This is a genomic window from Eubacterium sp. F2, assembly GCF_046244355.1.
Lineage (GTDB): Bacteria > Bacillota > Clostridia > Peptostreptococcales > Anaerovoracaceae > Aminicella.
The window spans coordinates 1,845,489-1,901,492 of sequence record NZ_CP176393.1 but is presented as its reverse complement, the minus strand read 5'-3'; the positions used below and the strand labels follow the sequence as shown (position 1 = coordinate 1,901,492).

Sequence of the window (56,004 nt, the reverse complement as noted above, 5' to 3'; positions counted from 1 at the left end):
GTGTCAGCACGGATACCGAGGAACAGGAAACCAGCTACGAGACGCAGGTCTCCCACTACACGGAATACATCAACAGCCATCCAAACTGGCAGCTTGCCGGCATCTTCGCAGACGACGGCATCAGCGGAACCAACACCAAGAAACGAGAACAGTTCAATAAAATGATCGATGAATGCATGGCGGGAAACATCGACATGGTCATAACAAAATCCATCAGCCGATTTGCCCGTAACACCTTGGACTGCCTGAAATACATCCGACAGCTGAAGGAAAAGAACATCGCCGTCTGGTTTGAGAAAGAGAACATCAACACGATGGACGCCAAGGGAGAAGTTCTGATCACAATTATGGCAAGCCTTGCGCAGCAGGAATCCCAGTCCCTCTCCCAAAACGTCAAGCTCGGCATCCAGTACCGCTACCAGCAGGGAAAGGTCCAGGTCAACCACAACCGCTTCCTAGGATATACGAAAGACGAAAACGGAAACCTCGTCATTGATCCCAAGCAGGCCGAGGTGGTGCGCAGGATCTACCGGGAGTACCTCGAAGGCTACTCCATGAAAACCATCGCGCAGCATCTGGAGCAGGATGGCGTTCTCACCGGAGCAGGCAATACCAAATGGTACGATTCCACGATCAATAAGATCCTTAGGAACGAAAAGTATATGGGAGACGCCCTTCTTCAGAAAACCGTCACCACAGACTTTCTAACCAAGAAGCGAGTCAAGAACAACGGTGTTCTTCCTCAGTACTACGTTGAGGACGACCACGAAGCGATTATTCCTAAAGAGCTTTTCATGCAGGTTCAGGAGGAGCTCGTCCGAAGGCGAAACGTCCATCGCTCCCCTTCCGGCAAGAAGCGGGTCTACTCCGGAAACAACTGCTTTTCCCAGATCATCGTCTGCGGAGAATGCGGCGATCTCTACCGAAGAGTCCACTGGTACATCCACGGCAAAACCGCCATCGTCTGGCGCTGCATCAGCCGGCTTGATCCATCTTCCGTAGTCAAAGTCTGCAAAAACCGCACCATCAAGGAAGATTGGCTGAAGGACATCACCGTAAAAGCCTTCAATCAGATTCTTACCGGAAAAGACGAATTCCTGCATCAGCTCCAGGAAAACATGACGAAAGCCATCTGCGAATCCGATCCATCCAGCGCGGAAGGCATCCAGTTAAGGCTCGATGAACTGCAGACGGAGCTCATCAGGAAAGCAAACAGTAAAGAGGACTACGACGCCATCGCCGATGAGATTTTCCGTCTGCGGGAAGAAAAGGAAAAGGCCGATGCCTCAGCCAGAAGCCAAGAAGACCTGAAGAAAAGAATCACCGAGCTGCAGGTCTTCCTGAAAGATCAGCAGACTGCTATCGCCGAGTTCGACGAGCGCATGGTGCGAAAGCTCATCCGGCAGATCATTATCTATCAGGACAGAGCCGTGATCGAATTCAAGTCCGGTCTGCAGATCACCATCAACGAATAAAAAGCAGGCGCCCCATCTGGAGTGCCTGCTCGGTTGACCTTCAGAAATGAATCTCACTTTGTAAGTTCGAAACTTCTTTGGACATATTCCATAATCATCCTATCCTCAAGATAATCACTCAACATAATCGAAATCCATGTTTTATGATTCATATGGTATCCCGGAAATACCACGAAGCGTAAAAAGGCTCCTCGCCACTGAACCCAATCAGTAGTGAGAAGCCTTATCCTTTTTGCTTACAATAGTTTCTCTACATCCTTTGCCTTCAGCACTTTTCCTGCAGAAACAATTTTGTCATCAATCATAAGGGCAGGCATGCTCATCACCCCATATCCCATGATTTTTTCCATATCGGTGATGTACTCAACCTCAGCATGAACTCCCTTGTTTGCTACCGCCTCTTTTACGGACTTCAAAAGTGCCTCACATCTTTTGCAGCCACTGCCTAAAACCTTAATATTCATCTTTCTTATCCTCCTTCAGCGAAAAAATTATTGAAACTGATTTATCTATATACGTAAATTATTGTGCCAGATGCTGTGCAAGCTCAACAATTTTCGTATGGATTTCCCGAATTGTCTCGATAAAAGCTTCATCACCAGCTCCCGTTGGATCCTCAAGCCCCCAATCAAATCTCTCTGTGCAGGGAAGAAACGGGCAACGAACATTGCAGCCCATCGTGACAACCACATCTACGGCCGGGATATCGGACAGAAGCTTACTGTATTGCGTCTTTTCCATATCAATGCCATATATTTGCTTCATCAGCCTCACTGCATCCTGATTAATCTGCGGCTCTGGTTCTGTTCCGGCAGAATAGCTCTCAAAGACATCGGGCGCAAGATGTCTGCCTAATGCTTCGGCAATCTGGCTGCGACATGAGTTGTGAACACAGATAAATGCCACTTTTGGTTTGTTCATTGAAAATTCCCCCCTACACCAGTAAGTACGCTATGGCATTGAAGCCGTATCCGACAATGATGATACCCACTGTGCAGATGGCTATAAATGTTCCAAGCAGCTTGGGCTTAATCGCTTTCTTCAGCATGATAAGAGACGGAAGGCTGAGCGTGGTAACCGCCATCATAAAGCTGAGAATCGTACCGAGCAATGCTCCCTTTGCCAAAAGTGCCTCGGCAATCGGAATCGTGCCGAAAATATCTGCGTACATGGGTATGCCGACAAGCGTGGCGAGTATCACACCGAACGGATTATTGTCACCGAGAACGGTTTCCACCCAGCCTTCGGGAATCCAGTTATGGATCACCGCGCCGATAGCCACGCCGATAAGGATATAAGGGAACACTTTCTTAAAGGTGGATGCAACCTGATCTCTGGAATAGAGCAGCCGATCCTTTACGGTAAGATTTGGAGACTCTATATCCACCTTGCTATTATTATTGCGGATAAAATCAGCAATCTGATCTTCCATGTGAAGGTTTTCTATCAATGTCCCGCCAAGAACCGCAATGACAAGACCCAGCACCACATAGGTCACGGCAATCTTCCCGCCAAAGATACTGGTGAGAAGCACAAGACTCCCCAAATCCACCATTGGCGATGAAATGAGAAATGAAAATGTCACCCCAAGCGGAAGCCCTGCGCTCGTAAAGCCCATGAAGATCGGAATGGAGGAACAAGAGCAGAAAGGTGTCACCGTCCCAAGCAGAGCGCCTACAGCATTTGCTCCTATTCCATGAAATCTTCCCATGATCTTCCTGCTCCGCTCCGGAGGAAAGAAACTCTGAATGTAAGAAATCAGAAAGATCAACACACAGAGCAATACCGTGATTTTAATTGTGTCATAAATGAAGAACTGTATACTGCCGCCAATCCGACTATCTAAATTAAGTCCGACCATCAGCAGCAACTGCTCAATCAGGGCATTCAACCACTTCATCCCAAGGATCTGATCCTGAATAAAAGTCCACATTACGCAAACCTCGCTTTCGTTTTATTTGCTATTCGCACTAACAGGAGCATGACGGGTACCTCCGTCAGAACGCCTACAGTGGTAGCGAGCGCTGCAGGGCTTGTCGTACCAAATAGTGCAATCGCCACAGCTACCGCAAGTTCAAAGAAATTTGATGCGCCGATCATCCCGGCAGGAGCCGCAATATCATGCGGTAATTTCAGTAGCTTGCTTGCTCCATAAGCGATAAAGAAGATCAAAAATGTCTGAATGGTCAGCGGCACCGCGATCAGCACAATATGAAGCGGATTAGACAGAATCACCTCTGCTTGTGAACTGAAAATAATAACCAGCGTCAGCAGCAGACCTATTGTTGTGGCATTGTCGAACTTGTGGACAAACGTGCTCTCAAAGTAATCCGCACCTCTTTGCTTCGTGACTGTTATTCTCGTGAGGATGCCGCCCACAAGCGGAATCACAACGAACAGAAAAATGCTGACGAACAGAGTACTGTAGGGAACAACCACATTGGAAACACCCAAAAGGAATTTTACAATCGGAACAAATGCCACCAGAATAATAAGGTCATTGGTGGCCACCTGCACAACCGTATAAGCAGGGTTCCCTTTTGTAAGTGTACTCCACACAAACACCATCGCTGTACATGGAGCAGCTCCTAAAAGCACAGCTCCGGCGAGGTATTCTGTTGCCAGTCCCGGTGATATGAAGGCTTTGAATATGACAAACAAAAACAGGTAAGCAATTCCATACATAGTGAAAGGCTTGATCAGCCAGTTCGTCACCCATGTGACCAGAAGTCCCTTTGGATTCTTCCCAATCTGTTTTACGCTCTGAAAATCTACTTTCATCATCATAGGGTATATCATGACCCAGATGAGAACAGCGATAGGAATCGAAATGCCGGAAATCTGAAATTTGCCGAGTGTGGCAGGAATGGCCGGGACAAAATGCCCAATCAATACTCCTATAGCCATGCAGAGCAGTACCCACACAGAAAGATACCGCTGAAATGTATTAATGCCTTTGTTTTTATTGTTCATAACGTTGCCTCCGTTAGTTTTATACATTGAAATGTATCTATGTTTATGGGTTTTATATAGGCAATCCCAAAGGACTGCCTATGAATGATAGATATCGATTACTTCTTTCCTTTACATCCGCAGGATATGCTGCTGTCTGTTTCACAGTCGCATCTTGCATAGGAACCGATCATTTTCCGAAAATCTTTGACACCGTCTGCGGAGATGGAGTAATGCATCCATTTTCCCTCTTTGTAGTAGTCGACAAGGCCGCTGTCTGCAAGGATTTTCATGTGATGCGAAAGAGTCGGCTGCGTGATATTCAGTTCCCTTAGCAGATCACATCCACACTTCTCTCCATGCTGGAGCGCAAGCATGATCGCAAGGCGGTTCTCATCTGTGAGTGCCTTTATTTTTTTGACGTCTTCTCTGAATCCCATGATTTTCACCTCCGAGAGATGTACATATTATATCGAATACATTCACAGTTGTCAATGTGTGAATGTAATATTGTTTAAAAATCTTTTCGCCTCTGATGGTAGTGTGGAAGCCTTACAAGAATGATATTGCCGTTACGGCCCAACTGAGCGTCGGTCGTTTATCCGGTACCATTTTTGACTCGGTGTGCCTGCAGACCACCATTAACGAATAAAAAAGCAGGTGCCCCATCTGGAGTGCCTGCTCGGTTGACCTTCAGGAATGAATCTCACTTTGTAAGTTCGAAACTTCTTTGGACATATTCCATAATCATCCTATCCTCAAGATAATCATTCAACATAATCGAAATCCATGTTTTATGATTCATATGGTATCCCGGAAATACCACTCCGGGATATTTGCTGATATCATTCTCCAATGTATCCGTTTTGAGATTTATTATATCAACAGTGGTCCTATCTTTATCCTTAAGAAGTTTTTCTCTTTTTACATTCATGATAAGGGCAAACCATTTTCTGGTATCTGCATGCCTGAAAGTTCCGTATGACTGGTACTGCGCTGCCTCCCATGGAAAATCCGGCTTTACGTCATACTGATTCAAAATCATTTCCGTGATTCTGTTTGCCTGCTCTGAAGCAAACAGAACTTCCCTGCAGACTGCATCTCCAATGTGCTCAAGCAATTGCCTGTATGCATCACGAACAGTGTTCACATAGGCTCCATTGAAATGTTCTGACCTGAGTTGAACATATTCTTCGTTATTCATCTTATCAATCACTTCACTTGTCACATTGCCTTCTTTTGAAACAGATAAGATTACATGAAATTCTCCGTTCATAAAATCTGTTTCATAACAATACTGATCACCGGATTTTTGAAACCCAAAACTATCCATCTTGGATGGCACAAATCTTCTTTTCCTAAAAACTTCATCCTCAATCATATCCTCACCAGTCTCTTCGTCCTTGTAGAATTCGTTCCCCCAACATCCATCCCCTACCCTACATCTAATCACGAGCCGCAACCTGCCCGATTATTTATTCGCGACACACAACCCTGTAAAAAACGCCTTGGATAACTTCCCTATGTGCTGTTTTTCAGCCAGATTTCAAGGACGCTGAAATTTTCCACGATTCCCGAAACCCGCTGATTTCAGCAGGTTCCGGCCTCGTCTTATTTTTTCTTTGACATCAACGCTACCGTCTCAACGTGCGACGAGCTCCGCCGCTCGATGTCCTCCACCCAGCTTGAGACTGTAACTAGAGATCAGCCCTACGGACCGAAGTTGCAGCATTGAGCAGACCAGCCAGAAAATTACTCACCTACGACGCTCATATCGTGCCACTCGTACGCGGAAACATGTCAACAGTTTTTCAGTGTAAAAAGAGTCGATTCTCCGTACGCGGGAAAATGTCGAAAGGATAATTCCTACCTTATTTATATACGATTCAATTTCCGGTGCGCACTGCCCTGCCGTTTCAAGATTCCCGTACGAGGGAACAAGTCGAAATGCTGACGTCTCGACCTGAGGCAACGGGCTATTACGTCAATGTGTTTAGCCAAGAAACACCCTGGTCCCACGCATGGATCTATTAAGACGTCAAATTTGATACCATACCTCTTCATTGCCTCGCACAGGATAATGCCTCTGAAAGGCTTGAAATAGCGGCCTTCCAGCTCTTCATATCCGCTGTCAGAGGCTCTGTGATTTGCGAAAAGAGGGCATGCTCCGCTCCGAACTATAGTTGATCTGTTCACAGTGCACACCCTCCTTTCTCTAATCGTTAAAATGTGTGGGAAACGTTAAAAGGTATGGGGAATCGTTGAAAAGTGTCATTTTCTATAGATATTGTTTCTATGATATTCCAGAAACTCACGATGCCCTTCTGCGATTTTCTTTAGTTTCATCTCATCTGTGATGCCCAGAATTTTCTTATCCGCTCTTGAAAGCTGAGGTGAGATTACTATGCTTCCATCATTTCTAAAAGTAATATACCCGGCATCAAAGAGAGCATCCAGATTCGGTGTCAATAGCAATCCGTTGTACTTACTGATGCTTTCTTTGTTTGTCGTGCAATCCCGCCAAGGCTTGATGTGAGATGCAATCAACAAATCTGTCTTTTCACATCCAGTTACTGCACATTGTCCATTCCAATAGTCGATCAGCCTCATCCTGAATTCAGTCTGATTCACTCTGGTCTTAACCAAAGCTAAGTGTTCTTTCTTTGACCCGGAATCATTACTATCCGAATCTTTGTCTGTGGGGTCTTCTTCAAAAATAAATTTTCTTACTTCTTTATATCTCGAAATAACCCACACAAAAGAATGTGCATCCAGCGCACTTATATGATCTTCACACGATGAATAAAATGTAGCCATCTGTTTCAACGCGTTGCAAAATCCACTGTAATTTTCATATGTGCAGGAAGAGAAAAATTTAGTTTCCATTCCCAGAAGCCCGAATCCATCTTTAAAAAGCTTGGGCTTGCATGGAAAATAATTATCCGGATCCTTCAAGTAAAAAAGATAAGAAATAATGTCATATCTTCTTCCAAAAAAGGATGCCATTTTTTCCAACGAATCTTCTTCACTGCTTTTATCACAATAGAAATCGTGTAAAATCAATGCACCTTCAACGGGATTTGTTTTCATCATATCGCTGAACAATGTTTTTTGCTGATGATAGACAAAATTATTTTCCTGTAGGTTCATGGCTCTGATTGCCAGCGCTGCCGCCTCTCCCGAATTTATTCTCTTTTTATTCCAGCTTTTTATATTCAGGAGATCGGTTGCCTTTACATATACCGCGGGCTTATAGCCTTCATTCTTCATGTCTGAAAGGTATCCGCTTGTAAACGATACTTTTTTATTCTCCTGTCCAGGCTGGGACATCACAAATTCATGGAAGCGTTCAATAATTTGCTTGAGCCTTTCTGTGTCATAGATATACTTGTAAACCATTCTATTCTTCTCCAGTATTACCGAAGTGCTCTTTTACCTTCTGGTGAATCGATTTATCGCTAAGCATGTAGGCAGCGGGGAAAACTGCCATAACACTTTTTACATATTTTTCTTACGGCTTGCCTTCTTCTTACGTCCTACGTTACCTTTTGGCACGACAGAAAGGAATTGTTCGCGGGAAATAATATGTTTTGAATAAAATGTCGAAGCGATCTTTCTTTTGGCCCTACTTTCTATCTGACGTATCCTTTCTCTTGTTACTGACATTTCCTGCCCGACTTCCTCAAGAGTATGTTCAACGTTATCAAGTAAGCCATACCGCCTCTCAATAACAGTGCGTTCACGGTCAGTAAGGACATTTAATGCAATCCCCGTCAATTCCTCAGATTGAATTTTTGTAAGTATATTCTCTTCCAGATTTTCATCTGAAATAAATGCATTATCATCGCTTTGCTCCTGAAGTTTTTCTATACTTTCAGGAGTTAGCAAAATATATAAGAACGGTGTTATCCACTCCTCTGGACAATCCGTATATTTCACTAGAAGATCGGAAAGCTTATTCCCCGATAGACTGTTAATATCAATCGGGCCTATACGATTCTTTATCTGGTTAAGTATTTGACTAATCGTTTCATATATGTGAAATGGAATATGACATGCCTGATGCAGATATGGAAGTTCACGATGCATCACCTGACTTATCCACATTGACGCATATGATGGAAAAAGTCCTTCAACACCATCATTATGCTTCCATATTGCTGTCCATGCGCCTATACAAGCTTCTTGAAAAGCGTCCTCAAACTCTATTCCATCATTCTGATGAGCGTACAACGCAACCTTTACACATGAACGCAGTGTCATATCAAAAATCCGACGAGCAGCATGCTGGGATTCCGTGCCGCGCTTGTGTACAAGTTCAAGATAATAATCGTATTCGCCAAATCTTGCTGCCTGGATCCCACGAATATTCTCAATCATCATTTTCATTGCTGGACAAACTGATTCTGCTTCATCAAATATGGCATCATAATCAAGCTGAGCCCTATCAAAATCTTCTTCAGCATCACCCGGGTCAAACTCGTAACGATTGTAATCAATACTTCCATGCCACATTTCCTGTGTATTTCGAAGTTTCTTATCTGCAAGATACCTTTCATGTAAAGACTTAATGCCGTCATCTGTATTCTGATATTCAGAAATAAGTGCATCATTCATTCTTAATACATGAAAAACCTCATCCTTTAAATATGAGAATTGATTATCCGATATAACCGGCTCCATCACATTTGTATGAATCGAACACAAAGACCCGCTTGCATCACGAAGATCAAAAATCTGATAAGGTCCGTGACTTCCCTGCAACCAAAATTTCCGCTTAATATGCTGATCAATCTTACATACACGTAAAAATAGCAGAAAACCACTTGATTGACCAGAAAAGAAATTCATATAATTTTCAAATCCTGTTACTGGCATAAAATCTCTTGCAAGTTGCTTTAATACAGATGCCGTAATCTGAAATTCTACTTCAGATTCGATCACTGCGACATAATCACTTTTAGGAAGGATATTTCTATCCTCCATCTGCATTTCAAGTTCAGATACATCACCTGGAAAACGCCGATTATAACTATTGTCACCTCCATAAAATGCAAAAGCCAGTGGCTTACCAATATATTCCGAACGAACCAATTTTCTTTCGAACACACATATTTGACAATAATTCTTAAAATATTGCCCCGCGTCCTCCAACAGGGCAATTGTTGCAGGATCTTCTCGCAGAGCATGCCTAATTTCAGCCATGCCTTATACCTCACATTGTTTTTCCAATTGGGAACAGATGATTCTCGTCCGCAAGATCTCCGAGCTTAGAAAGACCAAGACACATAATCACTCTTGCATATCGATATGGTGTCGAACATACAGGATAAAGGACTTCAAACAGTTTCGAAATATAATGATCAGGATCCACGGAGCCAACATTATAATGATTGCCAGCGGAATCATATACCGAATCGAGTTTTTCTACTTTCTCAGGTGTATCTATCTCATCTTTGTAGTACTTTATTACATACGCCATAGCAAACTTTGCAGCCGACAAAGCATCAACAAATTCTCCTGAATCTTTCATCTGATTTGCGATATCCGTTGCTCTTTTCGATAGAGAAATATTTGTCAAATCATCTTTACTATTATCTGCCATAATTACCTCTTTACTTAATTTCTGTGTGCATTGACGTTATACGTTCAAGATGGTATTCATGCAAAAGATGCGTACCAAGCTGATTTCTTGCAACATCCGGATCAATTTCTCCGTTATACGCAAGCAACATAGACTGTTCCGCCATCTTCGGGAGTTCATGAACAATATTTGCAGAATTCTGTTTGTCCATACGACCAAACGGAGAATCCATAATGATCGGTCCACGAAGCGGCGCATTCTTATGAAGCGCTCCGATAAGTGACAATGCTACGATATGCTCATAGCCAGATGATCTTCCAGGTACAAGTCTTCCAGAACGATGCTGAATTTGTAGCCCATAGTTCTCATTTATTTTCAGAGCAACATAATCCGGATCGGCGGTAAGATGCACGAACAAATCAGACGCATCTTTTTCAACATTCTTCTTAAGCTGTTCTCTGTACTTCGCTTTGCTCTCATCAAAGATTGCGAAAAGATCATGACACACTTTATATCTCTTCTTGGCTGTCATAAGCATTGAACTCCCCGACTGCTTTTCAAGTGCCTTCGTGAGACCATCCTTATCGTTTTTATCTTTCTGAAGTTTTTCTCTCTCAGCAGCAAGACCCGTACGGATATCTGTAATATTCTTCTCAATCTCAGAATATTTTTTGTTCAGGGCCAATATGCCATCCTCCCCTTCTGAGATACCATACCTCGAAATATGCTCATTCATTTCTTTTATGTCGGCTTTATATTTACTTATGTCAATTTGCAATTTTTCAGCCTGGTTTTCCAACATATCAATACTTTGCTTTACATCAACAACATCTTCAGTCAATCCACGCATAGCAGATAGGGCTGCCTGAAGGTCATATAAGTGTTGAGACTGTTCTTCCGTCAGACCTGCATATTCCGATGTCTGCGTTTTAATTTCGTCCTCAAGATGCTTCAGCACATCCCCAGAAATATCTTGTCCGCATACCGGGCATATACGGTCAGCAACCGCCTTTCTCATCTCCATGATAAAATGCGTCGCAACGGACTTCTTCTGCTTCTTGGATTCAAGTTCTTTAATCTCACCCTGGACTTTTTCACGAAGATCTCTAATCGTACTAAGCATCATACCCTTCCAGGCGACCTTCGTATAATTCCGAATGCCAGCCATGGTATCAGCAAGCTCACTCTCAGCTTTTTTCATTGAATTTTCATCTTGTCGCTTCTGTGATATCCACCCCGAAAGAGCTTCCGTTTCCTTTAACCGGCCCTCGATACGAGTTTTCTCTGCAAGATACGTAGAAAGTTTTGTTTCCATTGTTTCAATGTTAGTTTTATGCTGCTCGATATTTGCCGTCTTTGATTCAAGCTCACTGCCTAGCTGTCTCGTCTTATCGTTAGCCCTTGCAGCTCTCGCAACCTGCTTATCATACTTTTCAGCGCAGAAATCCAAATCAGACACACCGTTCTGAAGAACTGGAACCCCAAGAATCTTTTCAATTGCATTCTTAATTTGATCTCCGTCCGCAGTATTTTCTTCAAGAAGCTCTTCATACTCCTGAAGGAGCTCTGCATCGAACAGGAAAAAACGCGATACCTGTTCTGGCATAATAAGATTCAGCTCATGCTTCATTGCATCTTGCGACATTATGGAACCATTCTTTGAAAGAAATAAAGATTTTTCATAATCCATTTCTCCACCAGGATTTGTTACACCGTCACGAAGCTTGAGTTCACGGACGAGGCGATAACGATCACTATCATTCGTCATTTCCAAAGCTACGGAAAAACCATGTTCGCCTTCACTGGCAGCTTCAATGTTTTCCATCTCAGAAAGGTTTTTAAGTGGGCCACTTCGCCTCTGTACAACACCAAACAGAGCATATCTAAATGCATTCAACAACGTTGTCTTACCACGGCCATTATTGCCCCAAAAAATAGTTACTCCAGATCTATCGGTAAAATCAATAGTTTGAGTACCTTCATAAGGGCCGAAGTTCTTTAATATCATTTTCTGAAAATGTAACATTTCAATCCTCCGTTTTAATTTTATTCACATAATCGGCCACAATGTTCATCGTCTCAGTCCTTGCTTTCCCACGATCATCCTGATTCGAATACTGCGTAATAGCAATTTTCCTTACCAATTCCTTTGGAACATCCGGATACTTTGTACTACGGACTGCTTCTAGTGTAGCAAGTAGCTCATCAAGATTCTTCCTCATCGTCTTCTAACCCTCCATTCTTTAACTCATCATAATCGATACCATATTCACGAGCGATGATCTTAAGCTCTGCAATACAGCTCGGATTTTCAGCCCATTTGCCAAACTGAATAGCTCTTGAAATCTCTCCAGCAATAATGGAACTACTATCCTCCTCGCCATCCAATGATTTTTCAGGCATTACTATGGCATCGAAAAGTTCAGCGAAATACTTGCCCGGATATCTTCTTAATATTCTACCGCGACGCTGGATGAACTCTCTCGGATTCTTTGAAGATGCAAGAATAAGCGCATGCGTCGTAGAAGGAATATCCACTCCTTCATCAAGGCATCGGATAGAAACTAGAATTCCGCCGTTGCTCTCGAAGTATTTTAACGTCTGAACACGATCGCCCCTCATCTCTGAATAATATTCATAGGCATCATACCCATGCATAAGCAGTAGTTCCAGTACATCTAATAGTTGCTCTTTATTGTCACAATAAACAATCCATTTCTGGCCTGGTTCATAATGTTTGTTTATAACATCCAAAGCAAGATTTACTTTATTTGCTGCTTGTTTTACTATCCTAGACCGATTGATCAGCAACATCTGAAGCTTTGGACTCGTCGATATCATTTCTTTGAAAGGAACATTCTTAGAGCGTAATATCGCCATCAATCGATTAATTTCTTTCGTAATGCTACACCATTTATCTTGTTCGTCCGGAAGCAAATGTACCTTCTGGGGGTAGTAATAATATTTTGTCAAAACACCTGACTTAATAGCATCTTCGAGTGTAAATACAGGCGCAATAATGCCCCCAAAATACTCAAAGACAGCTTCAGTCCCCTCCGGGTCACCGTAACGCACAGGTGTCGCAGAGAGTCCAAGCCTTTCTCCAGCATCAATTTTTAAGATATTACGTCTCTTCCTGCTACCGACACGATGCACCTCATCTGCGACCAACAGCAAGTGAGGTCCGGATACAACACGACTAACAAATTTCTCGTCTGATGCAGTGTCCATGATTGCTATTGCAATCTTGTTAAGAATCCTGTTTGGACGAGTCCAAAGAGTAAGGAGATTCTCTGTGCGCCAAGTACTATTACCATCTCCACAAAGCAAAAAATCCAGCTTTATGTCTGTAATGTTCTGACTAATTTCGTCTTTCCATTGATGTAGAAGCTCCCTCGACGGAACGAGTACAAGAACAGTCTGACCGCGGTCTAAAGCATCACGAATAGCACATATCGCCGTATATGTCTTTCCAGAACCAGTCGCATGCTCCAAAATACCTCTCCGATTATTTTTAACCCAATTCTCAAGGGCCTTAACCTGATGTTCTCTTGGTTTCTTTGTACTATGTTTCTTATCAGAAACCCATTTTCGTGATAAAGAAATGGTCATGGAAATTTCCTTTGTTAATTCTCGCCAATCGTACCCGTTGCTTTTTTCAATTAATTTTTTCCTAAGAGCCTCTGGAAACGAATACACTCTCGCCTTCGACTGTGTACCATTCCAAAGCTCTTCAAAATATGATATTGCACTTTCAACACGAAAGGCGTCCCGTTTATCAAGCCAGCTTGGAAACACATCAATAGACTCAAGGTTTCCGTCATCCGAAAGTCCTTGGAAGGTTTCATTCATGGATCCTCTAAATCCGACAGAATCTCCATTTTCATCAGTAAAGATCCCGACTTTATCATGAAACAATCTTTGAAGATCTGGCTCAAGACCTGATTCTGGTACAGCAACTTTGATATCCAGAATATTTTCCGCAATCAAACACGCAAGAATTCTTGCGGGCTTTTCAAGCTTAGAATCAGCAAATAATCTGTCCATCTCCGCGTCAAGTTTCTGCTGCAAAATCACATCATTCTTCGCAGAATAACCCTCTGTCATAGCGGCTTTATCCTTCTCAGATATTATTGGAGAGCAGATGATTCTCATCTTACCACCATGCTCAACAAATTCCTGCAACGCATTCCAGGCAATGATATAAACTGTACTTCCAAAATACCCAGAAATACGGTCATAATTTAATGCATTTTTCATAGCTGGAATATAAAACTCCTCAGCTATATCATTATCGGCCTTATTGTAATCCGGTCTGAAATTAATTTTCCGAAGTCCCATTTGCTTTCTCCAAAATAATTTCCAAATCAATATCAAAACGTTTCTGCAAGGCCTCAGGAAGTCGCTCTCTCGTCGAGATCACAACTATCTCTTTATTGTGTTTCCTATGAATAAATAGTCCATCATCCAACGCACGAACAAGTTGCCTGGTATAAATCTGGATATTGGCAGAATATGCAAATTCCCGGTGTTTATCTAATTCAAAAAGTACCCAAAGACCTTTTGCCGGATCTGACAGCACACAGGCATACCCAATAATTAAGATTGTATCGCCATTCGAATCATCAAATCTGCCACGCTCCCCACGTTTCTGCCCATCAATGATCAACTGAACTTTCCACTCATCAATCGATCTCCCACCAGGTGGGGCTGTGCAGTTAAAGATATAGGCCCTTATCTCATGATTAAACGGATAAGAAAGATACATCCGAATAGGTTTTTTTCCGTTGTCTTCAACATTTACTGCATATCCTCCTATATCATGCAGAAACAATTCATGCAGTGTGCTCTGGTTCAGCCTCTTCATTATCTTTCCTCACAATTCCCTTATATCTAGTTTTTAGCTTTGGACTGCAGATCAAAATGGGATCATCACCTTTATAATCCTTGTTCATCCAATTTTTTAAGTTATACTTAAGAATCAGAGGCTCCGGAAGTGTCATATTATCAGAACTCGCTGTAATATATCCGTCAGGTATTTTCCATATAGCGTCATCTGTCAGCCTGTTCTTCAGTCTTTCATAAAATACTTTTTTCGTCTGTGGCTTTTCATACAACAGAACTGTAGGAAACCATGCTTCGTAAAGATCATAAATAAAAGCAAATGGAAGTAATCTCCACTTACACTGCGGTAACACTGTCTTGATAAATTGATCAAGATTATGTCTCCACACTTCATTACAATGAAATTCCACACGATGCCACTTCTTTGCCATCTCACAATAGTCAGGATTAATTTCGATATACTTAAAATCTCGTCCTAGCTTTTCTGCAACGATAGCTGTTGTTCCGGAGCCACCAAAAGGATCCAGCACAACATCGCCCTCGTTGGTTCCTGCCTTAACAAAGAATTCAACAAGTTTCATCGGGAAACGCGCAGGATGGGATACACCAAATTGTTTACAAAGACGATGAAACGTATCATTACTGCTCGTATTACTAATAGTAAGTACACTTCCTGGATCTGCGCCTCCTTTATCCTTCCATGGGTGAGAAAGATCAAAGCTATGACGAGATGGCCTGGTGTTTGCTTCTCTCGTACCACGATCTAATTTTCCAAACAATTCTTCCATCCTGCTGCTGTATGGTTTTCTAATTGAATCCATGTTAAATGTCCATGAATCTGATTTACTGAACCAAAAACAATACTCATGGGACTTCTTAGTACGCCCCATAGTTCCTCTTGAAAACACATTCGGAGGAGTTGCAGGATTGTACCAAATATAATCTCTGACGAGATGAAACCCTACATTCTCTGACAGTAAAATCACCAACTTAAAGACAAATAAGCTCTGGTATTTACCATCAAGTTTATCATTAATATTCAAGACAAAGCTTCCAGTAGGCTTAAGAATACGATACATTTCTTTTGCCCTTGGTAGAAACCAGTCATCAAATTTTGATGGTTTGATTTTTACGTTTTTCCCAGTAATGCCATAATCTTTTACCTGATCTGCGTATGGTGGCGAGGTAAAGATAAAATCAATGCTATTGTCCGGAAGTTTCTTCATTTCTTCCAAACACTCACCATTAATAAATTCTCCCATAAAAGCTCACCCTACCATTCATGTTTTTTTAATATATTTTCCGCAACTAGTTTATTAAACACTGATACAGAAAATTCTCCTGCTTTAGCAACGTATGTGAAATACACTTTATTCTTTTGTCATAGAAGCAAGAACTGTTCTCTTGCTTCTTCTAGAACCGGTGCTAATTGATTAATAATAGACGTCGTGGTATTTCTTCTTCCATGAACAACTCCTTTCGGCAGCATTGGTTCTATGGATATCAAATATTGCATTTATATCCAATATATAAATGCTAAGTACTTATTATAACAAGATTATTGCTTGGTTTCCAGAAGTATCCTCGATACTTGACAAAACGGCTATCACCGATTCCTCGCACTTTTCTCAATCAGCCCTTCGATCTTCTTAACATAGTAATCTGCCTTATCCCAGTAATATGCCCCTCTGGTTTCCTTGATCTTCATCACCAAGGCCAAGGCATCTTCGTAGCGTCCGGCCTTTATATACAGATCCGGCAGCGTAAACATCCACATCTTGCCTTCGAACTTCGGCCCGCCTTCTTTCCAGATGTCTTCCCAGAAGGCAATGTAGGAGTCGAGATCCCCGTCTTTCTCATACTGCTTTGCAGCATGCTGTACTTTGGCAAGCTGAACTTCCTGGGCTTTTATCTCGCTGTCATCTATTAGCTCTCCATCTTCTTCATCAAACAGATTCTTCATATATCTGCGGTGCGCTTCCTCGATTGACTTTCTTTCCTCGTCGTCCACAACTGCTCTCCAGTTGCTCTTATCACCTCTGCCTAGGATGCGGTTTATGGACCAGACGTTAAATTCCGCGTAAGCTCCGTTAATCCCTTCCACAGTAGTATTGCGGTTGTTATGCATATAAGGGACATAGGCGTTGTCTTCAAGCTCCTCTTCACCGAGTTTCGTAAGATGATACTTCTGCTCAGCCCCGGCTGCGAGGATCTTTTCTTCAGGAATATTCTCAGCCACACGCTTCACCAGATCTGCTTTCTTTCCGGTCTTAGGCAGTCCTGCATCTGACAACAGTTCCTTAAGCTCAACTACTTTTAAAGATGCGGCTGCATCAGCAGCAGTCCCAAACTCGATAAAGCCGCGGTCTTCCAGGCTCTCAAGTGCCTTCCCTACGTCACGGATACCATATTTGAACCACCAGAAGCCGGGGTAGCCGTCCTTCGGATGAGGATACTTTCCCTTAGAGCAGTAGAAGAGCAGCAAGATCTCCGCTACATACAGGCCCCTCTCTGACGGAATGCATGTTTTCTTTCTTTCCTCGAATGTAACTACCCGGCGCTCGAAAGCTGTGCCCTCATGGATGACATATGTATAGTAGTCATCTGGCAGATAGTATTTCTTCTCTTTCTCCGGGACGGACGGCGCAATTTTATGACCGGCTTCCGGTATCTTGGCCTTATTCGAAACGTCAGGCACGGATTCAGCCTGCTCTACTCCATCTGTCGGCGTTGTTTTCTTCTTTAAGAAATCAAACAATCCCATACTATTCCTTTCTTATTCCTGAGTTACCATCTTCGCCCGCTGCCGGTACTCTTCCATCAAAGTTTCCGGCGACAGGATCTTCATCTGGCCGACGAACTGAAAGAGCCAGCCCCAGAAGGTCGGTGAGATCTGGACTTTGATCGAAGCCGTGCATTTTCCCGGGGCTGTCCGGATCATCTTTGTGCCTTCGCCGAACTTATCCTGCACCACGCCGATCAGCTTGTCATCAAACTCCAGGACGAGGTCTTCGGCCTTGCCGCCGTACATCTTGAAGACCTGCTCGGTGTATTCTCCGATGTCACCTGACTCCATGATGGCTTCCGGAGCGACGTCTTCATTTTCTGTGTTGACGTGCTCCATCCGGTCGATCCGATAGTTGCAGATCCCGTTATGTTTGAAGGAATAGCACATCAGGTAATAGCGATCGTTGTTGTAAATCAGAGCCATCGGATTTTCGATGTAGCGCTCTTTGTTCTGCCGGTAGACTTTCTGCCCCTTTTCGTCCCGGTCGAAGTAATAGAAGGAGGCTTTCTTCTTATGAAGAAGCGCATTTTCGAGTTCGGAGATGTTGTAGTAGATCTCTTCGTTGGAATGCTTCGTTGTGTTGAAGCAGACCATATTGCCTTTCAGAATCTCGGCTCGGTGGCTTCCTCCAAGACTTGCGATCTTGTCCACGAATTCTTTTGTCTTCTTCTCTGTGATGAAGCCTGCGGCCTGGACCGCATCGATCAGGATCTTCAGCTCCGGGACGGTAAAGGTCCGGTCGACGACGTAGTAGCCCTTCTCGTGGCCCACGTAGCAGCTTAAGACCTCGTAGCCGTACTCGTTCAGGGTCGCGATGTCGTTACCAAGGGTCCTGCGGTCACAGCTAATTCCAAGATCATTCAGTCTTTTCATTAACTGGCTGGTCGAAAGCGGATGCTCTTCATCGGTCTGTTGGTAAAGCATCTCCATGAGCTTCAGCAGCTTGATTTTCTGTCTGTTCCCGTTTGGCATCTGGGCTCCTCCGGTTTCTTATGCATACTCAATAAATAATAGTATATCAGCATAAAGCTGAGGCCGCAAACATAAACTGTCGCAATTTCACGACAATGCGTCTATATTTTGCGGACTATATAAAGATGCGATTTTCAGGCACTTGCTTCTACCCTTTTCTGCCCATCTACCCAACATCTTCTCAAGTGTAAGGAAAAAGTGACAGTTTTCCGAATAGCAAAATTACCATATTGACGACTGAACGCTTGTTCGTATAATAGTAGATGCAAGGTACTTATTCTTACGCTAAGAAAGGAGGACAAGAGTTGAAGTTAAAGAGCCAGGAGTACTACAAAACCTTACTTTCCTTCATCGATGACTACCGGGAAGAGCATGGAGTTTCTCCAACAAACCGGATCATCGCAGCAGGAACAGGTGTTTCTACTGCTACGGTCTCCCGCTACCTGCAGGACCTTCGCAAAGAAGGCAAGATCGAATATAAAGGACATCGGGGAATCATAACACCGAAAATGAAAGAAGAAAAAGAGTCCACTGTGTTAGTCCCGCTTCTTGGAAGCATTGCCTGCGGCATCCCGAAGTACGCTGAAGGCAATATCGAAAAATATATCCCCTTACCGGTTTCCCTTTTCGGCAAAGGCGATTTCTTTCTGCTTCACGCAAAAGGCAATTCTATGATTGATGCTGGAATCAATAACGGCGATCTTGTTCTCATCAAAAAGCAAAACGCAGCAGAGCCTGGGCAGATTGTTGTTGCTCTGATCGATGAAGATGCAACCTTAAAACGTTTTTATCCGGAGCCTGAGAAAAAGCTCATCCGCCTTCATCCAGAAAATAAAGAGATGAATGACATCTATGTTGAGCACTGCATTATCCAGGGCATCGCTGTAAACGTGTTAAAAAACATAAATTGAACAGATTGGGGGATTGATTACAATGAAGCTCTTCACCACCTGCCCCGAATGCGGGTATAAGCTGGGGCGTTCCGGCGACGGGACAAACACGGAAACGTCCTGCCCGAAATGCGGGGCCCTACTTAACTATGAAGTCATGGATGGAAAAGTAACGGTTGAGATTCTTAGGCATTCCACCAAATCACCCGCCCATCTGAAAAAATAATATTGGGATTGTTGCAGCATCTGAGCTGAACCCGGCAGAGAACCGCGAAGAGCCTGGCTGCATCACAAGTTTGCACGAAGTATTGAACTCGGCAGCGTAATCACGCAGAGCACCGTGAAGAATCCGGCAGACAGATATCAAAAGCAATAGGAAGTTTTCCCTTTTGCTTAGAGATAACTGCCTGCCGGTTTTTTTGTTTTTGTCCTGAGGATGACGGTAAAAGCCTCTTTCTCACACCTGTTCACCCAGGCATGCAGAGGTGGCTCGAGCAGAGGTGAGAAACAAAATTAAAGTAACCCAGCCTACGAGCATGGCTGGCCGTATCGAAACGTAATATCTCGTTCCGAAGAGGCCTGCCATGCTCTTTTTGCCATGCTTCTTTCGGTTCGGGATGGACTGGAGGAAACACGATGAAAGGTAAAAGAGTATATGTCCATGCAGAAAATAAGTCTGACCAGCTTAGAAAAACTGACCAGAAGAAGCGTTCTACCTACACCTATAAATTCCCGATGAGAACGTGGATAGACAATCGAGAAGTTGATTTCATCGAGGAATTCGAAATCATCCCAGGCCAGGACGGAGTCAATGAAGAAGACATTAAGGCGCTTTACTCAATCGAGGATTCAGAAGTTTACTACAACTTAAAAGCAAGAAGGCCAAACCGCGACACCGAAGAAAAGGAAATGATCGAGACCTGGAAAACGGATTTCATCACGGCATTTCTTAATGAACACGGCTACGCACCTTCCACTGACTATGTCGGCGAAGCCGCAAAGGAAGCCTTCCCAAAGAACTGGATTGATTCCCTAGACCGGATCTTGTCCTCCGATGAAGAAGAAGGCTGCAGCGACAAGTCCTCCGCCCTTTTTGACCTTTGGAATTTAAACGAGACCCAGGGCACTGCCTTTGACCGGATACTTGAGATCGTTAGTACGTTCAGTAAGGAAGAGCAGGAGATCTTCCAGTATGTGATCCTGGAGCACCACTCCGCCGCAAACTACGCAAGGATGAAAAGCCGGAATGAGCGGGTTATCCAGAGGAAGGTCAAGAGGATCTACGAAACGCTCAGGCAGGACCCGGAACTCAAAAAACACGTGCGGAATTTTTAATGAAAGTACGGATCTTGCCCATTTCTTTTGACGGAATACCTGTAGAAGTTATCTCACAAGTACTTTACAGGAGGTGAAACCATGGAAAGACCACTTATCTTTATCTGCAGTCCCTACTCTGGCGATGTGAAAGCAAACCAAGATCTCGCCAGGTCTTACTGCAGATTCGCTTTAAATCTAGGCGGGATCCCGATAGCTCCCCATCTGCTGTTTCCTCAGTTTATGGATGATGACGATCCAGGCGAGCGGGAACTTGCTCTTTCGATGAATAAAGAAATTTTATCAAAGTGCGATGAGCTTTGGATCTTTGGAAGCCGGGTCACATCTGGCATGCTTCTTGAAGCAACCGAGGCCATAAAAAGAGAAATCCCAATCCGAAGATTTCACAGGACGGAGGCGTTTACATGTACGAAACAAGAATAGATACAAGGCAGGTCAAAGGAAAAGAAATTGAGACCTGGAAGCGGGAGATTTTCGATGCGAACATCCTCGCAGTCGAAGCCGGAACTAACGGCTACCAGGGTGGAGACACTGGCCACGGAAGCAGGACCTATATCCGAATCGAGGACCTGGCAGGTACCGACATCACGGTACGACCTCTTCGAAACTGCTTTAAAGAAAATAGCGGGCTTGAACTGATCCTTGGCGGAGACTCTGAACTTTCCACGATCTTAGAGGCACTAAAATTTATCACGAAAGTACTTACAGACCAGATTGAGGAGGAACGCGCATGAAGATTTCTTATGGAAACAGCAGAAAAGAGCTTCACTGGAAAAACAGTGACTTAAGCTGGGAGGATTTCAAGACCAGGGTCAGTCAGACCATCAAAACAACGGAAACGGTAGAAGAATACAAGAAGATGCCAAAAGCAAAGCAGGCAGAAATTAAAGATAAAGGTGGGTATGTCCTTGGCCACCTGAAAGCTGGAAGGCGCAAGAAAGGCCACGTCCTCAGTAGGTCTGCCTTAGCTTTAGACATGGACTTTGGCACGCCAGGTGTTTTTGAAGAAGTCCTGTCAAAGCTTCCTTACGCTTTCTGCATTTACTCCACCCATAAGCATACCCCAGAGCACCCGAGGCTTCGCATGATCATTCCGCTGAGCCGCGAGGTATCGGAAGCCGAGTATCCTGCGGTAGGACGTATGGCCGCTAAAGAGATTGGAATCGACCTGTTCGACGACTCGACTTATGAAGCCCACCGGCTGATGTACTGGCCGTCCACCTCTTCAAACGGGATGTTTTTCTTTCAGGAGCACGATGGCAATCTTTTTGATCCGGATGATTATCTCTCCAGATACGACGACTGGCGGGATGAATCCACCTGGCCAGTTTCTTCCAGGCAGTCTGAAGTGAGAAGGTCCGCAGTAAGAAAAGCGGAAGACCCTCTTTCTAAACCTGGCCTGATTGGATGTTTCTGCCGGGCCTACAGCGTGGAAGATGCGATCGAAACCTTCCTGCCTGACGTTTACGCGCCATCAGTAATTTCTGGCCGCTATGACTATATCAAAGGCGAGTCTTCAGCTGGCGTCGTAATTTATGAACATAAGTTCTCCTACTCCCACCACGCAACCGACCCAGCCTGCGGAAAACTCTTAAACGCCTTTGATCTGGTGCGGCTGCATAAGTTTAGAGATCTGGATGAAGCTTGCTCAGATGACACTCCAGTGACAAAACTTCCATCGTATAAGGCAATGATTGATCTTGCCCGTGGTGACGCAAAAGTCAGGGAGCTGATTACCGGAGAGCGCCGGGAGCAGGCCATGGAGGAATTCACTTCAGACGACTGGATGGGAAAGCTCACCTTAAACAGGAGAGGAAATATTGAGAACGAACTCGGCAACCTGACTCTGATTCTTCAGAACGATGAGAACCTTAAGGCCATTGTCTACAACCAGCAGCTTGACTGTCTGGAAATAAAAGGAGATGTGCCCTGGAATCATCCGACCAAGTACTGGAGGGATGCAGACGACGCCCAGCTTGTAAGCTATGTGGATGAACACTATGGAAACTTTTCACAGCGCTTCTACCAGATCGCTCTGGCAAGAGTGGCGGACGACCGGTCCTATCACCCTATCCGCGAGTTTCTTGCATCACTTCCCGCGTGGGATGGAGTCCCTCGAGTCGACACCCTTCTCATCGATTACCTTGGTGCAGAAGACAATGCCTATGTCCGGGCCGTCACCAGAAAGACGCTTTGCGCGGCTGTGTGCCGCGTGATGCATCCAGGCTGTAAGTTTGACTCTATGCTGGTTTTAAACGGCCCTCAGGGAATTGGAAAGTCCACCCTGATCGCAAAACTCGCAGGTGAATGGTTCTCGGATTCTCTAAACCTTAGCGACACCAGAGACAAGACCGCAGCGGAGAAGCTCCAGGGTTACTGGATCCTGGAAATTGGAGAATTGGCGGGCCTTCGGAAAGCGGAAGTAGAAACCCTCAGGTCATTTTTATCCCGCCAGAACGATATCTACCGGGCGTCCTTTGGACGCCGCACAACGCCTCACCCACGCCAGTGCGTCTTCTTTGGCACCACCAACGCAGAAACCGGATATCTTCGGGACACCACAGGAAACAGAAGGTTCTGGCCAGTCAAGACACCGGGGAGCAAGGACAGGCATCCTTGGGATTTGGATGAATACGAGATCAACCAGATCTGGGCAGAGGCCCTGGAGTACGCCAAGGCTGGTGAAAAGCTCTATCTCGAGCCAGAGCTTCAGGATATTGCGAAAGCGGAGCAGCTTGACGCCATGGAATCTGACGAGAGAGAAGGCACCGTAATCACCTACCTTCAAACTAAGCTTCCTGAAGGCTGGGACAGCATGACCCTGTATGAAAGGAAGAACTACCTAAATGGTGAAAGTGAATTCGGAGAAGATCTGCGCACCGGGACAGTTAGCCGCACCAGCGTATCTAACATAGAGATTTGGTGCGAGTGTTTTGGAAAGAACCGTGCCGATCTTACCATTGCGGAAGGAAACCGGATCAAGGGCATCCTGATTAAGCTGGGATGGCATCGTTACGAAAAGAAAACAAGGATCCCTCTTTACGGTCCTCAGTGGATTTACCTTCCAGATAACCTGCTTCACCCATAAGTTCCGGTAGGCATTTCGCCCTCCGTTTCTAGATCATCGGAACGAAATCTGAAGTGTTCCGTTCCGGTGACCCACTTTCTGGAATGAAAAATAAGGAACCTCGTAACCCTAGTAAATACAAGTGTTCGGAGCATCTCGTACCACTGTTCCACTATATTCTATTAAAAATAATAGATATAAATATAGACTATATATAACATATATATACATATATACACTCTATAGAGAAAAAAGTGGGTGGATTGGCTCATTGGAACGCAAGAAAGGACGATATGAAAGAAAAAGAAATCGAAGAGAAATTGCGCCGGGAAGTAAAAGCCATGGGAGGCTTAGCGCTTAAGTTTATCTCTCCTGGAATGAGCGGAGTGCCAGACCGGATCGTTTTACTTCCGGAAGGCAAAGTCGCTTTCATTGAGCTGAAAGCCCCTGGAAAGAAAATGCGGCCTCTTCAGCTGAAGAGAAAACGCCAGCTTGAGGCTCTAGGTTTTTCCGTTTACTTAATCGATCGGCCAGAACAGATTGGAGGAATTTTAGATGAAATACAATCCTCATAACTACCAGGCCTACTCCACAAAGTTCATTATCGATCATCCGATATCCGCGATTCTATTAAGCTGCGGCCTTGGGAAAACCGTGATCACGCTGACGGCCATCCAAGAGCTGATGTTCGACCGCTTTGAAGTAAAGAAGCCTTTAATCATTGCTCCTCTTCGTGTCTGCACGAGCAGCTGGCCGGAAGAAATCAAGAAGTGGGATCACCTGAAAGGATTAACCTACTCCGTTGCAACTGGCCCAGAAGAAGAGCGGAAGAAGGCGCTGAAAAGAAAAGCCGATCTATACATCATCAACCGGGAAAATGTGACTTGGCTAATTGAAAAGTCCGGCCTTCCCTTTGACTACGACATGCTGGTTCTCGATGAGCTTTCCTCTTTTAAATCCCACCAGTCCAAGCGCTTTAAGAGCCTCCTTAAGGTCAGGCCCAAGGTAAAGAGGATCGTTGGCTTAACGGGAACCCCATCTTCTAACGGCCTCATGGACCTCTTCGCAGAATTCAGGATCCTGGACATGGGAGAGCGCCTGGGAAGATACATCGGCCAGTACCGGAGAAACTACTTTCTTCCAGACAAAAGGAACGCGCAAGTGATTTTTTCCTACAAGCCGCTTCCTGGAGCAGAAGATGCGATCTATAAAAAAATCTCCGACATCACGATCTCCATGAAAGCAGCAGATTACCTTAAGATGCCAAAACTCGTGATGAACGAGGTCAAGGTGTCTTTAAGTGAAAAAGAGCAGAAACTCTATGACAGCCTGAAGAAGGACATGGTGGTGAGCCTAAAGGATAAGGAAATCGACGCGGTCAACGCAGCTTCCCTTTCCAATAAACTTCTTCAGATGGCAAATGGCGCGGTTTACAGTGACGATGGAAAAGCAGTTCAAATTCACGAACGGAAACTGGACACCCTGGAAGACCTGATTGAAAGTGCAAACGGAAAGCCGGTTCTAATCGCTTACTGGTTTAAGCATGATTTAGAGAGGATCAAGAAGCGTTTTCCGGTCCGGGAGATCAAAACGAGTGAAGATATTCACAACTGGAATGAAGGCAGGATTCCTCTTGCTGTCCTCCACCCTGCTTCCGCAGGTCACGGCCTGAACCTTCAGACAGGAGGATCGACTTTGATCTGGTTTGGCTTAACCTGGAGCCTGGAGCTTTACCAGCAAACCAACGCCAGACTCTGGCGGCAGGGCCAGAAAGAGACTGTGGTTATCCACCACATCATCACAAGAGGCACCATCGATGAAAACGTGATGGAAGCCTTAAAACGGAAAGATAAAACGCAGGCCGCACTGATCGATGCGGTCAAAGCGCAGCTGGAGGTGAACTAATGGACCCTTATCAGAAATTAGCAGACGCGATCGTCCTTCAGGCAGTCAAAGACTACCGGCAGGATTTAAGACGCATGAAGAATAGACCTTCTAACATCAACAAAGGAAAAGTCAAAGAAGATGAACGCTTCTTCCGTTCGACTTGGTTTAAGTCTCTCACTAAAGTCGACGGGAACTACTTAATTGAAAAGCTGAGGGAGGAATGCTTATGAATGCAAAGGAATATCTAAGAGGACTTTCCCGGGAGGAAGCCAGGATCAAAGCAAAGAAAGAGAGGCTTTCTGTCATGCGGGACTTAGCCCGCTCCGTCAGCTCCCCCGCTTTCTCTAATTTTCCGAAAAGTAAAAACGCGGAGCCTTCCCGCCTGGAAGAAACCATCGTGAAGATGCTGAGCTTAGAGGAAGAGATCAAGCACGACGAAGACGACCTGACGGAAAGGAAAACGGAGGCCCTGGACTACATCGGAAAGATCAAGAAGCCAGACTATCAGACCGTTCTGATCTCCCGCTACTTTAGAAACGAATCCTGGGAAACGATCTCTTTAAACATGTTTTACTCCCTTCGCTGGGTCTACTCCCTTCACGGCTACGCTCTTGAGGAGCTGGACCGGGTCATCAATGAAGAGTGCAGTTAAGTGCAGTCATGTGCAGTCGAGTGCAGTTCACTTCACTTGAGTGCATGAATCTAAAGAGTAAAATGATAGTGTAGAAAGTTAGGATAAAGCAGCCTCGTAAGGAAATCCCCTTGCGAGGTTTTCTTTTGCCCGAAAGGAGAAGCCATGCCACGAAAACCTAAGCGGCCCTGCCGCTACCCAGGATGCCCTCGCCTGACCGAACGCACCTACTGCGAGGAGCATGAAAAGATGATGCAGCGTCATTACGACACGTTCACCCGCGGCTACTCCACCGGGAAGAGGTACGGCAGGCCCTGGAAGAGAATCCGGGACCGCTACATCCATAAGCACCCACTCTGCGAGCGCTGCCTTCTTGAAGGAAGGTACGTGAAGGCGCAGGAGGTGCATCACATCGTGCCGCTGTCCGAGGGCGGGAGCAGCGAGGAAAATAACCTGATGAGCCTCTGCCACTCCTGCCACGAGAAAATGCATAAACGGAAAGGAAGTCGCTGACCCAGGGGGAGGAAAGATCTCTACGGCGAGCCTCTCTGGAGACCGGCGCCCCCTCTCGCGTGCAGAAATTGCAGTTCAAACGGGGGATTAAAGGTCTGAAACAGAATAAAAAAAGTCTCACCGTGGTCCGCAGTACGTTACCGCCTTATGCGTGGTGAGCTCTATCAACAGAAATATAACCTTTTTAAGCATCCCATATCAAGTAACTTCACTTTCATGGGATCGTTCAGATAAGGAGGAAAAATGGCAAAAGACGGAACCTACCGCGGCGGAAGACGTGTAAGAGCTGGAGACAAGCCAACTCCCGCAGCAGAGAAGATCGCCAAGGGCCAGAAAGTAAAAATCTTGAGTAATGATATCCCGGACCTCGAATATGCGCAGCTTGAAGCGGTGGATCTCCCGGAAGGTGCGGTCCTCGAAGGCACTGATATGCCAAAGCCAAGCGACTACCTTTCTGCGAGGCAGAAAAATGGTAAGCCCCTTGGTGCGGATGAGATCTATGAAGAGACCTGGCTCTGGCTGAAAGAACGCCACTGCGAAAAGCTGGTTAATCCTCGCCTGATTGAGTCCTACTCGCAGGCCTTCGCAAGATACATTCAGTGCGAAAACGCCATCAGTACCTACGGCTTTTTAGGGAAACACCCGACGACTGGCGGCGTAGTCGCTTCCCCATTCATTCAGATGTCTAATCAGTTTCAGAAGACCGCGAATCTGCTCTGGTATGAAATCTACGATGTCGTGAAGGAAAACTGCACCGAGCAGTTTGAGGACGATCCGGGAGCGGACATGATGGAAGTTCTTTTAAGGGCCAGGAAAGGAAAGTAAATGAACACAAAAAAGTTAGAGCAGGTACCGATCGATAAACTGGTGCCCTATGCCAGAAACGCAAGGACGCATTCCAAGGAGCAGATCGCGCAGCTAAGAGCATCCTTAAGGGAATTCGGATTCGTCTCCCCTGCTGTCATCGACTCGGACTATAACATCCTGGTTGGACACGGACGCGTTCAGGCTGCACGCGAGGAAGGCTATGACAAGATCCCTTGCGTCTTTGCAGAAGACTTAACTGAAGCCCAGAAGCGCGCCTACATTATTGCAGACAACCAGCTTTCCTTAAACGCTGGCTGGGATGAAGACCTTCTTTCTGTTGAGCTGTCTGATCTTCAGGAAAACGCCTTTGACCTTTCCCTTCTTGGTTTTGATGAAAAGGATCTCGCAAAACTGATGGATGTGGATACAGAAGCTGAGGATGACGATTTCGACGTGGATGCTGAGCTGGAAAAGCCATGCTTCTCTAAGCCAGGTGACATCTGGCAGCTTGGAAAACACAGAGTTATCTGCGGAGACTCTACCGATCAAAACACATACACAGCTTTGCTTGGAGATACAAAGGTGAATCTCGTTTGCACAGATCCACCGTATCTTGTATCTTTAGAAAGCTCGGTTGGCAAAATCAAAAATGACGATCTTTCCGATGAAGAGGGATACAAGTTCCTGCTTTCCGCCTTCACCCGCTTTCATGATGCCATGGCAAAAGACGCTTCCATTTATGTGTTTTACGCCACCATGAAAGCAAGAGTCTTTTACGACGCTTATGAAGACGCCGGATTTAAGGTTGGCGCTGGCCTGGTCTGGAAGAAACCTCGCGCTCCTCTGATGAGGACCGACTGGAAATTCAACATGGAGCCGATCATCTGGGGCTGGCGGAAAGACGGAAAGCACATCTGGTATGGAGACCAGAAACAAAAGTCGGTCTTTGAGTTTGACGGAATCAAGAACGCCAAGGAAGATGGCTTCGGCCACCCGTCCAGTAAGCCGGTGCCTCTCATCGCCTACCTCATCAAGCAGTGCACCCAGAGCAACGGCCTGGTCCTGGATGGTTTTCTTGGGTCCGCCTCCACTCTGATTGCCTGCGAACAGCTGAACCGCATCTGCTACGGAATTGAGCTTGAGCCCAAGTTCGTGGACGTTGCGGTGAATCGGTACATTCAATATAGGGATGATTCCTCCGATGTGTTTGTCCTCCGCGATGGAAAGAAGATTCCTTACGAGAATCTTGTATAATCCTTGAATTTAAGCAGTATTCCCTTGCTATTTCTTCGCTTTAGAGTGATGTATGTACCTGCCAAAAGAAACAAAACCAAGGAGGTACGAAAATGAAATTAAGCTACAGCGTAACAGGAGAAGAACGGAAAGACTTAGTCACAGAAATCTGCCGCATTACAGGAGACACATCCGAATACCAGTTCATGCCGACCTGCGCATACAAAGTGGGAAACGTCACCATCGATAAAGACGGCGGCGTCACCTGCGAGGATGAAGAAAAGCTAAACTACATCGCAACGGAGCTTGAGAAGGTAGACTTCACCCCGGAAGATGACAGCGGCGCGGATGAACCCGATACTCCAGATGAGACGGAAAACGCTGAAGAAGACACGGACCTGACCATTGAAATTTCAATTGACGAAGTAAATGTCACCAACCTTTCCAATTTTCTTAAGGCAAAAGGAAATCTCATCAAGAAGTCCTTTGGAATTGACGACCTGAGCATCGACGTAAACGATGACAGGGTCAGCTTCCCATGGTTTAAGAAAATGCCGGAGCCAGACGAAGTCAAAGCTTACACCGATTTCATCACCCTTCTTTGCAAGCTCAGCAAGGAGCAGTCCAGAGTCAGCAGCAGAGCCTCTGAGGTAACCAACGAAAAATACGCTTTCCGCTGCTTCCTTCTGCGATTAGGCTTTATCGGGCCGGATTACAAAATGGACCGGAAGATCCTTCTAAAGAACTTATCCGGAAACTCCGCATTTAGAAATGTCCCAGAAGCAAAGGAGGATGTTAACGCATGAGCATCATTGGAAAAGAAACCCTGGCCCTCCTCCGCTCCGGCTACCCAGCCGGAACGAGAGTTGAGCTTATCAAAATGGATGATGTCCAGGCGCCGCCCAAAGGAACGCTTGGAACCGTCTACGGCGTTGACGACACCGGATCCATCCTGGTCCATTGGGATAACGGGTCTGGACTAAATGTCATCTTTGGAGAAGACCTCGTGCGGAAGGTAGGAAGAAGCCATGAATGAAACCATTAAGAAGCAGATCCTCGCCATTCAAAGAAGCGGCTTAACCAATATGCTGGATACCATTGCTGTTCAGCGGATTGCTTTTGACTATGACTATTACGACCTGGTTCTTTACCTTGAAGAACACCGGAAAGAGTACGTTCATTTCATCCTGACAGGAAGCGAAAAATAAAGGCAGAATAACCCACATAAAGCTTGCTATTTCAAGGCTTTAGAGTGATATATGTACATGCAAAAAGAACAAAAGACAAAACGGAGGAAAGACCATGAAAAACGCATATTTTGAGAGCATGTACAAAACAGTTTGCGGCTACCAGGAGAAGAAAGAAGCGGTTAGAAAGCAGCGCAGCAAGCTTTTCGACGAAGAAAAATACGATGAGGGCACCGCCCTGGTAAAGGCCTTCGAAGAAGAAACCCCATTTCCTTACACGGACGGCGCCATGAAAGCCTACTGGGCTTATCAGAACATGAACTACCACGGCGCGGACTGCTTCGAAGTTGAAGACCTGCCTTGGGAAAAGGACATGAAGGATTTCGCGGATACCTTAAGGGAAGCCGGAATCAGCGCCATCGTAATCACCGACCAGAGCACAGGCCTGATGGATGGAATCTATGGACTCTGCGAAAACGGCTGGAAGATGGGAGCGCTCAAGATTGTCACAAGAAAGGACGACCACCACTTTGGTACGGACGAGCCGGAAACCAAGAAAGGAATCGAATTTACAATCGCATAAGGAGGCCGCCATGTGGGAAAAAGGAACGCTTGAAATCGATGGAATAACGGTAACATACGAGCTAAAACACTACGATGAGCCTTCGGACAACGGAATCGAGGGCGGCAGGATCAGCAAGATGAAGCTCCGCGTTGGAAGCAAAACGACTCTCCGCTACGACCGCGGCTGGGACATCGAGCCAGAAGATGAAACAAGCCAGCTCGCCTATGCAGCCCTGATTCATCAATACAATTAAAGATAAACACACTCGGAACGCCTCTTGGCGTTCTTTTCTTTTGCCCTGGAGGAATGAATTTGGAAAGATACAGACCCACAAAATTTATGGCAGAGACATCGCATTACGATAAAGCAGCAGCTGACTTAGTGGTGATGTTCATCGAGCAGCTTTCCCACACGAAGGGCGACTTTTACAACAAGCCCTTTCACTTAATGCCCTGGCAGGAACAGATCATCCGCGACTTATTCGGCGTGTTAAAGCCAAACGACTGCCGGCAGTTTACGACCGCCTACATTGAGATTCCAAAAAAGTGCGGGAAATCCGAGCTTGCCGCGGCTGTGGCCCTCTACATGCTGTGTGCAGACGGTGAGCAGCGAGCTGAAGTTTACGGCTGCGCCGCGGACCGGGACCAGGCCTCTCTGGTGTTCGATGTGGCCTGCGACATGGTCAAGCTCCATAAAACGCTTAAGAAATACTGCGATATCCGCCCCAGCCGAAAGACCATTCATTTCCGCCCCACCAACAGCATCTACAAGGCCGTGTCTGCAGAGGTCGCCGGAAAGTCCGGTGTGAATGTGTCTGGCCTGGTGTTTGATGAGCTCTGGGTCCAGAAAGACCGGAAATTCTTTGACATGATGACAAAGGGTACATCGGACGCAAGGAAGAACCCGCTCCACTTCATCATCACAACAGCCGGAAACGACGTAAACTCCATCTGCTATGAGCTGCACCAGAAGGCAGAAGACATCCTGGAAGGAAGAAAGCACGATGAGACCTTTTACCCGGTGATCTATGGCGCCGCAATGGATGAGGACTGGACAGACCCTGAAGTTTGGAAGAAAGCAAACCCTTCTCTTGGCGTTACGATCAGCATCGATAAAGTCAAAGCCGCCTGCGAATCTGCCAAGCAGAACCCGCAGGAAGAAAACGCTTTCCGCCAGCTACGTCTTGATCAATGGGTCAAGCAGTCCGTCCGCTGGATGCCGATGGATAAATGGGACGCCTGCTCTTTTAAAATTCGGGAGGAAGACCTCTATGGCAGAGTCTGCTACGGAGGCTTGGACCTTTCCTCCACCACCGATATCACCGCTTTTGTTCTCGTGTTCCCTCCAGAAGACGATAATGATAAATACGTCGTTCTCCCCTACTTCTGGCTGCCGGAAGACACGCTGGACCTGCGCGTCCGAAGAGATCACGTTCCTTACGATCTCTGGCAGAAGCAGGGAGCAATTCTGACCACCGAAGGAAACGTCATCCACTACGGCTTCATCGAAAAATTCATCGAGCGCCTTGGAGAAAAGTACAACATCCGAGAAATTGCCTTTGACCGCTGGGGAGCCGTCCAGATGGTCCAGAACTTAGAAGGCATGGGCTTTACCGTCGTGCCTTTCGGCCAGGGGTACAGAGATATGAACCCGCCTACCAAGGAGCTGATGCGGCTTACACTGGACCAGAAAATCGCGCATGGCGGCCATCCAGTCCTCCGATGGATGATGGATAACGTTTTTGTTCGGACCGATCCTGCTGGAAACATCAAGATGGATAAGGAAAAATCGACCGAGAAGATCGATGGAGCCGTTGCTCTTGTTATGGCTTTAGATCGCGCGATCCGGTGTGAAAACGCAAATTCTGAATCGATTTATGACAGCAGAGGGATCTTATTCATATAAAATAATACAAATTTGTATTATTTCTTCTTGACTATAATACAAGAATGTATTACATTATAACTATCAAAAGTAATACAAATATGTATTAGTCGTTGAGGAGGAATATCATGAAAACAATAAGATCAATCTACACGGTGGAATTATCGGAAATTGCTACCTGGAATAACGAAAACGATTTCCCAGGTATTTGCGATCCAATTTTAGAGATTAATGGAAAGGACCCATCCCTGGCCACAGCCAGTCTTATGCACGCCTATCACTATTACAAGAAATGTAAAAATTTCATTGATGATGAAATGGTAGAACTCACGAGAATTCATATTGAAGTTACCGACAAGGAGTGGGAAATCCTTCGTGAACAAGAATCGCTGTCTTACGAAGACTATTCGCCATACATAATGCATGATGAAGATACCAATGCCACTCTTGCGTGGTCATATGAGTATGATTCGCGTAGCGAAAGTAACGACGACGTCCCTGAAGAATTGCTGAGGAATCTTTCTAGCGCTTATAATATGCGTTATGTTTGTGATCTGGCCGGAGTCAACTACTCTACTTTCAGAGGATTTAAAAACAATCATCAAGGCTTTTCTTTGCAGAAAATCTATCAACTGTTACGATGCATGAAAAGTATCGGTGATGAATGTTGGGATGAGGACTTAGAAAAACGTTTTACGTATCTTAATGATGAAAAGAATCGCTAAATAATGATGAAACTACAATAGGCATCTGTCGCTGATAAACGGCAGGTGCTTTTCTTATGCCATTTTTCAGGAGGTATGAATGAGCATCTTTTCAAAATTTAAAAGCCGGGACAAGCCGAAGGACTCCACCACAGGAAGCATGTACCGCTTCTTCTTTGGAGGGACGACTTCTGGAAAGGCAGTAACGGAGCGTTCCGCCATGCAAATGACTGCCGTTTACTCCTGCGTCAGGATCCTTTCCGAAGCTGTGGCGGGGCTCCCTTTACATCTCTATCGCTATACAGATAGCGGATCAAAAGAGAAAGCGGTCGATCACCCGCTTTACACCATCCTTCACGATGAACCGAATCCTGAGATGACCTCTTTCGTCTTTCGGGAAACCCTGATGACCCACCTTCTTTTGTGGGGTAATGCTTATGCGCAGATCATCCGAAACGGTAAAGGCGAAGTCATCGCTTTGTATCCTTTGATGCCAAACAAGATGACGGTCGACCGGGATCAATCCGGCCAGCTTTACTATGAGTACCAGACTTCTCAGGAAGAAGCGCACACGATGAAAGGATCACTCGTTCGGCTTTCCCCTCGAGACGTTCTTCACATCCCGGGGCTAGGCTTTGACGGCCTGGTCGGGTACTCTCCTATAGCCATGGCCAAGAACGCGATCGGCCTTGCCATTGCAACTGAAGAATACGGAAGTAAGTTCTTTGCAAACGGAGCGACGCCAGGAGGCATCTTGGAGCATCCGGGCGTTGTTAAGGATCCAGAGCGCGTACGGCAGAGCTGGAACTCCGCCTTCGGAGGATCATCCAATTCTAACAAGGTCGCCGTCCTTGAAGAAGGCATGAAATACACGCCAATTTCAATTTCTCCTGAACAGGCTCAGTTTCTTGAGACGAGAAAATTTCAGATTGATGAGATCGCGCGTATTTTCCGCATCCCTCCTCATATGATTGGAGACTTGGAAAAATCCAGCTTCAGTAACATTGAGCAGCAGTCTCTTGAGTTCGTAAAGTACACGCTTGACCCCTGGGTCTGTCGCTGGGAGCAGTCCATGAAACGTGCTCTCCTCCGCCCGGAGGAAAAGAAGGACTACTTCTTTAAGTTCAACGTGGACGGACTTCTTCGGGGAGACTACCAGAGCCGCATGAACGGATACGCGGTCGGACGGCAGAATGGCTGGATGAGCGCAAACGATATCCGAGAGCTCGAGAACCTGGACCGGATCCCAGAGGAAGAAGGTGGAGATCTCTACCTTATCAACGGCAACATGACCAAGCTAAAGGATGCCGGCATTTTCGCGGCATCTGCGCAGAGTCAAAATACAGAGGAGCAAGAGAGTGAGAAGGACGATGAACAAACCGAGGAACCGACGCAGCCAGATGCGAGGATCCAGGAAAGGAGAAAAGCCTTATGAGAAGAAAGTTCTGGAACTGGGTAAGAAACGAAACTCCAGATTCCTTTGGAAGCGAAAGAACCCTCTACCTAAACGGAGAAATTTCCGATGAAACCTGGTTTGGAGATGAAGTCACGCCAAAACTTTTTAAAGAGGAACTGGATGATGGCGAAGGAAACATCACGCTATGGATTAACTCTCCAGGAGGAGACGTCTTTGCCGCGGCCTCGATTTACAACATGTTAATGGATTACCCATATGATGTTACGGTTAAGATCGACGCTTTGGCGGCATCGGCAGCATCCGTCATTGCGATGGCGGGGACGAAAGTGTGCATGAGCCCAGTTGCCATGCTGATGATCCATAACCCAATGACCGTCGCGATTGGAGATTCAAGCGAGATGAAGAAAGCCATCGACATGCTGTCTGAAGTCAAAGAGTCCATCGTGAACGCCTATGAGATTAAGACGAGCCTCTCGAGGCGGAAGATTTCTCAGCTCATGGACGCAGAAACCTGGATGAACGCAAAAGAGGCAAAGAAACTGGGATTTGCCGATGAAATTCTCTTCGCGGATGGTGAGTCACCAAATAGTGAGGAAGAGCCTGAGATGCTGTTTTCAAGAAAAGCAGTTACGGATTCTCTTCTTTCCAAATTAACCCCAAAGAAAGCGGCTGCACCAACAATAGCTGTTGATTCACTTAAGAAGCGCCTGGCGCTTCTCTCACATTAAGGAGGAAACTACAATGACTAAGATTTTAGATCTCATGGAGAAAAGAGCCAAGGCCTGGAATGCGGCAAAGGAATTTCTCGACACCCACTCTGACAATGGTGGAAACATATCTGAGGAAGACGCCGCAACCTACGAGAAAATGGAAAAGGAAGTTACGGATTTAACCCGCGACATTGAGCGCCTGCAGAGGCAGGAGCAGATTGACCAGATGTTAAATCAGCCGACCTCTTCCCCTCTCACCTCTAAGCCAGGTTCTGAAACCCAGCCGGAGGAAAAGAAAGGGATTGGCTCTAAGGCATACAAAACGGCTTTCTGGGACTCCATCAGAAGACGCAACTGGTTTGATGTGAACAATGTTCTTGAAGTTGGTACAGACGCAAACGGTGGCTACCTCGTGCCGGATGAATATGAGAGGCAGTTACTTCAGGCCCTGAACGATGAGAACTTCTTCAGGTCTCTTGCCCATGTGATTCAGACCCAGTCCGGCACCCACACCATTCCGATCGTTGCCTCTCACGGCACTGCGTCCTGGATGGATGAAAACGGACTTTACCCGGAGTCTGACGACAGCTTTGATCAGATCACGCTCTCTGCCTACAAGCTTGGAACCGCGATCAAGGTGTCTGAAGAGCTGATGAACGACTCGGTGTTTGATCTGGAAGGATACATCTCTACCGAATTTGCTAGACGAATCGGAGCAGCTGAGGAAGAGGCTTTCCTTGTCGGAGACGGAAGCAAGAAGCCGGAAGGCGTCTTTACCAAAGTCGCATCAAATAAGGAAGCACTGACAGAAATCAGCAACACAAACATCAACTTTGATGCCATGATGGACGTTTTCCACTCTCTTAGAAGCGTCTACCGAAACAGCGCGGTCTGGATTTTAAACGACTCCACGGTAAAGGCCCTGCGCAAGATCAAGGATGGAAACAACAACTATATCTGGCAGCCCTCCGTAGTTGTCGGTCAGCCGGACACCATCTTAAACCGTCCCTACAGGACTTCGATTTACGCACCGGAGCTTGCGGCAGGTAAAGTGCCGATCCTCTTTGGCGACTTCTCCTACTACTGGATTGCAGACCGTCAGGGACGGTCCTTTAAGAGGCTGTCAGAGCTCTACGCAGCAAACGGACAGATCGGCTTTCTCGCGTCTGAACGTGTGGATGGAAAGCTGATCCTTCCAGAAGCAGTAAGAGGCCTTTCGGTAAAAGCTGCAGGTTAACTTTTTCTGCTGCCTGAGGATTTCCTTGGGCAGCAAATTTTGTTTGGAGGCATCCTATGGAAATTACCCTGGAAGAAGCGAAAACTTACCTACGTGTAAGCTCTAGTGACGAAGATGACCTGATCAAAAGCCTGATCGGGGCAGCCACCAGGCAGGTCCAGGACATCGCAAGATTCTCAGATGAAGAGTGGGAAGCAAGTGAAGAAAAGATCCTGATCCGAATGAGGATTGCCATTCTTTACTGCGTCGCCTACCTCTACGAACACCGGGAAGAAGCCGACCATAACGAGCTGAATCAGACCCTTCGCGCCCTACTCTTTGGCGTTAGAAAGGAGGCCTTCTAGTGAATATCGCATCACTCAGAGTCCCCATCCTGTTTCAGAAGAAGGACATCGTAACGGACAAATACAAGAACCAAGGCTCTTCTTGGACGGACTATTTTGCCTGCTACGCGACGATCGGGTCGTCCACCGGATCAGAAACCGATATGGAGGTCATCCGGCCTGAAGAAACACTGGACTTCACCTGCCGCTGGTGCTCGGAGCTGTCTAAGGTAGACTCCACCCACTACCGCATCCTGGCAGAGGGCAGGACCTACAACATTACCTACGTAAACCCCATGGGATATAAAAGAAACTCCATCAAGTTTAACTGCAGTCTGGAGAAAAGCTATGAGTAAGAAAGTCTCGATCGATCAGCTGGAAGATGCCATCATGCAGGAGCTGAATGAATACGCTTCACTTGCGTCGGATGATCTGAAGGACGCGGTCAGGAAAACCGCTAAAGACGTACGGACCGACATTCGGGATTCTGCCCCGGTAAGAACCGGAAAATATAAGAAATCCTGGTCCGTAAAGAAAGTAAGCGAGACATCAAGCAGCATCAACCTTGTCGTCCACTCCAGAAACCGCTACCAGATTGCCCACCTCTTAGAGCGCGGCCACGCCAAACGAGGTGGAGGAAGAGTCGCTGCAAGGCCTCACATCGCACCTGCTGAACAGAAGGGAAACGAGGAGCTTGAAAAACTGATCAAACAAAAACTAAAAGGAGGCTGACATGAAATACGACGAGATTGTAGAGATGCTGGAAGAAACGGAACTTCCTCTTGCCTATGATCATTTTGAAGAAGGCTTCTCCCCTGCCCCACCCTATCTTTGCTTTCTTCTTCCGGAGAGCGACAACTTTGCGGCAGACGGCATCGCCTATCAGAAAATCCACGTTCTTCATATCGAGCTTTACACAGACAAAAAGAACCCAGAGCAAGAAGAAAATATTGAGCGCGTGCTGACAAGCCGCGGCCTCTTCTATGACAAGACCGAAGTCTATATCGAGTCGGAAAAGCTCTATGAAGTCCTTTACGAATTGGAGGTTTAAGCTATGGGAAATAAAGTCAAATACAACCTGAAAAATGTCTACGCGGCAAAGCTGACAGAAACCGTAACGGACGGCGTGTCTAGCTTTACTTATGCAGCCCCTAAAGCAATCCCCGGAGCCGTGTCGATCAGCCTGGACGCTGAAGGTGAAACCAAAGCCTTCTATGCAGACGGCATCGTCTACTTTCGCTCCATCACAAACAACGGCTATTCCGGTGACCTTGAGCTTGCTTTGATTCCGGAGTGGTTTCGGACCGAGATTCTGCAGGAAGAGCTGGACAGTAAGGGCGTGCTGGTAGAAAAGAGCGGCCTGACTGACACCGTGAAGTTTGCCCTTCTCTTTGAGTTTGATGGAGACGTCAACTCCATTCGCCACGTCCTTTACTACTGCACGGCATCCCGCCCATCCTTAGAGTCAGAAACAAAAGAAGACACGATTGAACCGGGCACCGAGAAGCTCTCCATTACGGCAGACCCAAGATCAGACGGCCTGGTCAAAGCAAGATCTGGAGACACCACAGATACCACGGTCTATGACGGATGGTATAAGGCAGTCTACGTTCCGACAGAGAAAGCTGCGTCTTCCTCTTCAGATGCATCTTCTTCCGAGCAGTAAAGGAGTTAATTCATGATTGAAAAAACAATCGAAATCAGCGGAAAACCGGTCACCTTCCGCTCCTCAGCTGCGATTCCAAGAATCTACCGGCTGAAGTTTAAACGGGATATCTTTAAAGACCTTTCCAAGCTCGAAAAGTCTTACCGGGCAAAAGCCACCGATTCTGAAGAGCTTGAGATTGATGATCTTGAGATTTTTGAAAATGTCGCCTACATCATGGCTTACCATGCGGATCCGACGATTCCAAAGACCATCGACGAGTGGCTGGACCAGTTTGAGATGTTTTCGATCTATCAGGTCCTTCCGGAGATCCTAGAGCTTTGGGGAAGCAACCTCGTCACGGACATCCAGGCAAAAAAAGGACGCGCAGAAGTGAGCGGGAAATGACCACCCCGCTTTTTCTTCTGCGCTGCATAGAGATCGGAATTTCCATCCGCGATCTTGATCTTCTTTCCATAGGCCTGGTCCTTGACATCTGGACCGAGAAAGCAAATGACGGAGTGAAGTATCGAAGGCTTGCGACGCAGGAAGATTTTGATCGGTTTTAAAATTTACGGAAATAATGTATACAACATGTTTTTCCTTTATTCATAGTCATTCATATGTTAGTATAAATAACATATAGTATTTAATATATCTTACAATGTTTATGAAAATGGGAGGATTACATGAAAATTGCAAAGAGAGGGATTTTGCTAGCATTAATGTGTGTATTGTGTATCTCAATGCTCACTGGTTGCGGCAATAAACTTGTAAATCAAAAAGAAGATAGCGTTAAAAAACTGCTAAAAAAGCCGATATCAAGTACGGAATCAGAAGGTTGGAAATATAAAAGCTTAAAAATTACGAAGACCAATAAAGACAAGGATACTATCGAAGTAAAGGTTCGGTATTCCAGGAAAAGTGACATCACAAAATACATTGTTGCAAATTGTACTGTTAAGCCAGCAGATAACTTTATGTTCAGGACGGTTAAATCAATGAATCTCGAAGAGAAGTATAAGCTTTCGGATTATGATAAAGATAAATCGAAGGCGAAGAACAAACTGCTGTCTAAAAGTTATTCGATCGGCAACAAATCAATTGATTCCTGGATCACCGCAGAAAATAAAAAGTGGAAGAAGCCAGGAGACAAAATGTCTGTAAAGACGAAAAACGGCTCCTTTGATATCATATTTGGCTTAGGAAGAAAAACCGATTGGGATGACGAGTTGACCGATTCATATATGGCAGCGATTCAGGCTACTCTAACGAGCCATAAGTATAAAGATCCACTTTATGACGAGGGAGTATGCTATTATGATTTGCTGACTAATAAAGATGTAACCATTATGACAGAAGATGGTGTAGCATGTTCCGCTGGAGATGATTCTGGTCCGACATATGGACCTTATGATCCTGATGCAACAGTTGCTGAAGGAGATACAGCTCGAATTGCATTTGAAACAATCGTTCCAAACGACAAATCAAAAGTAATAATTCGCGTTGGTAATAAGTATTATGTTCCAATGAAATTAGATCAAAATGTACTTAGCTGGTAAGTATGGATCTAAGATCGCTTTCCACAAAAGCATCTCTTTGGAGGTGCTTTTTTCATGCCGAAATTCAGGAGGTGAAGACAAATGGCAAGCAGAATCAAAGGAATCACCGTTGAAATTGGTGGAAACACCACCGGCCTTGAGAAAGCGCTGAAATCTGTCAATAGCACCATCCGCACCACTCAGTCTTCCCTCAAGGACGTTAACAAGCTCCTGAAATTGGATCCTAAGAATACGACCCTCCTTACCCAAAAGCAGAAACTGCTGAAATCATCCATCGATGCGACGAAAGAGAAGCTCGAAGGATTAAAGAACGCCCAGGTCCAGGCCAAGCAGCAGATGGAAAACGGGGACCTCGGGAAAGACAAGTACGATGCCCTTCAGCGTGAGATCGCCGAGACAGAGTCGAAACTTAAGAGCCTGGAAAAGGAGTCCAAGAGCTTCGGGTCCGTGTCCTCACAGAGGATCGCTGCAGCAGGAGAAAAGGTAAAATCTGTCGGGGAGAAAATGTCTGATGCGGGTGAAAAAATGACAGTTGGATTCACCGCACCAGTCGTTGCCGGAGCGACTGCTGCTGTTAACTCCTACGGAAACGTCGACAAGCAGTTTAACCTGGTCAAGCAGACTATGGGAAGCACCGCAAACTCCGCCTCTGACTTTAAAGGGCTCTGGAACCAGATCGGAGAGTCTGCGAAATCGTCTGTATTTGGCATGCAGGATGCGGCAGACGCGACACTGAATTTTGCCCGTCAGGGCTTCACGGCTAAACAGGCGACCGACATGCTGACTCCTGCCATGAACCTTGCCGCAGGCACTGGTACTGATCTTTCTGAAGTGACGTCAGGCCTTGGAAACGCCATGAAGATGTTTGGTGCGAACTCTTCCGAGGCCGCCTCTTACTCAGACATTTTGGCAAAAGCTCAGGCGCAAGCAAACACCAATACGTCCGAGCTGTTTCAGGCAATCTCTGTCGCTGGCCCAATCTGTAAGACCGTCGGCTGGGATGTAAAAGACTTAGCGACCATCACAGACGTGTTTGGAAACGCCGGTATCTCAGGATCAGAAGGTGCAAACGCCTTAAAGACTGGTCTCGCCCGGCTCGCCTCTCCTGCCAAGTCAGGAGCTGCCGCCATGGACCAGCTGAAATTATCCACGGGGCAGACCTACTCCATCTTTAACGACAACGGAACGCTCAAATCCATGCCGGATGTGTTAAAGAACCTGAACAAAGCCTTTTCCGGTCTTTCCGACCAGGAAAAACTGGAAGCTGCGTCAAACATCTTTGGAAAAGAGCAGATGTCCAAGTGGCTGACCCTGATTCAGACTTCACCAAAAGATGTCAGCTCCCTGCGAAACGCACTAGACGACGCGGGAGGTTCTGCTGGAAAGATGTCAAAGGCCCTGATGTCAGGAACCGGAGGCACCATTGAACAGCTGAAATCCACCTTTGACGTATTGACTGTTACGATCGGCCAGACATTAGCGCCAGTCCTGACCAGCTTCTTTCAAAAGCTGATCTCGATTATGAATGCCATCATGAATATGAATCCGGCGACACAGAGACTTGTCCTTACTCTTATCGGGATCGCTGCAGCAATCGGGCCTCTTCTTATTGTGATCGGAAAGATCGCGGTTGGCGTCGGAACGGTCATGACGCTTGCTCCTAAGATTGTCTCTGCCATAAAGCTTGTCCGGACTGGCATGGCAGCGATGAATGCAGTTATGCTGGCAAACCCGATCACACTTGTCATTGCGGCTGTAGCGGCCCTGGCAGCAACCTTCATTTATCTCTGGAAGACGAACGCGAAGTTTAGAAACGGAGTAATCGCTATCTGGAATAGCATTCGGGCGGCTTCGGCAAAAGTCTGGGGAGCAATACGAAAACTTGCGATTACGATGTGGGGCGCAATCAAAAGCGCCGTGCTGTCACCGGTAAGAGCCATCCGTTCAAGTGTGACTTCAGCATGGACTGCAATCCGCTCGATTACGTCTCGCGTTTGGAATGGGATCAAGTCTGCTATGCTGACTCCTATTAATGCGGCCCGTGATAGGATTCGAGGAATCATCAATGCGATCAAGGGCTTCTTTCCTCTTCGCATCGGGAACATCTTCAGCAACCTGAGGCTTCCTCATATCCACGTATCAGGTGGTAAAGCCCCATTTGGAATTGGAGGAAAAGGATCACTACCAAAGTTTTCTGTGGACTGGTACGCCAAGGCCATGAAAAACGGTATGATCTTAAACTCCCCCACCATCTTTGGTGCAGCAGGAGACAGCCTTCTTGCAGGAGGCGAAGCGGGATCTGAAACGGTCGTAGGTACTGAATCACTTATGAGTATGATCCGCCAGGCGGTTTCCGGCGTTGGAGACGACATCGCAAATTCCGTTATCACCGCAAACCGGATCTCTCAAAGTTCTGTTCTTGGTGGAGATATTCACCTGGACGTTTACCTCTTTAAGAACGGCCCGAAGATGGGTGAAGAAATCGTGCATGCATACGACACCTATAAAAGGAGGCTCGGCTGATGATCTACTCGACCATTCAGATAAACGGAGAGGAAATCCTAAGGCCAAATGACTTCTCCCCGCAAAGAGAAGACATCTACGCCGCCGAGATCACCACCTGCACCGGAGCGACCATTGCAGATCGGATAGGATGGCGGTATTCCGATATGACTCTTGAGTGGGACCTGCTTCCTCAGTCCCAGCTTGAAGTTCTTCTTTCCATGAGTGGAGAAAGCAGCATTACCTTTACGGATGCAGACGGCATCTCCCACACGGAAAGCATCGTGAGAACCTCTGCCATCAGCACCGCCTCAAGAGCGACATCAACAGATGGAAATCCGGTCTGGTCGGATGTGAAAGTTGAGGTGAGATTCTTAAATGCTCACAATTGATTCCGAGAACAAGAAATCGATAAGAACGCCATTTGAAGTCCACTGCGGCTTTTCCGGAAGAAACGAAAAGGTCGATCTTACCTTTGCAGGAATCTCAGGCGCTGTGACAGATACGAACGTATCAGAAGCCCTGGATAATGAGCACTGGGACATGAGAGAGCTCACCGATCTTTCTGGATCCGGCTTTCCATTGGATGGAAGCTGCTCCCTGTTTGACTCCACCATCCCGGGAAACCTGGATGATGGAAAGCTGGGCCTAAGGTCTATTGTTGGAGAAGCCATCACGATCACCGTGACTTCGAAAACGGACATCGCTGCCCTCACCCTCGCCGTGACTTCCGATTCACCCGGAACGATCAGCGCAAACGGAACAGACTACGAAGCAAGAAGAATCGTCGTCATCCCGGTCAACGGAAAGACGATCACGCTGACAGCGAAAAGTGACTATCCAAGCAGCCGGATTGAAATCGCTTCGATCACGCCAGGAATTACGCTGGAGTTTAGCAACAAGAATCTGATTTCCTGCACCCTTGCTCTACGGTCTGACTTATCGATTACCAGTCCATCCTGGCAGGTGTCTGAAATTGAGATTCAGGCCTACTGGCCAGATGATATTTCAGAGGCCATCAGTAATGTCGGTGACGACGTCCCTGTCTGGTATTACGCGGGATACGAAGGAGACTACTCCAAAGTCCGATCTTTCTATTTGTCTGAAAAGGCCTCGATGGAAAATAACATCATCACCATTAAAGGTGAAGACATGAGCGCAAAACTCGAGGACAAGAACAACATCTCTCAGGTTGTAAACTCCACCGGCGGAAACGGCAGAAAAACCCTCTACAACCGCTTCGTCAAGTTCATCACGGACTCCGGGGTGAAACTCGTATCCCGGGAGCCTGCCCCGGATACCAACAGCAATTCCTCTCCTTACACGCTTATCTTTGACGAGCAGTCATCTAGAGAGATTGTTGCAGACATCATGAATTTATCGCATAACGGGACGTTTTGGCCTGCCTTTGTGGATGCAGGGATTCCGACCGCGACATGGAGCAAGCCAGTGAAGAAATGGGACATCTACGAAAAAGACTGTGGCGATGTGGTAAGAAGCGTCGAGAGAAATATTGCAAAGATCACAACAGATGCAGACTATGGCCTTCACAGCAAAGCCGATCGTTCTTCTAAACTCGAGACCCTTGAGACAAAATCCGTAGAAGCTGGGAAAGGCTACTCCCTATCCCCTGAAGGCTACTGGTGGTATTTATCCGTTTCCAACGCAAAGTCCGTCCTAGCCACCGCCAGCAAAATCGTCTGGACCGCGCAGAAGTCCACGTTTTCTAAAAAAGTGAAAGTAAAGAGCGGGAAGAAATACAAAACGGGAAAGAAGAAAGGAACGCCGATCTATAAGACGGTGACGAAAAAGCTGAACCAGTGCGTTGTCAAAGGAAAAGCAGTCACCATAACCATGGAAAACTCCTCCATTCTTCCTTCTGGAAAAAGGCCCGGAACAACGATCACCGTTGATCCTATTTCTCACGGGAAGATTTACGGCGGAACTACCCTGCTCTACCCGAACTATGCTTATCTTTTTAACCGGTCAAACATCACCGGCTCCTTTACCTTTAAAGGTGACCCACGCATGCAGCCAAGAGACGTGTTCTCTTTTCACCGGCTTGATGGAAGTGAGGAGCTCTGCACGATTGAAACGATCACCTTAACCCACGAAGGCGGAGGAACGAAAGCAGAAGTTACCTACCGGAAAGGAATCTGTTAACGAGGTGGAATATGACATGGAAAGAACCCAAAACCGACTGGACCGCATCAGACCGGGTCACGCCTTCTGACATGAACCGCATCTGCGGAAATCTAAACGTTCTTCTTCCAACGGGAAACTTGAAAGAGGACTTCAGCTTAAATGACTTCGTGACCGTATCTCAGTGGAATCAGATTTTAAGCACTTTAAACCAGCTGAATGCTGTAACGGGTCTCTCGTCCCCTCTTCCAGGAAGCGACATGACCGCAGAGACCTTTAATCAGGTCGAAGGCTTAATCCAGCAGTTTAATGACCGGATCGAGGTTCTTCTCAACCAGACGAAGGCATCTTCCTACAGCGGAGACCTGATTTACGCAGCAGAAAACTATGCAAGTGGATATTAAGGAGGCTATATGATGGCATTTATCGACCGCGTCGTTGAGCACCCGGGGCGCTATACCCTGACCAACTCCGAAACCGGAGAGGTGCTCGGCACCTTTGATTTTACAAGAGCAGAAGGCACCATCACAACAGAAGGAACGCAGCTTAACGCGGCGAACCTGAACAGCGAGCTTCAGAGCGTCATCACGGAAGTCAATGAAAACGTCAGCGACACAGTAAGCGCCGCGCTTTCACCCTTTACGATTGATTCCAGTCAGAACGTTAAGGTGCGGAATATCCAGAGAGGATCAGCTCAGGTCAGCGCGAAGAAAAACAAGGTGGTGACCAAGCACGTGAACTTTCCGAAGGCTTTCACGTCTGTCCCGTCCGTCACCATCACCCCGATCACCGCGGCTCCAAACAAGCTGTCTTCCAGCGTCAAGAGCGTCACAACCAAGGGTTTTGATCTCTGCCTCTACCGCTCCAGCGACACCGACACCTCGTTTTACTGGATTGCCATGCTTTAGGAGGCCGCTATGGTAGTAAAGACAAAATTTAATGAGCAAGAGTACTTCCTTCATGCCGCCTGGGCTGATGATGAAGCTGGGACGAACTTAAGCCTAGAAGAATCAAGCAATGCCCTTTTTATTGGGCGCTACACCGACCAGTCTAGTGACGAGTCAACGGACCCGGCAAAATACATCTGGCAAGAAATAGAAAGGTCCGACGATGTTCCAGGCTCTTTCGATGACATTGAAGAACGTCTGGAAGAACTGGAAGATATGGCAGATGACCTTTCCGCGGACGCGGAAGTAAACTCTATGGACATTACCCTAACCCAGGAAAACGCCGACACGGAGATTGGAAACGTCAATCTTCTCGTTTCTACGAATCAGGGAGTAACCGGTTGGTCCGCTTCCGGAAATCTTACGCTTTCAGAAAATGAGGAAGGCATCTATACCGATTTAGATACTGTGAATTACCTGACCGTAACCTGCACAGCATCTGGAGAAAACAGCATTTTCTTTTCTGCAGCGGACCTTAGAAATGTACTAGACAGTCAGCCGGAAGGAAACAGCTACACCATCTCAGCCGATATCAGGATGTCAGAGCTATTTACGATTCCTGTCTGTATGCAGGATCAAGGCGGAAGCAATGTCCAAATCGTCTTCTCAGACATCGACAATACGGCTGCAGACACTGAAACCGATAACGCTAACGTCTGGGTCCACTACTCCTCCACCGCTCTTTCGCTTGGAGTAGCCGCATCTTCCCAGAATCTTTCTTTTGACCTATCTGCGATGCCGGATGGAGCAATCCTTGACATCGCAAATCTTAAAATCGAGGCAGGCGCCCTGGCGACTCCATGGAGAGAGTCTCTATCTGAGATCAACGCAAAAGCAGACGCCGCAAGGAAAGCCGCTGATCAGGCCCAGCAGACAGCAGACGGACTTGATACGTCTGTTTCTGGCCTCCAGGAAGACGTCTATGGAGATGGCGGAATCACAGAAACCATCACAGGATTAATCGGAGAGACCAAAACCGTTACCGATGAAGCAGGAGAAGTGATCTATGATGAAATCACTTATACCGATTCTGACGGGACGACGCACACCGAAAAGGTCGCAAGAACCGAGCGGATTCCGGGTAGGCTGGATGAACTGGACACAAAAGTTCAGGATGCAGCAGACCAGGCGAAAGAAGCCCTTGATGGTCAGGAGAAGCTTTCCGCGATGAAGTCCTCCGTTGATGAGGCAAAGGAAATCTTAAAAGAATGGTCTCTTGACGATGGATCCGGAAACATCGATGGAAGCAAGATCGGAAAAGGAACCATTACCTCAGAAAAGATCGCAGCAGGCGCCCTTCTCATTTCAAACTTCTCTCAGGAGGCTCTGAACCTCATCAACGAGCCGCTAAAGTACATCCGATCTGCAGAAGTAGACGGAGAGCTCGTGATAGAGATCGGAGAAGAAGGATCGCCCTACAAAGTGACCATCAGCAAGCAAGGCATGAACCTTTACGCAGGCGGAGCTGTCTCCGCCTTTTTTAATACCGACACCATGAAAATCACAAAAGCAAGGATCATTGAGTCTATCCGTTTTGGAAGCGCGGGTGACAATAAAGACGACTTTGCCTTTGTCCCTCAGCCAAATGGAAATCTGTCTTTTAAACTTCTGGAAGATCAGGAAGGATAAGCTATGCCAGCTACAATTTCAATTGGAATTATCGAAAACAGCACATCGGTCTCTTCAAACAGTTCGAACGTCACCGTCAAAGTCACCGCAAAATGGACCTCCGGAACCTTTGATCATAACCCGCCAAAGCTCACCGTCACTATTGATGGAGACAAATACACCAAGTATGTCAGTCTGAATCCAAATAACACAACGAGCGGAAGCAATACCATCTACAGCAAAACGCTGGATATCGAGCATAACTCAGACGGGTCGAAAAAGCTGACGGTTTCCGCGTCTTACGCGACCAGCACGAGCTCAGGAACCGTGAAGGACTCTTTAACGAAAACGCTCACCACGATCGCAAGAAAATCCGCTCCGACCTGCCCCTCTTCAGGAACGCTTGGGACAGCTCTCACCATTAACACGAACCGGAAATCCTCTTCCTTTACCCATACGCTGACCGCTTCCTGGAATGGAAAAACAGATACGATTGCGACCAAAACGAATGCAGCCTCGGTCAGCTGGACGCCGCCTCTTTCCTGGTGCACGGAAGGGCTATCTGGGACCTGCACGATCACCTGCACTACATATAACGGTTCTACTTCTCTTGGAAGCAACAGCTGCAGTTTGACATTAAAGCGGCCAGAAACAAGCGTTCTTTTTCTCTCCGCATCTTCCTGCATCGTTGACGGGGCAAATTCAGTAGAAATAACGACTCAGGGGAACTACTCCGGCTACACGCATCACCTTTATTACCAGGTAAACAGCGTGACGGGGACAGACGGAATTGCGGATTCTTCTGCCGTGGGAACGACCAGCTTTACCCCGCCACTTGATCTTCTGAATCAGATCACAATCTCCACGTCTTCTTCCTGCACGGTCTTTCTGGAAACCTGCTACGAAGGCAGTGTGCTTGCTACAGATCAGGAGGGATTGACTCTGATCGTGCCATCATCCGTCATCCCAACAGCAGAGATCACCGAGGTCACCGATACGGTTTTTTATGATGCGTATCAAACAGAAACCCTCCTCCAGCATTATGGAGGCTTTGTCTCTGGAAAATCCATTCCAAAGATAAAAATCACGGGAACGGAAAGCTACAGCTCTCCCATTAAGACCTATTTTGCTGGCTTTACGGAAGGAAGCTACCTGTCTTCTTCCCTGCCAGTAATTACAGCGGATGCAGAAATCAAAGAAGGTTCTACCTTGCTTTCCGCCTTTGTCATGGACGGTAGATCCAGAAGTTCTGTTACTGCAGAAAAAGAAATCACAGTCCTTCCCTACGCTTCTCCATCTGTCACAACGCTAAAGGCTGCCCGCATGAGCGAAGATAGCGACGGTAACCTTACGGCTGACGAGTCTGGGAGCTGCCTACGCGTAAGCTACGGGATCTCCGTAAGTTCATTAAACAGCAAGAATTCAAAATCTGCCGTTCTGACCTGGATGAATCTCACCGACAAGTCCACTGGCACAATTAATCTGACCATGACGGGCTACCAGGCGTCTGGCCAGCTTGATCTTAAAGACGCGGATGGCTATGTACAATTTCTTCCAACCAGCCGCTATCAGCTTTCTCTGACCGTCACGGATGACTTTGGATCTGGCAGCGCGACTACTATTGTTCAGACCGCCGAAGTCATTATGGATTTTCACGCGGAAGGAAAAGGCCTTGCGATTGGGAAGATCTCAGAAGGATCCGGCTTTGAATGTCAGTACGATGCTAAGTTCAACGGCGGGCTCAATTATAAAGGGAAGGAGCTTCTTGATCTCATTTACCCGGTGGGATCGATTTACCTATCGGTAAACCCTGCATCTCCTTCTGATCTGTTTGGAGGGACCTGGGAAAGGATCAAAGACACCTTCCTTCTTGGAGCTGGCGACGCGTACGCCGCGGGAAGCACCGGAGGATCGGAAGACGCTGTCGTGGTCAAACATAACCACCTGCAGCAGAGCCACACCCACGAGCAGAGTCCCCATAAGCATGGGCCAAGTCTGGATGGTTCGCGGTATCTCTACTATAACTATAGCGACGTGCAAACAGGTGTCAGCGAACGATCCGTCGCTTCTGCCAGCGGAAATTACAAGGCTCCAGTTATCAACAATTCAGCGACCGACTGGAAAGGCGCAACCTACACTTCAAGTGAAACCGCAGAAAACCTGGAGACAACTGCTGTTAATATCGAAACCGGCGTTGACGGATCCGGGAAAAACATGCCACCCTATCTCACCGTTTACATGTGGAAACGCACCGCATGAGAAAGGAGAACAGCCATGAAAGAATTCTGGGCAGTGATAAAAATGATCTTTGCCGTCCTAGGTGGATGGATCGGCTACTACCTTGGAGGATGCGATGGGCCACTTTATGCACTCATCGTCTTTGTTGTTTGTGACTACATCACAGGAGTCATGAGCGCGATCGCAGATAAGAAACTTTCCAGCAACGTGGGCTTTAAAGGAATCGCAAGGAAAGCTCTGATCTTTCTTCTGGTTGGCGTCGCCAACATCGTAGACCTTCACGTTCTTGGAAAGGCCGGAGTCGTTCGGACTGCAGTCATTTTCTTTTATATCAGTAATGAAGGAATCAGCCTCTTGGAAAACGCAGGCCGGCTTGGTCTTCCGATTCCAAGCAAACTCAAGGCAGTGTTAGAACAGCTTCATGACGAAGCAGAAAGAGATGGTGTAAAGAATGAAGATTAACAAAATGATCAGTAAATACAACCAGGAAAGCCGCTACGGGCAGACCGTGAAATTTATCGTCATTCATTACGTCGGCGCCGTCAGCTCGGCGAAGAACAACTGCATCTACTTCTGTGGCGGAAACCGGAGAGCCTCCGCTCACTACTTTGTGGACAGCGAAATCTGGCAGTGCATCCCAGAAAGCAAGACCGCCTGGCACTGCGGAGGTGGCCTGCTTGACACAGGAAGAGCCATGAATCAGGGAAACCGCGGAGCCACCTACTTTCATGTCTGCACGAATTACAACTCCATTGGAATCGAGCTTTGCTGCTACAAGAAAAACGGAATGGTGGTACCGACGCCGACTGCCATTGAAACCGCCGCTCCTCTGGTAAAGCACCTGATGAAAAAATACAATGTCCCGGCCTCTCACGTGATCCGGCACTTTGACGTCAATGGAAAGATCTGTCCAAACGGATATATTTCTGCTAAAGCTTGGGCCGTTCTTCACAAGAAACTGACGGGAAGCTCTTCTTCAGGCAGTTCCTCTTCCAAAACTTCTAGCAGCAGCAAGAAATCTACTACGGAAATTGCCAAGGAAGTCATCGCCGGAAAATGGGGTAACGGAACCGAGCGAAAACAGAAACTCACCGCCGCCGGATACGACTACGCCGCCGTGCAGGAAAAAGTCAATCAGCTGCTGAAATAAAGTGCGCCCACTGGCATCCCCTCATCGGGACGCTGGTGGGCTTTTTTCACATAAAAATACCGCCCGAGGGCGGCAAGAAATTTAGTCCTCCTCCGTGATACAACCCATCGCTATAACCTAACTCCGCCTCAGTATAAATGTCTGCAATGTAACCATTCTCAGACACTTCTTCAAGTTCGTCGACTTTAGCTTCATCTATGTTTACAAAAAAAGAAAAGACCCAAAAAGGAATGACGCCTTGGGAACCCGCTGTTTCTTTCTGAGATTTCCTCAAACCGCGATAATTGTTTCAAACTATTGGCCCTGCCACAATTAGAATGATTTCCCAGTTGGTGTCATAAAATAATCTCACTACCTCTTCTTGACACCATCAAGGGAAATAATAGATTGAACGATAATACATTCAGTTGTATAATCAAGTAAAGCGAATTGTTCAAAGAACAAGATATGTAAAGCGATTATTTTAAAGGAGGAAAACAGAAATGAAAATTTGGAAATTAGTATCGGGTATTTTATCTATAGTTTTATCGGTTTTCGTTGTTTTCCAGTCAGGTGCTGCAGGAATGTATAATGCACTTGATGGTAACAACCAATCCAGCGGCTCGGCGGGATTATTTGTCGCTATACTTATGCTAGCAGCAGGAATTGTTTCGATTGCAATTAGAAACAAGACTGGAAAAGGCGGAAACATTGCTTTAATAATTCTCTTTGGATTGGCAGCCTTACTCGGATTCTCAATGGCTGGTGATTATTCAGATTTACGCATATGGGCGGGTTGGTGCCTGATATGTGCAGTACTGGCTATTATTTCGATTATAAAATCCAAGAAAGCATAGCGGATAGATAATGTAACCATTAATTTATAAACTATTCGATAATGTGAAAATTCTCAAAACAAATTTATCACGAAGCTACGTTGATTTCTGCTGAATAGCAATGCGAATGAGGTAAGGAAAAATGAAAGTAATCAAAAGGATTGCAGTATTCGCTCTAATCACAGTGATCGCTTTTGCGTTCACAGCGTGTGGATCGGACAGTTCTGATAGTGGCAGTTCTTCAAGTACAAAAAAACCTAAAGTTTCGTACCAAACTATCTATAGTGAGTACAGTTCAAAAATCAAAAAGGCTGGAACCAATGCCGTAAAAGAATATCAAAAAAAGGCAGCTGGAAAAAGCGACATTAACGACCTGGCAACTATAGCGAATGATCAAGTTCAGACAATCGCAGATGTACAGGTTGAAGGAGGAGAAAAACTCGCGGCTCACATGGCCTCAAAGGGCGATGAGTACGAAGTATACGATAAATGGTTCAAAAAGCTTTATGAAGTTTACAATCATCAGGGTATGAGAGTTTACAAAGTTTATATTGGACAATATCTCGATACGATCCCTGGCATATCGGATGAATTAAAAAAACAGACTATGGATCAGTTATCTGAGCAAATGGAAGAGTCCATGAAACAGATGGCTCCGGAGAAAGCCGAATAATATCTCGCTATAAAACCATATAATGGTTATAATAATACTTACAAAATAAATTATTTATCACCTGCTCATTAAGCGCTCCTAAAATTCTACGAACGATACCTGTAGGATTCTGTGCGCTTAATGAGCTTTATTAATTGAGCCATTATACGACCAAAGATAAAGATCGCCTTTATCGCCTTTGCAAACTATCCATGTTCATCGCGAGAATGGATAAACGAAAGTACTCCATATTCTAAAAAATTCTCTCAGGCAATCAGACATACGAATGGAAACTGTACTCGATATTGTTCTGATTACAGAGATCTGTCATTTTCCTCAGTCCATCCGTACCGCTGAATTCACGCACAAGCGCCGCCTTCGGATCATCCGTTCCTTCAATCAGTTCCAGCAGTTTCTCTGCATTCTCGGCATCCAGATTATACCAATATTCATAATCGTCATCTCCCCAGGAATCGTCCACAACAGGGCCAATCTCATAGCCACTGAAATGCAGACCTTCATCATCGCCGGAAACCCGGATGTGAACATCCACTTTTTTACTGCTGATGTCACACAACACCATATCAGAAAAATTGATCATATTCTTTTCCTTTCTCTCTGAGTCTTGCTACTCCTCATTTATTAAAGGTTACGGATTTCTTCCGATACTCTTCTCTGTACTGGTTCAAGCTTAAATTATTAGCGCCGCCTGCATAGGTCGGGTCGTCCTCCTGCACCGGGTCGCTTTGCCAATAACAGACCGGACAAATATCATCCTCTTCTTCAATCACACTCTTTCCGCAAATCGGACAAATCTTAGGATAAACATCGCTTTCTCTAATCACTGCCATCAGCCTCCCGCTGCTTTAGGTCTTTTTTCAAAGCGGTAAATCCTTACCTGATTTCATTTTAGCGATGACACCTTGCCGAGTCAATTTATTCAACACCCAAAAATCACCCCTGTTCCGTCCTTGCTCTCCGTCCCCCAACTGGATTACCTTCACGCATTCCAGTTCCAGTGATTACAACACTGGATCAGCTTTTCTGGATCGACTTTCCTCTCAGTGTTTTCAATGCTTCCCGGCTGCTCTATTCCACTGTTCCAGTATTTTCTATTAAAAATAAAAATAGAGATATATACCCATATAGACACATATATACATATATACGCTATATAAAGAATTCACTGGAATACTGGATCACTGGAACAGGCACGGTTTGTCTTTTTTGATCAAACTTTTTTCTTCCTGCGAGTACGGATTTCGGGTTTTCCTTTGACGGAGGATATGTAAGGTAAAACAAACACTCAGGAAAGGAGAAGTAATGATTATCCGAAAAGACGATTTAACCAGCCTGATTAAACACATCCGGGAAACTGCAGACGACTTAGAGCGGATCGTGAATGCGCCGATGGAAAAAAGCGCTGAAGTCAAGAAAGAAGACAATATTCAGCTTTCCGACATCCGGGCCGTTCTCGCCGCAAAATCCAGAGAGGGCTATGGGGACAAGGTCCGTGCTCTCATAAAAAGTTACGGTGCGGACAAGCTCTCCGCTATCGATCCCTCACACTACAGCGAGATGCTGAAAGAAGCGGAGGTGTTTGGAAGTGCCAGCTAGAACCCACGCCATTCTCTCCCCTTCCAGCGCGGAAAGATGGCTTCACTGCACCAGAGCGCCTAGGTTTGAGCTTGAGTTCACAGATAAAGAAACGCCTGCCGCGGCGGAAGGAACAGCGGCTCACGCACTGGCCGAGCACAAGCTTAAAAGGGCTTTAAAGATGAGAAGCCGAAGACCAATATCTAGCTTTGATTCAGACGAGATGGAAAGCTGCACCGACGACTACCGGGACTACATCTTGGAGCAATGGGAGAAAGAGAAACAGACTTGTCCGGACGCGAAAGTCTATGTGGAGACAAAATTAGATCTGACAAGATACGTTCCTGGATCCTTTGGCACCTCAGACTGCATCATCGTGTCAGACAATAGGCTCCATGTCATCGACTTTAAGTACGGCCAGGGAATTGTCGTTAAAGCAGAAGAAAATCCACAGATGAAGCTGTATGCCCTTGGAGCACTCGACTTGTACGAACACCTCTATGATTTCACGGAAGTCGCCATGACAATCTTTCAGCCGCGGCGGGAAAACATCAGCACCTGGACCGAGTCTGTAAAAGAGCTAAAGAAATGGGCCAAAGAAGAGTTAAAGCCTAAAGCGAAATTAGCAGATGAAGGAACTGGAGATTTCTGCTGCGGCGACTGGTGTCTCTTCTGTAAGGCTTCGGTCAAGTGCCGGGCAAGAGCAGAAGTAAATCTTTCCCTTGCCAGGAAGGAATTTGCCCTTCCGCCAAAGCTCTCAGACGAAGAGATTGAAGAGATCCTGCCTCAGCTTCCAAGGCTCACCAAATGGGCAAATGATGTCACGGCCTACGCCTCAGACATGGCGATCCACCACGGGAAGAAATGGAAAAACTGGAAGCTCGTTCATGGAAGAAGCAATCGCAGATACAAAGATGAAAGCGCCGTGATCAAGGCAGCAGAAAAGGCAGGCTTTCACGATATCTATAGCAGAAAATTGATTTCCATCACCGAAATGGAAAAGCTGATGGGAAAGAAGACCTTTCAAGATGTCTTAGGAGGCTTAATCATGAAGCCCCCTGGGAAACTGACGCTGGTGCCAAGCAGTGATAAAAGGCCAGAAGTAAACATCGCAAATGCAAAAGAAGAATTTCAAACATTGGAGGAAGAAAAATGAAGAACAGAACAAAAGTCGTAACCGGTACCGTCAGACTCTCCTACGCAAACGTGTGGGAACCAAAATCCATCAATGGAGGAAAGGAAAAATACAGCACCTCCCTGATCATCTCTAAAGAAGATAAGGAGACCATTGAGAAAATCAACAAGGCCGTCGATGCCGCCATTGAAGAAGGCATCGGAAAGTTCGGAGGAAAAAAGCCAAATAAAGCAGCGCTGAAGCTCCCTCTTCGGGATGGCGACACGGAAAAAGATGACCCGGCTTACGCAAATAGCTACTTTATCAATGCGAACAGTATGACGCCGCCTCAGATCGTAGACGGTAGAGTCCAGCCGATTCTGGACCGCTCGGAAGTCTACAGCGGGGTTTACGCCAGAGTCTCCATCAACTTCTACGCCTTCAACACCAACGGAAACAAAGGCGTTGCCTGCGGCTTAGGAAACATACAGAAAGTACGTGACGGAGAGCCCCTTGGCGGCCATAGCAATGCAGCAGATGACTTCACCGCTCTGGAAAGTTCTGAAGATGATTTCCTGGCATAGATAAGGAGGATATATGAACCTACCCGCAATTCTCTTCACGATTCTTGTCCTCAGCTTCAGCCTTCTATTGCTGACCTTTACGTTCCTTGGGTTTAAACTTCTTCTTGATTTGATCCGGGAGGATAAAAGGAAAGCAGCAAGAAGAGCGCTCCGGCAGAACGAACGTGACGCATAAGACTACAAAGGGCGGCGAGATTTTCTTGCTGCCCTTTTTTCTGAGGTGAAAACATGAAAACACTTCATATCGATATCGAAACCTATTCCAGCATCAACCTAAGCAAGTCTGGCGTCTACCGCTACGCAGAGGCTCCTGATTTTGAGATCCTGCTCTTTGGTTACGCCATGGACGATGAGCCTGTACATGTCGTGGATCTAACGGCAAAAGGTAAACTTTCAAGAGAAATCTTGGACGCTCTGACAGACGATGCGGTTACCAAATGGGC

At 46.3% G+C, this 56,004-nt stretch carries 65 protein-coding genes (2 of these 65 running past the window's edge); 47 read left to right on the top strand and 18 right to left on the bottom strand.

Going from position 1 to position 56,004, the window contains the following annotated elements; all coding sequences use genetic code 11:
* Positions 1-1,475, top strand: the 3' portion of a protein-coding gene (locus ACI77B_RS08110) for a recombinase family protein (RefSeq protein ID WP_409336349.1). The gene continues 94 nt to the left of window position 1, outside the view; 1,475 of the gene's 1,569 nt are visible here — the last part of the coding sequence; its start codon lies off the left edge, out of view; it ends in the stop codon at positions 1,473-1,475.
* A 53-nt stretch (positions 1,476-1,528) separates the two neighbouring features.
* Here ACI77B_RS08110 and ACI77B_RS08105 read toward each other — a convergent pair whose 3' ends face one another.
* The 16 genes from ACI77B_RS08105 to ACI77B_RS08030 form a co-directional block, all read right to left on the bottom strand.
* On the bottom strand, positions 1,529-1,648 hold the full coding sequence (locus ACI77B_RS08105) for an MmcQ/YjbR family DNA-binding protein (RefSeq protein ID WP_409336348.1): 120 nt from the start codon (positions 1,646-1,648) through the stop codon (positions 1,529-1,531).
* Between the two features lie 63 nt (positions 1,649-1,711).
* Positions 1,712-1,939, bottom strand: a complete 228-nt coding sequence (locus tag ACI77B_RS08100) for a thioredoxin family protein (RefSeq protein WP_194611707.1) — start codon at positions 1,937-1,939, stop codon at positions 1,712-1,714.
* A gap of 58 nt (positions 1,940-1,997) precedes the next feature.
* Positions 1,998-2,396 (bottom strand): arsenate reductase ArsC, encoded by a 399-nt coding sequence (locus ACI77B_RS08095; protein ID WP_409336347.1) that lies wholly within the window; start codon positions 2,394-2,396, stop codon positions 1,998-2,000.
* Positions 2,397-2,409: 13 nt separating this feature from the next.
* Positions 2,410-3,408: a permease gene (locus tag ACI77B_RS08090; RefSeq protein ID WP_409336346.1), complete on the bottom strand. Its 999-nt coding sequence runs from the start codon at positions 3,406-3,408 to the stop codon at positions 2,410-2,412.
* Positions 3,408-4,448, bottom strand: coding sequence for an ACR3 family arsenite efflux transporter (gene arsB / locus ACI77B_RS08085; protein WP_409336345.1), 1,041 nt, complete (start codon positions 4,446-4,448; stop codon positions 3,408-3,410). Before arsB ends, ACI77B_RS08090 begins: the two co-directional genes overlap by 1 nt.
* A gap of 98 nt (positions 4,449-4,546) precedes the next feature.
* Complete coding sequence (locus ACI77B_RS08080) at positions 4,547-4,867, bottom strand: ArsR/SmtB family transcription factor (protein ID WP_409336344.1); 321 nt, start codon at positions 4,865-4,867, stop codon at positions 4,547-4,549.
* 266 nt (positions 4,868-5,133) lie between these two features.
* Positions 5,134-5,808: an MmcQ/YjbR family DNA-binding protein gene (locus tag ACI77B_RS08075; RefSeq protein WP_409336343.1), complete on the bottom strand. Its 675-nt coding sequence runs from the start codon at positions 5,806-5,808 to the stop codon at positions 5,134-5,136.
* A gap of 890 nt (positions 5,809-6,698) precedes the next feature.
* Positions 6,699-7,826 (bottom strand): HNH endonuclease, encoded by a 1,128-nt coding sequence (locus ACI77B_RS08070; protein WP_409336342.1) that lies wholly within the window; start codon positions 7,824-7,826, stop codon positions 6,699-6,701.
* 99 nt (positions 7,827-7,925) lie between these two features.
* Positions 7,926-9,632 carry a sigma-70 family RNA polymerase sigma factor gene (locus ACI77B_RS08065; protein ID WP_409336341.1) on the bottom strand — a complete coding sequence of 569 codons (1,707 nt, stop codon included), beginning with the start codon at positions 9,630-9,632 and terminating at the stop codon, positions 7,926-7,928.
* A 10-nt stretch (positions 9,633-9,642) separates the two neighbouring features.
* Entirely contained in the window at positions 9,643-10,032 is a 390-nt protein-coding gene (locus ACI77B_RS08060; protein WP_409336340.1) for a hypothetical protein, read from the bottom strand.
* Positions 10,033-10,042: 10 nt separating this feature from the next.
* Positions 10,043-12,037: an AAA family ATPase gene (locus ACI77B_RS08055; RefSeq protein ID WP_409336339.1), complete on the bottom strand. Its 1,995-nt coding sequence runs from the start codon at positions 12,035-12,037 to the stop codon at positions 10,043-10,045.
* Between the two features lie 179 nt (positions 12,038-12,216).
* Complete coding sequence (locus tag ACI77B_RS08050) at positions 12,217-14,352, bottom strand: DEAD/DEAH box helicase family protein (RefSeq protein WP_409336338.1); 2,136 nt, start codon at positions 14,350-14,352, stop codon at positions 12,217-12,219.
* A complete protein-coding gene (locus ACI77B_RS08045) occupies positions 14,333-14,878 on the bottom strand; it encodes a hypothetical protein (RefSeq protein WP_409336337.1) in 546 nt (181 codons plus the stop codon). The genes ACI77B_RS08050 and ACI77B_RS08045 overlap by 20 nt, the downstream gene beginning before the upstream one ends.
* The gene (locus ACI77B_RS08040) at positions 14,847-16,118 is read right to left on the bottom strand and encodes a DNA-methyltransferase (RefSeq protein ID WP_409336336.1); all 1,272 of its coding nucleotides are present in this window, start codon (positions 16,116-16,118) and stop codon (positions 14,847-14,849) included. Before ACI77B_RS08040 ends, ACI77B_RS08045 begins: the two co-directional genes overlap by 32 nt.
* 344 nt (positions 16,119-16,462) lie before the next feature.
* Positions 16,463-17,620, bottom strand: coding sequence for an SAP domain-containing protein (locus tag ACI77B_RS08035; protein ID WP_409336335.1), 1,158 nt, complete (start codon positions 17,618-17,620; stop codon positions 16,463-16,465).
* A gap of 12 nt (positions 17,621-17,632) precedes the next feature.
* Positions 17,633-18,616 (bottom strand): helix-turn-helix transcriptional regulator, encoded by a 984-nt coding sequence (locus ACI77B_RS08030; protein WP_409336334.1) that lies wholly within the window; start codon positions 18,614-18,616, stop codon positions 17,633-17,635.
* Positions 18,617-18,921: 305 nt separating this feature from the next.
* Here ACI77B_RS08030 and lexA point away from each other — a divergent pair, with 305 nt between their 5' ends.
* From lexA to ACI77B_RS07825, 41 genes are all read left to right on the top strand, one after another.
* Complete coding sequence (lexA, locus tag ACI77B_RS08025) at positions 18,922-19,527, top strand: transcriptional repressor LexA (protein ID WP_409336333.1); 606 nt, start codon at positions 18,922-18,924, stop codon at positions 19,525-19,527.
* A 615-nt stretch (positions 19,528-20,142) separates the two neighbouring features.
* Entirely contained in the window at positions 20,143-20,841 is a 699-nt protein-coding gene (locus tag ACI77B_RS08020; protein WP_409336332.1) for a hypothetical protein, read from the top strand.
* Between the two features lie 81 nt (positions 20,842-20,922).
* Positions 20,923-21,264: a DUF4406 domain-containing protein gene (locus tag ACI77B_RS08015; RefSeq protein WP_409336331.1), complete on the top strand. Its 342-nt coding sequence runs from the start codon at positions 20,923-20,925 to the stop codon at positions 21,262-21,264.
* Complete coding sequence (locus ACI77B_RS08010; RefSeq protein ID WP_409336330.1) at positions 21,246-21,575, top strand: hypothetical protein; 330 nt, start codon at positions 21,246-21,248, stop codon at positions 21,573-21,575. Before ACI77B_RS08015 ends, ACI77B_RS08010 begins: the two co-directional genes overlap by 19 nt.
* On the top strand, positions 21,572-23,929 hold the full coding sequence (locus tag ACI77B_RS08005; protein WP_409336329.1) for a VapE domain-containing protein: 2,358 nt from the start codon (positions 21,572-21,574) through the stop codon (positions 23,927-23,929). Before ACI77B_RS08010 ends, ACI77B_RS08005 begins: the two co-directional genes overlap by 4 nt.
* 272 nt (positions 23,930-24,201) lie before the next feature.
* A complete protein-coding gene (locus tag ACI77B_RS08000) occupies positions 24,202-24,483 on the top strand; it encodes a VRR-NUC domain-containing protein (RefSeq protein ID WP_409336328.1) in 282 nt (93 codons plus the stop codon).
* Complete coding sequence (locus ACI77B_RS07995; RefSeq protein WP_409336327.1) at positions 24,464-25,813, top strand: SNF2-related protein; 1,350 nt, start codon at positions 24,464-24,466, stop codon at positions 25,811-25,813. Before ACI77B_RS08000 ends, ACI77B_RS07995 begins: the two co-directional genes overlap by 20 nt.
* Positions 25,813-26,025 (top strand): hypothetical protein, encoded by a 213-nt coding sequence (locus tag ACI77B_RS07990; protein WP_409336326.1) that lies wholly within the window; start codon positions 25,813-25,815, stop codon positions 26,023-26,025. The genes ACI77B_RS07995 and ACI77B_RS07990 overlap by 1 nt, the downstream gene beginning before the upstream one ends.
* Positions 26,022-26,447, top strand: a complete 426-nt coding sequence (locus tag ACI77B_RS07985) for a hypothetical protein (RefSeq protein ID WP_409336325.1) — start codon at positions 26,022-26,024, stop codon at positions 26,445-26,447. Before ACI77B_RS07990 ends, ACI77B_RS07985 begins: the two co-directional genes overlap by 4 nt.
* A 144-nt stretch (positions 26,448-26,591) precedes the next feature.
* Entirely contained in the window at positions 26,592-26,939 is a 348-nt protein-coding gene (locus ACI77B_RS07980) for an HNH endonuclease (protein WP_409336324.1), read from the top strand.
* A 243-nt stretch (positions 26,940-27,182) separates the two neighbouring features.
* Positions 27,183-27,764, top strand: coding sequence for a terminase (locus ACI77B_RS07975; RefSeq protein WP_409336323.1), 582 nt, complete (start codon positions 27,183-27,185; stop codon positions 27,762-27,764).
* Positions 27,765-29,000: a site-specific DNA-methyltransferase gene (locus ACI77B_RS07970; RefSeq protein ID WP_409336322.1), complete on the top strand. Its 1,236-nt coding sequence runs from the start codon at positions 27,765-27,767 to the stop codon at positions 28,998-29,000.
* A 92-nt stretch (positions 29,001-29,092) separates the two neighbouring features.
* Positions 29,093-29,785 carry a virulence protein gene (locus ACI77B_RS07965; protein ID WP_409336321.1) on the top strand — a complete coding sequence of 231 codons (693 nt, stop codon included), beginning with the start codon at positions 29,093-29,095 and terminating at the stop codon, positions 29,783-29,785.
* Positions 29,782-30,015 (top strand): DUF4314 domain-containing protein, encoded by a 234-nt coding sequence (locus ACI77B_RS07960; protein WP_409336320.1) that lies wholly within the window; start codon positions 29,782-29,784, stop codon positions 30,013-30,015. The genes ACI77B_RS07965 and ACI77B_RS07960 overlap by 4 nt, the downstream gene beginning before the upstream one ends.
* The gene (locus ACI77B_RS07955) at positions 30,008-30,187 is read left to right on the top strand and encodes a DUF5049 domain-containing protein (protein WP_409336319.1); all 180 of its coding nucleotides are present in this window, start codon (positions 30,008-30,010) and stop codon (positions 30,185-30,187) included. Before ACI77B_RS07960 ends, ACI77B_RS07955 begins: the two co-directional genes overlap by 8 nt.
* A 94-nt stretch (positions 30,188-30,281) precedes the next feature.
* Positions 30,282-30,749: a DUF7698 family protein gene (locus ACI77B_RS07950; RefSeq protein ID WP_409336318.1), complete on the top strand. Its 468-nt coding sequence runs from the start codon at positions 30,282-30,284 to the stop codon at positions 30,747-30,749.
* Positions 30,750-30,759: 10 nt separating this feature from the next.
* Positions 30,760-30,984: a DUF7678 domain-containing protein gene (locus ACI77B_RS07945; RefSeq protein WP_409336317.1), complete on the top strand. Its 225-nt coding sequence runs from the start codon at positions 30,760-30,762 to the stop codon at positions 30,982-30,984.
* Between the two features lie 86 nt (positions 30,985-31,070).
* Complete coding sequence (locus ACI77B_RS07940) at positions 31,071-32,636, top strand: terminase large subunit (protein WP_409337715.1); 1,566 nt, start codon at positions 31,071-31,073, stop codon at positions 32,634-32,636.
* 107 nt (positions 32,637-32,743) lie between these two features.
* Positions 32,744-33,340, top strand: coding sequence for a hypothetical protein (locus ACI77B_RS07935; protein ID WP_409336316.1), 597 nt, complete (start codon positions 32,744-32,746; stop codon positions 33,338-33,340).
* Positions 33,341-33,419: 79 nt separating this feature from the next.
* A complete protein-coding gene (locus ACI77B_RS07930) occupies positions 33,420-34,754 on the top strand; it encodes a phage portal protein (protein ID WP_409336315.1) in 1,335 nt (444 codons plus the stop codon).
* Positions 34,751-35,464, top strand: a complete 714-nt coding sequence (locus tag ACI77B_RS07925) for a head maturation protease, ClpP-related (RefSeq protein ID WP_409336314.1) — start codon at positions 34,751-34,753, stop codon at positions 35,462-35,464. Before ACI77B_RS07930 ends, ACI77B_RS07925 begins: the two co-directional genes overlap by 4 nt.
* A 13-nt stretch (positions 35,465-35,477) precedes the next feature.
* Positions 35,478-36,683, top strand: a complete 1,206-nt coding sequence (locus ACI77B_RS07920) for a phage major capsid protein (RefSeq protein WP_409336313.1) — start codon at positions 35,478-35,480, stop codon at positions 36,681-36,683.
* Between the two features lie 56 nt (positions 36,684-36,739).
* On the top strand, positions 36,740-37,027 hold the full coding sequence (locus ACI77B_RS07915; RefSeq protein ID WP_409336312.1) for a head-tail connector protein: 288 nt from the start codon (positions 36,740-36,742) through the stop codon (positions 37,025-37,027).
* On the top strand, positions 37,027-37,362 hold the full coding sequence (locus tag ACI77B_RS07910) for a phage head closure protein (RefSeq protein WP_409336311.1): 336 nt from the start codon (positions 37,027-37,029) through the stop codon (positions 37,360-37,362). The genes ACI77B_RS07915 and ACI77B_RS07910 overlap by 1 nt, the downstream gene beginning before the upstream one ends.
* Positions 37,355-37,738, top strand: coding sequence for an HK97 gp10 family phage protein (locus ACI77B_RS07905; RefSeq protein WP_409336310.1), 384 nt, complete (start codon positions 37,355-37,357; stop codon positions 37,736-37,738). Before ACI77B_RS07910 ends, ACI77B_RS07905 begins: the two co-directional genes overlap by 8 nt.
* A 1-nt stretch (position 37,739) precedes the next feature.
* On the top strand, positions 37,740-38,057 hold the full coding sequence (locus ACI77B_RS07900; protein WP_409336309.1) for a hypothetical protein: 318 nt from the start codon (positions 37,740-37,742) through the stop codon (positions 38,055-38,057).
* Between the two features lie 3 nt (positions 38,058-38,060).
* Positions 38,061-38,672 (top strand): major tail protein, encoded by a 612-nt coding sequence (locus ACI77B_RS07895; RefSeq protein WP_409336308.1) that lies wholly within the window; start codon positions 38,061-38,063, stop codon positions 38,670-38,672.
* A 12-nt stretch (positions 38,673-38,684) separates the two neighbouring features.
* Entirely contained in the window at positions 38,685-39,059 is a 375-nt protein-coding gene (locus ACI77B_RS07890) for a hypothetical protein (RefSeq protein WP_409336307.1), read from the top strand.
* Positions 39,056-39,220, top strand: a complete 165-nt coding sequence (locus tag ACI77B_RS07885; protein ID WP_409336306.1) for a hypothetical protein — start codon at positions 39,056-39,058, stop codon at positions 39,218-39,220. The genes ACI77B_RS07890 and ACI77B_RS07885 overlap by 4 nt, the downstream gene beginning before the upstream one ends.
* A gap of 120 nt (positions 39,221-39,340) precedes the next feature.
* Entirely contained in the window at positions 39,341-40,213 is an 873-nt protein-coding gene (locus tag ACI77B_RS07880) for a hypothetical protein (RefSeq protein WP_409336305.1), read from the top strand.
* Positions 40,214-40,294: 81 nt separating this feature from the next.
* Positions 40,295-42,736 carry a phage tail tape measure protein gene (locus ACI77B_RS07875; RefSeq protein WP_409336304.1) on the top strand — a complete coding sequence of 814 codons (2,442 nt, stop codon included), beginning with the start codon at positions 40,295-40,297 and terminating at the stop codon, positions 42,734-42,736.
* Positions 42,736-43,107: a hypothetical protein gene (locus ACI77B_RS07870; RefSeq protein WP_409336303.1), complete on the top strand. Its 372-nt coding sequence runs from the start codon at positions 42,736-42,738 to the stop codon at positions 43,105-43,107. Before ACI77B_RS07875 ends, ACI77B_RS07870 begins: the two co-directional genes overlap by 1 nt.
* Entirely contained in the window at positions 43,094-44,878 is a 1,785-nt protein-coding gene (locus ACI77B_RS07865; protein WP_409336302.1) for a hypothetical protein, read from the top strand. The genes ACI77B_RS07870 and ACI77B_RS07865 overlap by 14 nt, the downstream gene beginning before the upstream one ends.
* A gap of 11 nt (positions 44,879-44,889) precedes the next feature.
* The gene (locus ACI77B_RS07860; protein WP_409336301.1) at positions 44,890-45,261 is read left to right on the top strand and encodes a hypothetical protein; all 372 of its coding nucleotides are present in this window, start codon (positions 44,890-44,892) and stop codon (positions 45,259-45,261) included.
* A 9-nt stretch (positions 45,262-45,270) separates the two neighbouring features.
* Positions 45,271-45,765 carry an H-type lectin domain-containing protein gene (locus ACI77B_RS07855; RefSeq protein WP_409336300.1) on the top strand — a complete coding sequence of 165 codons (495 nt, stop codon included), beginning with the start codon at positions 45,271-45,273 and terminating at the stop codon, positions 45,763-45,765.
* Positions 45,766-45,774: 9 nt separating this feature from the next.
* Positions 45,775-47,433, top strand: coding sequence for a hypothetical protein (locus ACI77B_RS07850; protein ID WP_409336299.1), 1,659 nt, complete (start codon positions 45,775-45,777; stop codon positions 47,431-47,433).
* A gap of 3 nt (positions 47,434-47,436) precedes the next feature.
* Complete coding sequence (locus ACI77B_RS07845; protein WP_409336298.1) at positions 47,437-49,671, top strand: DUF859 family phage minor structural protein; 2,235 nt, start codon at positions 47,437-47,439, stop codon at positions 49,669-49,671.
* 15 nt (positions 49,672-49,686) lie between these two features.
* Entirely contained in the window at positions 49,687-50,112 is a 426-nt protein-coding gene (locus ACI77B_RS07840) for a phage holin family protein (RefSeq protein ID WP_409336297.1), read from the top strand.
* On the top strand, positions 50,102-50,800 hold the full coding sequence (locus ACI77B_RS07835; RefSeq protein ID WP_409336296.1) for an N-acetylmuramoyl-L-alanine amidase: 699 nt from the start codon (positions 50,102-50,104) through the stop codon (positions 50,798-50,800). The genes ACI77B_RS07840 and ACI77B_RS07835 overlap by 11 nt, the downstream gene beginning before the upstream one ends.
* A 482-nt stretch (positions 50,801-51,282) precedes the next feature.
* On the top strand, positions 51,283-51,636 hold the full coding sequence (locus tag ACI77B_RS07830) for a hypothetical protein (protein ID WP_409336295.1): 354 nt from the start codon (positions 51,283-51,285) through the stop codon (positions 51,634-51,636).
* A 121-nt stretch (positions 51,637-51,757) separates the two neighbouring features.
* A complete protein-coding gene (locus ACI77B_RS07825; protein ID WP_409336294.1) occupies positions 51,758-52,288 on the top strand; it encodes a hypothetical protein in 531 nt (176 codons plus the stop codon).
* Between the two features lie 253 nt (positions 52,289-52,541).
* Here the strand turns inward: ACI77B_RS07825 and ACI77B_RS07820 are convergent, their stop codons facing one another.
* Positions 52,542-52,868, bottom strand: coding sequence for a hypothetical protein (locus tag ACI77B_RS07820; protein WP_409336293.1), 327 nt, complete (start codon positions 52,866-52,868; stop codon positions 52,542-52,544).
* A 34-nt stretch (positions 52,869-52,902) separates the two neighbouring features.
* Positions 52,903-53,118, bottom strand: a complete 216-nt coding sequence (locus ACI77B_RS07815) for a CPCC family cysteine-rich protein (protein ID WP_409336292.1) — start codon at positions 53,116-53,118, stop codon at positions 52,903-52,905.
* Between the two features lie 472 nt (positions 53,119-53,590).
* Here ACI77B_RS07815 and ACI77B_RS07810 point away from each other — a divergent pair, with 472 nt between their 5' ends.
* The 5 genes in view from ACI77B_RS07810 to ACI77B_RS07790 are tightly spaced (at most 53 nt apart) and all read left to right on the top strand, a layout consistent with a single transcriptional unit that may run on beyond the window.
* Positions 53,591-53,884 (top strand): hypothetical protein, encoded by a 294-nt coding sequence (locus ACI77B_RS07810; protein ID WP_409336291.1) that lies wholly within the window; start codon positions 53,591-53,593, stop codon positions 53,882-53,884.
* Positions 53,874-55,019 (top strand): DUF2800 domain-containing protein, encoded by a 1,146-nt coding sequence (locus ACI77B_RS07805; RefSeq protein WP_409336290.1) that lies wholly within the window; start codon positions 53,874-53,876, stop codon positions 55,017-55,019. Before ACI77B_RS07810 ends, ACI77B_RS07805 begins: the two co-directional genes overlap by 11 nt.
* A complete protein-coding gene (locus tag ACI77B_RS07800) occupies positions 55,016-55,561 on the top strand; it encodes a DUF2815 family protein (RefSeq protein WP_409336289.1) in 546 nt (181 codons plus the stop codon). Before ACI77B_RS07805 ends, ACI77B_RS07800 begins: the two co-directional genes overlap by 4 nt.
* 13 nt (positions 55,562-55,574) lie before the next feature.
* Complete coding sequence (locus ACI77B_RS07795; protein ID WP_409336288.1) at positions 55,575-55,736, top strand: hypothetical protein; 162 nt, start codon at positions 55,575-55,577, stop codon at positions 55,734-55,736.
* A 53-nt stretch (positions 55,737-55,789) separates the two neighbouring features.
* Positions 55,790-56,004, top strand: the start of a protein-coding gene (locus ACI77B_RS07790; RefSeq protein WP_409336287.1) for a DNA polymerase. Its footprint extends 2,668 nt past the window's final position; 215 of the gene's 2,883 nt are visible here — the first part of the coding sequence; the start codon lies at positions 55,790-55,792; its stop codon lies off the right edge, out of view.

Coding starts and splice junctions, on each gene's coding strand:
- ACI77B_RS08100 (WP_194611707.1), bottom strand. CDS start 1,939: ATGAATATTAAGGTTTTAGGCAGTGGCTGCAAAAGATGTGAGGCACTT.
- ACI77B_RS08095 (WP_409336347.1), bottom strand. CDS start 2,396: ATGAACAAACCAAAAGTGGCATTTATCTGTGTTCACAACTCATGTCGC.
- ACI77B_RS08090 (WP_409336346.1), bottom strand. CDS start 3,408: ATGTGGACTTTTATTCAGGATCAGATCCTTGGGATGAAGTGGTTGAAT.
- arsB (WP_409336345.1), bottom strand. CDS start 4,448: ATGAACAATAAAAACAAAGGCATTAATACATTTCAGCGGTATCTTTCT.
- ACI77B_RS08080 (WP_409336344.1), bottom strand. CDS start 4,867: ATGGGATTCAGAGAAGACGTCAAAAAAATAAAGGCACTCACAGATGAG.
- ACI77B_RS08075 (WP_409336343.1), bottom strand. CDS start 5,808: ATGATTGAGGATGAAGTTTTTAGGAAAAGAAGATTTGTGCCATCCAAG.
- ACI77B_RS08070 (WP_409336342.1), bottom strand. CDS start 7,826: ATGGTTTACAAGTATATCTATGACACAGAAAGGCTCAAGCAAATTATT.
- ACI77B_RS08065 (WP_409336341.1), bottom strand. CDS start 9,632: ATGGCTGAAATTAGGCATGCTCTGCGAGAAGATCCTGCAACAATTGCC.
- ACI77B_RS08060 (WP_409336340.1), bottom strand. CDS start 10,032: ATGGCAGATAATAGTAAAGATGATTTGACAAATATTTCTCTATCGAAA.
- ACI77B_RS08055 (WP_409336339.1), bottom strand. CDS start 12,037: ATGTTACATTTTCAGAAAATGATATTAAAGAACTTCGGCCCTTATGAA.
- ACI77B_RS08050 (WP_409336338.1), bottom strand. CDS start 14,352: ATGGGACTTCGGAAAATTAATTTCAGACCGGATTACAATAAGGCCGAT.
- ACI77B_RS08045 (WP_409336337.1), bottom strand. CDS start 14,878: ATGAAGAGGCTGAACCAGAGCACACTGCATGAATTGTTTCTGCATGAT.
- ACI77B_RS08040 (WP_409336336.1), bottom strand. CDS start 16,118: ATGGGAGAATTTATTAATGGTGAGTGTTTGGAAGAAATGAAGAAACTT.
- ACI77B_RS08035 (WP_409336335.1), bottom strand. CDS start 17,620: ATGGGATTGTTTGATTTCTTAAAGAAGAAAACAACGCCGACAGATGGA.
- ACI77B_RS08030 (WP_409336334.1), bottom strand. CDS start 18,616: ATGCCAAACGGGAACAGACAGAAAATCAAGCTGCTGAAGCTCATGGAG.
- ACI77B_RS08020 (WP_409336332.1), top strand. CDS start 20,143: ATGAAAGGTAAAAGAGTATATGTCCATGCAGAAAATAAGTCTGACCAG.
- ACI77B_RS08015 (WP_409336331.1), top strand. CDS start 20,923: ATGGAAAGACCACTTATCTTTATCTGCAGTCCCTACTCTGGCGATGTG.
- ACI77B_RS08010 (WP_409336330.1), top strand. CDS start 21,246: ATGTACGAAACAAGAATAGATACAAGGCAGGTCAAAGGAAAAGAAATT.
- ACI77B_RS08005 (WP_409336329.1), top strand. CDS start 21,572: ATGAAGATTTCTTATGGAAACAGCAGAAAAGAGCTTCACTGGAAAAAC.
- ACI77B_RS08000 (WP_409336328.1), top strand. CDS start 24,202: ATGAAAGAAAAAGAAATCGAAGAGAAATTGCGCCGGGAAGTAAAAGCC.
- ACI77B_RS07995 (WP_409336327.1), top strand. CDS start 24,464: ATGAAATACAATCCTCATAACTACCAGGCCTACTCCACAAAGTTCATT.
- ACI77B_RS07990 (WP_409336326.1), top strand. CDS start 25,813: ATGGACCCTTATCAGAAATTAGCAGACGCGATCGTCCTTCAGGCAGTC.
- ACI77B_RS07985 (WP_409336325.1), top strand. CDS start 26,022: ATGAATGCAAAGGAATATCTAAGAGGACTTTCCCGGGAGGAAGCCAGG.
- ACI77B_RS07980 (WP_409336324.1), top strand. CDS start 26,592: ATGCCACGAAAACCTAAGCGGCCCTGCCGCTACCCAGGATGCCCTCGC.
- ACI77B_RS07975 (WP_409336323.1), top strand. CDS start 27,183: ATGGCAAAAGACGGAACCTACCGCGGCGGAAGACGTGTAAGAGCTGGA.
- ACI77B_RS07970 (WP_409336322.1), top strand. CDS start 27,765: ATGAACACAAAAAAGTTAGAGCAGGTACCGATCGATAAACTGGTGCCC.
- ACI77B_RS07965 (WP_409336321.1), top strand. CDS start 29,093: ATGAAATTAAGCTACAGCGTAACAGGAGAAGAACGGAAAGACTTAGTC.
- ACI77B_RS07960 (WP_409336320.1), top strand. CDS start 29,782: ATGAGCATCATTGGAAAAGAAACCCTGGCCCTCCTCCGCTCCGGCTAC.
- ACI77B_RS07955 (WP_409336319.1), top strand. CDS start 30,008: ATGAATGAAACCATTAAGAAGCAGATCCTCGCCATTCAAAGAAGCGGC.
- ACI77B_RS07950 (WP_409336318.1), top strand. CDS start 30,282: ATGAAAAACGCATATTTTGAGAGCATGTACAAAACAGTTTGCGGCTAC.
- ACI77B_RS07945 (WP_409336317.1), top strand. CDS start 30,760: ATGTGGGAAAAAGGAACGCTTGAAATCGATGGAATAACGGTAACATAC.
- ACI77B_RS07940 (WP_409337715.1), top strand. CDS start 31,071: ATGGCAGAGACATCGCATTACGATAAAGCAGCAGCTGACTTAGTGGTG.
- ACI77B_RS07935 (WP_409336316.1), top strand. CDS start 32,744: ATGAAAACAATAAGATCAATCTACACGGTGGAATTATCGGAAATTGCT.
- ACI77B_RS07930 (WP_409336315.1), top strand. CDS start 33,420: ATGAGCATCTTTTCAAAATTTAAAAGCCGGGACAAGCCGAAGGACTCC.
- ACI77B_RS07925 (WP_409336314.1), top strand. CDS start 34,751: ATGAGAAGAAAGTTCTGGAACTGGGTAAGAAACGAAACTCCAGATTCC.
- ACI77B_RS07920 (WP_409336313.1), top strand. CDS start 35,478: ATGACTAAGATTTTAGATCTCATGGAGAAAAGAGCCAAGGCCTGGAAT.
- ACI77B_RS07915 (WP_409336312.1), top strand. CDS start 36,740: ATGGAAATTACCCTGGAAGAAGCGAAAACTTACCTACGTGTAAGCTCT.
- ACI77B_RS07905 (WP_409336310.1), top strand. CDS start 37,355: ATGAGTAAGAAAGTCTCGATCGATCAGCTGGAAGATGCCATCATGCAG.
- ACI77B_RS07900 (WP_409336309.1), top strand. CDS start 37,740: ATGAAATACGACGAGATTGTAGAGATGCTGGAAGAAACGGAACTTCCT.
- ACI77B_RS07895 (WP_409336308.1), top strand. CDS start 38,061: ATGGGAAATAAAGTCAAATACAACCTGAAAAATGTCTACGCGGCAAAG.
- ACI77B_RS07890 (WP_409336307.1), top strand. CDS start 38,685: ATGATTGAAAAAACAATCGAAATCAGCGGAAAACCGGTCACCTTCCGC.
- ACI77B_RS07885 (WP_409336306.1), top strand. CDS start 39,056: ATGACCACCCCGCTTTTTCTTCTGCGCTGCATAGAGATCGGAATTTCC.
- ACI77B_RS07880 (WP_409336305.1), top strand. CDS start 39,341: ATGAAAATTGCAAAGAGAGGGATTTTGCTAGCATTAATGTGTGTATTG.
- ACI77B_RS07875 (WP_409336304.1), top strand. CDS start 40,295: ATGGCAAGCAGAATCAAAGGAATCACCGTTGAAATTGGTGGAAACACC.
- ACI77B_RS07870 (WP_409336303.1), top strand. CDS start 42,736: ATGATCTACTCGACCATTCAGATAAACGGAGAGGAAATCCTAAGGCCA.
- ACI77B_RS07865 (WP_409336302.1), top strand. CDS start 43,094: ATGCTCACAATTGATTCCGAGAACAAGAAATCGATAAGAACGCCATTT.
- ACI77B_RS07860 (WP_409336301.1), top strand. CDS start 44,890: ATGACATGGAAAGAACCCAAAACCGACTGGACCGCATCAGACCGGGTC.
- ACI77B_RS07855 (WP_409336300.1), top strand. CDS start 45,271: ATGATGGCATTTATCGACCGCGTCGTTGAGCACCCGGGGCGCTATACC.
- ACI77B_RS07850 (WP_409336299.1), top strand. CDS start 45,775: ATGGTAGTAAAGACAAAATTTAATGAGCAAGAGTACTTCCTTCATGCC.
- ACI77B_RS07845 (WP_409336298.1), top strand. CDS start 47,437: ATGCCAGCTACAATTTCAATTGGAATTATCGAAAACAGCACATCGGTC.
- ACI77B_RS07840 (WP_409336297.1), top strand. CDS start 49,687: ATGAAAGAATTCTGGGCAGTGATAAAAATGATCTTTGCCGTCCTAGGT.
- ACI77B_RS07835 (WP_409336296.1), top strand. CDS start 50,102: ATGAAGATTAACAAAATGATCAGTAAATACAACCAGGAAAGCCGCTAC.
- ACI77B_RS07830 (WP_409336295.1), top strand. CDS start 51,283: ATGAAAATTTGGAAATTAGTATCGGGTATTTTATCTATAGTTTTATCG.
- ACI77B_RS07825 (WP_409336294.1), top strand. CDS start 51,758: ATGAAAGTAATCAAAAGGATTGCAGTATTCGCTCTAATCACAGTGATC.
- ACI77B_RS07820 (WP_409336293.1), bottom strand. CDS start 52,868: ATGATCAATTTTTCTGATATGGTGTTGTGTGACATCAGCAGTAAAAAA.
- ACI77B_RS07815 (WP_409336292.1), bottom strand. CDS start 53,118: ATGGCAGTGATTAGAGAAAGCGATGTTTATCCTAAGATTTGTCCGATT.
- ACI77B_RS07810 (WP_409336291.1), top strand. CDS start 53,591: ATGATTATCCGAAAAGACGATTTAACCAGCCTGATTAAACACATCCGG.
- ACI77B_RS07800 (WP_409336289.1), top strand. CDS start 55,016: ATGAAGAACAGAACAAAAGTCGTAACCGGTACCGTCAGACTCTCCTAC.
- ACI77B_RS07795 (WP_409336288.1), top strand. CDS start 55,575: ATGAACCTACCCGCAATTCTCTTCACGATTCTTGTCCTCAGCTTCAGC.